A 56489-nucleotide genomic window follows, 5' to 3' on the forward strand; every position below is an offset into this window, starting at 1 on the left:
GTGCGTTCAATTCAGATCCGATAATGTTTCCAGCGTCATACGCATATTGACTGTTACGAGTCGCCCCGATGGCCATGTTTCCAGGTAAGTTCGTCCCTGTCCCGAGACGTGTCACGATACCCCCTTCTTGGTCAATCGTGACAAAGAGCGGAATGTCATTACTGTCGTCTTGCTTCACGACTTCTTGCAGATCATGAACGAGTTTCGTCGTCTGTTCCGTCTCCTTCACGTTCTCCGCAAACAGAATCACCCCACCGAGATCAAAACGATCAATCACACGCGCCACTTCCGGTGCAAGAGATGTATGATTTGCCCCGTTCCAGAGTCGGAAGTCCGGCATGATCATCTGCCCGATTTTTTGTTCGAGCGTCATCGATTCCAGCTGCGTGTTGACGCGCTGGTCAATCGACATCGTCGGCGTCCCTTCCGCCACGACCGCATCCGCTGCCGGAATCGATGAAACGAGTAGTGCTGTCGTCAATCCGAGTGTTGCTGTCCAGTTCAATGCCTTGTTCATGTTCCCACTCCCCTTAGTCCAATTTGACTGACCCCCAAACGAAAAGGCATGGAGGAAGAAGCGTTGCCTCATCAACGCTCGTTCACCCCATGCCTGATCGCATCAGTTACATTTGGTTCTTATTCAGGTGGTCAACAACAGTATAGCAACTCCACTTTTCAGAAACAATCACTCCCGTGAAAGCGTAACCATTTTGAAACAATGTTTCTGTTTTGATACACAGAAAACTGTATTGGCAAAACCAATAATTTCCGTGGTTCGTTTTTGATTCTTTTTTTGGTAAACTCAATTCGATACAGGTTAACTTTCAAAAAGGGGGAAATTATTGTGGCAAGAGGGGAACTGAAACGAAAGCCGGAATGGCTAAAGATTAAATTGAACACGAATGACACGTATACCGGTCTGAAGAAGATGATGCGCGAGAAAAATCTACATACGGTATGTGAGGAAGCCAAGTGTCCGAACATTCATGAATGCTGGGCGGTACGTCGGACTGCGACATTCATGATTCTAGGGAGTATTTGTACACGTGCCTGCCGCTTTTGCGCTGTCACGACAGGTAAACCGAACGAGCTCGATTGGGAAGAACCAAAGCGCGTCGCCGAATCGGTCCGTCTCATGAACTTGAAGCACGTCGTCATTACTGCGGTCGCACGCGATGATTTGAACGATTACGGAGCGACGGTCTTCGCAGAAACGGTTCGCGCCGTCCGTTCTATGAATCCGGAGACATCCATCGAAGTACTTCCGTCTGACATGATGGGTGACTTCTCTGCCTTACAAACGTTGATTGATGCGGGTCCTGACATCATGAACCATAACTTAGAGACGGTTCGCCGCCTCACACCGAGAGTGCGTGCCAAAGCGACATATGACCGCACACTCGAATTCTTGAAGCGTTCCAAAGAGTTGAATCCGGATATCCCGACGAAGTCGTCGATCATGGTCGGACTCGGGGAGACGAAAGAAGAATTGATTGAAGCGATGGATGACCTCCGTGCGCACAACGTCGACATCTTGACACTCGGACAATACTTACAACCGACGAAGAAACATCTCGAGGTGGAACGTTACTATCACCCAGACGAGTTCGCTGAGTTGAAAGAGATTGCGCTATCAAAAGGATTCTCACATTGTGAGGCAGGTCCGCTCGTCCGTTCGTCTTACCATGCGGATGAACAAGTACACAAGGCACGTCGCCACACGATGTTGCCAATCGACTAACAGAAAGAAGAGAGATTATGACTGGTACGACGTGGCACTTACTTAGAACCGAATCGACTTCACCGGCCGAAAACATGGCGATTGACGAAGCCATCGCCAATTGGGTCGCGAAGGGAGAACTCAAACCGACGCTCCGTTTTTATTCATGGGCACCTCATGCGATCAGCGTCGGGCGTTTCCAACGGGCGACACGTGACTTGGACCGTGACGCCCTCAAGGCGAACAACATCCCGGTCGTACGTCGCCTGACAGGAGGACGGGCTGTATTGCACGCGGACGAGTTGACGTATAGCGTCATCTTGCCCGAATCGACACCAGCCCTGCCGACAAATATCATCGAGAGCTATCGCTTGCTCACGGAAGGGGTCCGCCGTGGTTACCACGAGCTCGGTGTACCGGCCGAATTCTCGGTCCCGTTGACAGAAGAGGATCGCGAGGCGCTCCGCAAACCGAAATCCGCTGTCTGCTTCGATGCCGCCTCTTATTATGAATTGGCCGTCAATGGGAAAAAGATTGCGGGTAGCGCACAAGTGCGTCATCAAGGGGCGGTCCTTCAACATGGATCCATTCCTCTTTCTGTCGACGATGAGGTATTGTTCGACTGTTTCGCGATGGAGGAATCCGAAAAGCGTGAAGCCAAAAGTCGATTCAGCGAGAAAGCCGTCGCCTTGAATGACACGCTACAGCGCTTCGTCACGTTTGACGAAGTGGCCGCCGCGTTCGAGACCGGCTTCAAGGACGCCTTCTCGTTGACGTTCGAACCGCTCGTCTTCACAGAAGACCAACAGTCCGAAATTGACTTGCTCGTCAAAAAGTATGAGAGTGATGAATGGGTCTGGAAACGCTAAAAAGCTTGTCCCTTTTGACGGGGACAAGCTTTTTTATGCCGCGTTCGTTCGGCGCAAGAGATGACGCACTTCCCGGAACGTGACGAATGTTTTATTGTTCGCATCGTACAATTTGTAGCGTAACGATTTCAAACTTGAAAACAGTCCGATCGTTGTCGCCCGCTGCAATGGCGGTGTCGACGTATGTGCCTTCTCCAAATGGTAGTTCGGGACACGCGGGCTCAAATGGTGGACGTGATGGAAACCAATATTCCCTGTCACCCATTGAAGCACTTTCGGCAACTCGTAATACGAGCTCCCTTCGATCGCCGCCTTCACGTAATCCCATTCCTGCTCATCCTCGAAGTATGAATCTTCGAACGTATGCTGGACATAGAACAACCAAATCCCGAGTACGCCGGCGATGAACATCGTCGTTCCCTGCACGATGAGGAAAGCTTGCCAACCGACTAAATAAATTAACGCGCTGTATAACACGACGAGCGAGATGTTAATGATATACGTGTTTTGGCGTTCTTTTTTACGAGCATCTTTTCGATTGAAGCGGCTCGTCACGAGAATGAGCCAGAGCGGTCCGAGTCCGAACATGACGAGTGGATGGCGATACAGGCGATACTTCAATCGCGTCCATTTCGAGGCTTCGATGTACTCCTCAATCGTCATGACCCAGATGTCCCCGACACCTCGTTTATCCAAGTTTCCACTCGATGCATGATGAATCGCATGCTCTCGCTTCCACTTCTCGTAAGGGAATAGCGTCAGGATTCCGGTAATGGTTCCGACAATCGCGTTCGCCTTCTTATTTTTAAAGAACGAACCGTGCGTACAGTCATGGAAGATGATAAACATGCGCACCACAAATCCTGCTGCAATCAACGTGAACGGCAATGTCAAGAAAATCGAAACACTCAGTAGTTGATACGCTAAAAACCACGATACGAGAAACGGTAAAATCGTATTGATCATCTGCCGCACACTAATCCGGATATCGGACTTTTCAAACGGCGAGACGTGCTTTCTTAATTGGGCAATCTTTTCTTTACTCATAACAACCTCCTTGAATTCAACAGCGTGACAACGCATAAATATAAATGAAACCAACAACCGACGTTGTTCAATGTGAATTCATGGATCGGAAAGTCGTCCCTATCAAGAATTAACACTAGGTCATTATATCATGTATAAAAAATATGTGGTGAAAATTCAGAAAAAAGACTTGTCTCATTTTTAGTGAGACAAGTCTGATGGGTTTATTGCTGCGTATAGATGGAAACCGACCCACCGTTGACGAAGAACTCGCCCCAACCGTCCGCATTGATCGTCACGAGACGACCGTTATTTCCGGTCATGTCTTTCCACACTTCTCCTGCATTCTGCTTCCCGACATACATCCATTTCGACCCACCCGGTCCATCCGACAAAATCGTCGCAAGACCTGACTTCGCCCGGTCTGTCACACCTTCACGTGTCCATCCGATGACGTCTTGATGGTTAATATAGTCATGTTGCGTACCGTAGGCGAAGTCTTTACGCGCTTTCAAAATCGGTTGAAGCGACCCTGACATGTTTGGGATTTCACGGTTTGTCGTCCCTTTTGTTCCATAGTAATCGCCGTAGAACAGTGTTGGATATCCTTGACCACGCGTCATAATCGTCGCATAGGCGAGCGGTTTGAACCAATTGGCAACCGTCGACTCGAGTGATTGCCCCGGTTGCGAATCATGGTTGTCGACAATGGTGACGGCAAGTGTCGGATGCTGCTCGACGACTGTCCCTTTTAAGATATTGCGCATGTCATAATAACCGCCACCGTTCCCTGCCGCTTGGAAGTTGTAGTGAAGCGGCACATCGAATACGGAATGGGTGTAGCCTGTCTTCGCCAAGTAATCATTGATGGCCCCGAGGTCGTTCTTCCAATACTCGGCGACCGTGAACATTTCTTTTCCTGTTGCTTGACGGACACTCGTTACCCATTCTTTTAGATAGGAGTGGTTGATATGTTTCACCGCATCGAGACGGAAGCCATCAAGCCCGAGCGAATCAGCGTACCATTTCCCCCAGTTTTTCATTTCTTGCCGCACTTCCGGATGTTCGAAGTCGATATCGGCGTACATCAAATAGTCGTAGTTCCCGTTCTCTCCAGATACTTCACTATCCCATGCTTTACCTGTACTTCTAAATTTGTAAATCCGGCTCAAACTCCGTGACTGATCCCAGTCGGTCCCGTCAAAATGATACCAACGCCATTTGAATGGCGAGTATGTATTGTTCCTTCCCGCAAAATTAAATCCAGTCCAGGCAGAAATCGAATATTCTCCAGACGTTTCCTGATTTCGATTGGAAGGATTGACCTCGACCGCTTGGACCGATTCCGTATAATCCGCTCCCCCTTTATGGTTCATGACGACATCTCCATATACGCCGATCCCTTTTCCGCGTAAGTTGGAGATGGCCGACTGTAGCTGCGCTTTCGTTCCATACTTCGTGCGTGTCGTCCCTTTTTGATTGAACTCTCCTAAATCATACAAATCATAGGCCCCGTATCCGACATCATTTTGAGACGTCCCTTTATACGCCGGTGGAATCCAAACCGTGGAGATGCCGATGTCTTTCAAGTGCTGCGAATCGTTCGAGAGACGGTTCCAATGCTGTCCGTCATTTGGGACGTACCATTCAAAATATTGCATCATCGTACCGTTTTGTGGGGTTGCTGCTTGTGCGACCGGTTGCCCTGAAAGCAGTGCAATCGATGTCACTCCAGCTAAGACAGCAATCCCTTGTCGTTTCTTCAACATCATTCATTCCTCCTCATTCGATTAATGAAAGCGCTTGCATTAATCATTGTGAAGGATTTTGATTTTGTTGCATAGATAGACAGCTAAAAACAGTTCTCTCTCCCTAACTATTTTTCATTTGAATAGTTCAGTCGAACGAAACAAAGACGGATGGCTTGTGCCATCCGCCTATTCATTAACTTGTCACGTAATCCAGGTCATGCAAAATATAGGCGAGGAAGAAGATCATACTCGGGTTCTCATAACGCATCTGGACTTTACGGAGTTGCTCGCGATACGTGACCTCATACTCAGCCCCGTTCATCTTGCGCTCCATGTTCATCTTGATGAGCGCATCAAGCTTATCCATCATGTCGACGAGCATCCCTTCATACGTATCATCTTTCGAATCAGCCATATATCGACGGAACGCCGGCTGCATATATGCCGGCAACAACCCGAGAAGACGTTCACTCTCTGATCGCTCGTATGCCTCAAATGCGGCCCCTGTCTCTTTCGTCGAATGTTTGACAGGTCCGAGCACGTCCCCGGTGACGCCTTCGACTAAGTCGTGACAGAGTAATCGAGCGACAAGCTCGGCAACATCGACATCAACACTATACTTTTCACGCTCCAGGAGTCCACTGAACATGCCGAGCGCGGCAGCCCGAAAACCATGAATCGCATCGTTGTCATCAATCGTATTGAAGCGACCTTTCCAGCGCCGGACACTGTCCATCCGCATGACGTTCTCGATGAAGCGTAACACATCGGTCTCTGCCTCAACCTGATCGAACAGCCAACGGACCGAATCAATCGGATGATGACGAAGCGCGGCTTTCATCTCTTCTAGTTTGTCATCAAAGTGTGGAGAGCCATGGGCGACTTCCCGTCGCACGAACAGCATCGCATCGAATGAATCGATTCCGTCCACGATTCGTCCTTCGAACGAATCATCTTCCGCCTCGACAACAAAACGGTGGAAGTGAGGACGTAACGATTGCGATAGCAGTTCGACAAGACCGAGACTTGCTGTCCGCTCCATACGTTCGATGTGCCCAATCAAGGTCGGTTCTTTTTTCGTCCGGTGCATGATTGGACCCGTCTGCACTTCATTCATGTCGTGGAAAATGGCTTTCCCGAGCAAATCGAGCAAGTCGACTTCATGTCCGTTCTCTTTCTCCACATAAGCCGCGATCAAGCTGAAGACCGCGACACGAAAGCTATGACTCGCTGCGTTGTCATGATAATGTGGGGCATACTCGTCCCATCGTTGCACGTTTTGCATGCGTGTCATCTTTCGGATAAACGTTCCGTTATGCATGGTTTCACTCCTTACGATAATCGTTCAAATACATCGTCGTGACAGACGACGTAAAGCATGTCTGAATCCTGTAGCGGCAAATCGAGCATCGTCGCCACATCCAATCGGTCATTGACCGCGATGAGTGTCACCCCTGATTCAAGTAAAGCCGTGTTCGCTTGTCGAACATTTTGCCACTCGGCCTTTGGTTTCAAGGCTTGAATGTTCCCACCCGACTGTTTGCTTAACAATTGACGGAAAATCGCCGTCGTTCCTGGTTGTAACGTCGCTTTCGCCATCAAGAGCGAGACCGAGTCGTTCGCTAAAATAAAGTCGTCGACCCGGACGTGTTTGAATTTCGAGATGTTCCGCTCTTCACACACTTCAACGACTGTATGCAAGTCCACCTGATGCTCAGAAGATAGCGCCTCGACCGCTGACGCGATCAAGAGTGATTTCCCATCGGCGAGTAACGTCTCCGTGATGCGCGCATCCGCGAAAATGGCGACGCGTCGTGCCTTCAAGACGTTCGCCTGCAACAATACCGCTTCATCTGAAGCATCTCCTGATACGAAGTGAACTTGATCATGCACGTACGGCTCCTCGATTAACTGGTCAATGAGGACGATCTCTGCTTTCGGTTCATAGTTGAGCACTTCATCGATTGCCTTTCTCGTCTTCGGGGACCACCCGATATACACATAATGTCCCTCTCCACGATACACTAGTCTTCCCTCCCGTTTTAACCGTTGAAACGTCGCACCGATTTCAACCAATTTTCCAATCAACGCCCCGATAATCCCAATCCCGAATAGGAATAAGAAAATCCCGAGCCATCGCCCTGCCACGGAGGACGGATAAAAATCTCCATATCCGACGGTCGTCAATGTCGTCATCGTCCACCAGAACGAATCAAACAATGACCCGAATGTTTCTGGCTCTAACCAGTAACCGAGCACGGTTCCTAGGATAATGATGCCAATCGAAGCTAAGATGACATTCAAAAATGATAATTTCGCTAACCCTTTCCATAAACGAAATAAGATATGCACTGTTTCCCCCTCCTTCTCTCTTATATACTAAACGTATCCACAAAAAGATTCACGAAACCATTTTGATGGTGATTCCGTATAAAAAGAAAAAAGGAAGGACTGACATATGAACTCAATCGTCTTAGAGTATCGTCTCTATAAAAATGAATTATCGTTCGAACCACTATACCATTACACGTCTCTCGGATTAGATGAAGTGTTGGCCCGTCGCGAATGTGAGTTTTTCGTCAAAGACGGCATGACATACAAACAGCGCTCGTCTGCCCTAGAAGGCGATCAGTACTTTTTAATCTATGTCGATCGCTATACAGAGGGACCGATGGACAAGCACGAAACGAGCGAAATCAAAGTCGAAATCCGCACACTCGATGACCGATTTGACAACCCATTGCTCGAAGCCTATTACGTCGACCGCCACCTCGATGCGCTTGCCATGCTCGGGAGCCAGTACTTGTATGTCGCCGGCAAAGAATATGAACGCGATTCAGCAGAAACAGATGAAGATCGTGGTGTGTATGTCATCTACGTCACACCGACGGGTTATGAATTGGAGGAATCAACATGAAGACAAGCAAGAAAATTTTAAGCGGACTCTCCGTCGCGGTATTGACGACTTCCCTTGCTGCTTGCGGTGGGGATGAATATGAAGAAGCGGCGCTCCCGGAAGAGCCGACCGGTTACGAATGTGACGATTGGGACTGGGATGACGAGACCGAGTCGTATTATTGCGATGACGACCGTTCTCCGCACTACGGCAGTTACTTCTTACTCGGAAGCCTGTTCCGCTCAAAAAACGCATTGAAGAGTTCTTCGTCATATAAGACATATAAAGCCAACGGTGGTGCGACTGGCGCCGTATCGAACGGCTCAAATTCAGGATCATCAAAATCTGGACTCGGCAGTGGCTCTAAAGGTGGATTCGGCGGATGACGCGTGACGAACTTTACAGTCAAATCCCTTATTTTTGGCCCGATTTAAACGATGAAGAATATGCCTTATACGATTGTTTCGAGATGACCGCCTCGCAGGTTGCCTCTGTCCGAGAGGCGACCGAGGCGGTTGACTCGATTTTCCGGAAGATGAATCAATTGTTACGCACGCTACCTGACGAGACGCTCCGACTGCTTGGTTATCCCGAGGCGAGCCTGCCGTTCTTACGGGAGAAGACGATGCCACAGGAGACGATCATCGGTCGTTACGACTGGATCATGAAAGACGGTCAACTCAAGTTGATGGAGTTCAATGCAGATACGCCGACCTTTATTAAAGAGCTGTTTGACGTGAACGGCGTGGTCGCTTCTGAGTTTGGTCTCCTCGACCCGAACAGGGAAGCCACCGCCCAACTGAAAACCGAGCTGCGGAAAGCTATCGTCGCCGCGTGGCAACGACTTTCTCGAGAAGGTACTCCAAAGATTGTCTTTACGGCACATGATGACAATATCGAAGACAAGTGGACGGCGCGCTTCTTACAAGAAACGCTTGACTTACCGTCTGAATTCGTACCGTTGCACGCTTTACTCGTCGACGAAGACGGCGTTTACACGCCATCCGGTGAGCGAATCGACATCCTATATCGTCAAACGTATCCGATTGAGCATCTCGTGGACGACCGCGCAGCAGACGGGGATTTGATCGGCATTCGGTTACTCGAACTGAACCTACAAAAACATGTGTCACTGCTCAACCCGCTCTCTGCTTTTCTCATGCAATCGAAAGGCGTACAGGCCCTGATTTGGGAATTGTATGAGACCGAGACACTGTTCGATGAAGCCGAGCGTGACATCATCGGAACATATTTTTTACCGACTTACTTAGAAGACACACCGTTTCTCGGTGAAGCGGACTATGTGAAAAAGCCGGCGTTCGGACGTGAAGGTGACTCCGTCATCTTGTACACGAAAGACGGTCAACCGTTTCATCGCGAAGCACTACAAACGTATGCGGAAGAGACGGCTGTGTACCAACAGTTCATTGAACTTCCGACACGGATGACGATGACCGTCAAAGGTCGGATCGAGACACATTATATGATCGGATGTTTTTGTCTGAATGGACACTCGTCCGCACTCGGCGTTCGCGCCGGTAGCATGATCACGAACAACCAATCTTACTACTTAGCCATTGGCACACCTACACAAAAGGAGACGAACTCATGACATTCATCACACTCGATTCAATCTTAAGCTTCCTCGCCCACCTCGGGACAGGATTCGGTCTCATTCTCGCGGGACTCATCATCTTCGCACTGACGACCAAATATTCGGAACGCAAGTTAATCAAAGAAGGCAACATGGCCGTCGCGTTGAAACTTTGGGGGAAAGCGCTCGGACTCGCCATCGTCATCTACACGGTTTGGGCTAACAGCGTCAACTTGCTCGATGCGTTCATCTGGGGACTCGTCGGCATCGCTGCCCAAGTATTGGCGTTCTGGACGTTTGAATACATCCTCACGCCTGGCGTGAACTTAGAAAAAGAAGTCGAGAACGGTAACGTGGCCATCGGTTTCAGCTTGTTCGCCGCATCACTCGTCGTCGGAATCATCGTCGCCGCGAGCTTGACGTACTAATTCAAACACCCCATGCACTAACAAGAGGCATGGGGTGTTTATATGTATAACAGACAGGAGGAAGAACCATGTCTAAGCGAATCGTACTACTCACAATCGTCTCCGGCCTTATCATCGTGGCCATCACAGTCGGTGTCGGACTGTACACGTACACCAACATTCAGGCTGGTGACTCATATGAGAATGCCGAAAAGGAAATGAATCGTTATATGACGATGAACGATTGGTATACGTTTGAAATTCATAACATGGAACAGTCCGTTCTCTCTTTTTTCACAAATGAAGACCGCTCCGTCATCGGTCTAGCTGAGATTGATGTCGAAACAGGGAACTTAGGGTCTGTCACGAAACAGACAGAGCCGAATCAGCCTTTTGATTTCGTCACCCTTCAAGTTGAAAACAATGAGTACATCGGCGTCCATCTAAAAGAACGCCCGGAAGATGTCGTTTATTTACGATTCAAACGAGGGGATGAATCTAAAGAAGTTACTGTAAATAATCCTGAAGATGAAACATACGTCATGACATACGTCATGAAATTAAATACATCTTCTTTTGAAGAAGGAACTCTTGAAATATTGGACCGTAACCACAAAGTGTTATCTTCACAACCCTATTCGTCCATGTGATGAACCTTCTTCAGAAACTCCGCAATGGAAAAGGAGACCAATTATGCTATATCGGAAAAGAGTTGGAATCTTTCTATTCTTCATTCTAAGCATCGCTATCGTTTCAGCCTTCCGCACTTCTTTACTGGACAAAATCCAGCTCGGCCGTCATTTATCGGATCAGGGATTTGTCGTGTATCAATATTATAAGAAGGACGACATGGTGTTCGCACTCTTCACAAATGATGAGGAGAAGATCCTAGGTGTCGCGGAACAAAATCAGGACGGCTATGGTTCTGTAACCGTCGATACGGAACCATCTACGCCTTTTGACTATATTGATATTCAGAACGGCACCAATCACTATCTTGCTCTTCGTTTGAATCATCATGCTCAGCAGGTGGCGAAGTTACAGATTGAAGGAGAACTGTGGTCGGAAGAACATATGCTCAACGACGCCAGTAACGGGGGAAACCGCGATTTCTTTTTCTTAGACATGTATAACTCGTTGGAGGATGCCTTGACGATTCAAACACTCGATCAACATGATCAAATCATTACATCTATTTCATTATAAAAGTGTCGCAGACCCATCCGAGGCTGCGACACTTTTTTGATTGGTTACGTTAAAGAGAGCGTTGCAGACGGCCCGAAAAATTCATATCGTGCCTGAGGAATGGCACGTACGACCGTCTCCATCATCGCGTTCGGTCCGCACGTATAGACATCATGACCTTCGATATCGAGTGCCTCAAGTTGCGTCGCACTCATACAACCCGATTCGTCATCCACGTGTGTGATGAGGTGAAGCCCTTGATCCACAAGTTCATCAAGTTCGTCTCCGAGCGGACGGAGTGTTGTGCTGCGAACCGCGTGCAACAATGTGACCGAGCGCCCTTGTTCGAGTGCCGTCTTCGCCATATTGAAGAGCGGTGTGATGCCGATTCCTCCAGCAATGAGTGTGAGCGGACGATTTGACGCTTCAAGGATGAATTCGCCTGCTGGTGCGCTCACCGGGATTTCTGTACCGACCGCCTGTTCATGAAGCCAGTTTGAGACAAGTCCCTCTTTTTTAGGTGCGATCCAGTAGCCGTCTTCTGTTGTGTCGATGACACTATATTGCCGGTGGTGCACGATGTCCTCACCAGCGATTCGCGCCTGAACCGAGACGTATTGTCCTGGAATGGCTGTACCGACGACCTTATCTTTTGCGACGAGACGGAATCGCTTCACTTCCGGTGTGTCTTCAATGACTTCTTCGATGACAAACGATTTAAATCCGACCCACGGTGCATCATCATACATCTGTTTCTCAAGTGAGATGAAGACGTCGGCAATCACGCCATACGCTTTTGCCCAGGCATCGATGATGTCTGGTGTCGCGTCTTCCCCGAGGACATCTTGAATCGCCCCGAGCAAGTTTTCACCGACGATCGGATAGTGTTCGGGACGAATATTCAAACTCTTATGTTTATGGAGTGCCGGTTGAATGGCTGGAAGAATCGCTTCGAGCCGGTCGATATGAAGCGCTGCCGCATAAACCGCGTTCGCGAGTGCCTCTGGCTGACGTCCTCGTTTTTGGTTCGTATGGTTGAAGAAGTGACGAACTTCTGGATTTTGTTCAAACATTCGTTCATAAAAGTGCTTCGTGATTGTCACACCATGTTCTTTTAAAACGGGTGCTGTCGCTTTTACAATTTCAATCGTTTGTTGATCTAACATATGTTTATCCCCCTTTTGTTTCGTACACGTTCATTATGTGAGTCTAATCACTTTAAAGCAATATATGAAATACTTCTTTAAAACAGATTTCACGATTCCGACTCATTTCTGCCATCACCCTTTCACATTTACACGAATCGCACTTTTAGGGATTGTCTTGTACAATGAAACGAGAGGTGATGATGGATGAGACTTACGCAAACGTGTGACTACGCACTACGGACGTTAATGTATAGCGCCACGTTTTCACATCGGCTCGTCACGATTCAAGAGGTGGCGGATCAATATAACATCTCCAAAAACCATGTCATGAAAGTCGTCTACGAACTTGGCAAACATGGCTACTTGGAGTCGGTGCGTGGTCGCGGCGGTGGATTCCGTCTTGCGCGCCCGATGGAAGACATCAACGTAGGCGAGGTCGTTCGGTCGATGGAACCGCTTGAGCTCGTAGAGTGCTTTGGGGAAGGCCGATGCGTGATCGCGCCGGCTTGTGACTTACGCAGTGTGTTGAACGAGGCGATGTTGGCGTTCTTTCATGTGCTCGATCGTTACACGATTGCGGACCTCGTCGCAAATCGAACGAACGAACTCGCCATGCTATTGGGCATACAAAAACCGACGGACTGAAAAGTCCGTCGGTTTTTGGTTACAGTGGCTTTAGCTTTGCTTCGATGTCTGCTCGTCTCGGCTCTAGAAACGGTGGCAATGCCAAGCGTTCTCCGAGCGTCTCAATTGATTCATCCGTCGCGAATCCCGGCTCATCTGTTGCCAGTTCCACTAAGATTCCACTCGGTTCACGAAAATAAATCGACTGGAAATAATAGCGGTCAATAAGACCAGAGTGACTGATCCCATGCGCGTCAAGTTTCTCGATCCAATTCGCCATATCGTCTGTCTCTTCCACTCGAATCGCCACATGATGCACACTTCCCCGCCCTGGTCGCTCCGATGGTAAATCCGGTCGATCGACGAGATGAATCTCTGTCGCTACTCCACCTTCTCCCGTTTCAAAAACACGCACATCGTGACCATCCCGTTCAAACGTCGTCACATATCGATAGCCAAGTATTTCAGTCAATACCCGTGCCGTCTTTTCGATCCGTCGTACCGTCCACTCACTGAATCCGAGACCGAAGATACCGACATCTGTTGGCACAGGACCTTTTTTCCAAGGTGTCCCACTCCCACCTTCCACAAGACAGAGACGTTGCCCCTCATGATCTTCGAACGAAAGAGTTGCCCTTCCTATAACCGACTCGATTTCTCCGTAAGATACATTGAACGTGTCAAAACGCTCTTGCCAGTACGTGAGCGCCCCATCCGGCACCCTGAGCGCTGTCCGGGAGATACTGTTCGACCCTCGATACGTCTGTCCGAGAAACGGTAACTCAAAGAACGTCAAATCGGTTCCGGGTGTCCCCGTCTCGTCTGCATAGAACAAGTGATACATCGATGGGTCATCCTGGTTTACCGTCTTTTTGACGAGCCGCATCCCTAGTACTTCCGTGTAGAATCGTAAGTTCTTCTTGGCATCCCCGGTCATCGCTGACACGTGATGTTGTCCACTAATCACCTTCACCATCCATCTCCCCTTTCGACTATATCGTTATTGTATCATCTCCAAATAAGTAAAGTCTTCTTTACATTATGTAAAGTTTGTTTTACAATAGTCGTAGAAACTAGAAATGAGGTGGCACGATGCCATTAGTCAACCGCGTGAAAGAACTGCGTGCCCGGCACCAGTTAACCCAAGGCGACCTTGCCGAACAGGTCGGTGTGACGAGACAGACGATCATCTCGCTCGAGAAAGGCAGCTACACGCCTTCACTCATGCTGGCGATGCATATCGCACGCGTGTTCGAGGAACCGGTCGAATCTATATTCACAATCGAGGAGGAAACAAAATGAAACACGTCGTCGTTCAGTCAATTTCCAGTATCATCTTGTATATTCTAATGGCTTTTCTATTCAGCTCGTTTTTGTCTGATGTGTCGAAGACTGTTCTCGAGTCTGACCGATTCTTAGTTGAATTTAATCTACTTCCACTGCTATTACTCATTGTTTTTGGAATTGTTTGGACAGTCTATTCGTTTAACACCCGCCCGAATAAACAGTTGAGCTTTGCCCAATGGTCTGTCCGGATGACCGAGTTCAGTGAGGTCGATGAGCGTGAACAAATCATCACAGCGAAAGCGACAAAAGCTGCATACGTCTCGTTCGGCATTTCCGTTCCTATTTTCATGGGATCGTTTATGTTCTATCCGTTGTTTGAAGATACACTCCCCGCCTATCCAATTTATGCACTCGCCTCAACGCTCATCATTGCGACACTCGTCTATATGACGACCTGGATTCGCGGCTATCAACATTAAGGAATTCATCACGAATTCCTTTTTTTGTGTCCATTTTTCATCGATTCGGACATCATGATTGCCAATTCTATTACACCGTGCTTATATATAACTAAATGGTTATATAAAGAATGTAAGGAGTCTTGCTTCGTGAAAACTGTCGATTTAACGATTGGAAACGTGCAACGTGTCATTCTGGCTCTCGCCCTTCCGCTCGTCGGTAGCTCATTATTACAGTTTACGTATAGTCTCGTCGACATGTTTTGGGTCGGTGCGCTCGGGAGCGATGCTGTGGCAAGTATCGGTGCGGCCAGTTTTTATATCATGCTCGGCCAGGCGATTCAATCGTTGATTGTCGTTGGCGCCGGCATCAAAGTATCACAAGCTGTCGGGAGACGTGACCTCGATCTGGTTCAGCGCTATGTCCGGGCCGGCAGGCGTCTGAATCTAACACTCGGTCTTTCGTACATCACATTGCTGATTTTGTTCGGTCATACCTTCATCGGCTTTTTGAATATGGGCGCCTCCGACGTGGAGCAGCTTGCGTACGAATATTTATTCGTCAGCGCGCCGATGCTCATCTTCTCTTTCTTTAATCTGTTGTTTGCTCGTCTATTCAGTGCATATGGTAATACGACAACGGCGATGCGAATCAATGCGACAGGCGTCATCCTCAACATGATTCTCTCCCCGATCTTCATTTATCCATTCCAACTCGGTGTGATTGGGGCTGCTCTTGCGACACTTGTCGCCAACGTCATCATGTTCGGATTGTTTTGGCACCGCGCTCGTACATTGTTCAATTGGGATGAAGTCGTTCAGCCGACTCGAGCTGATTATGTAGAGGTGTTTCGTCTTGGTTTTCCGATGGCAACCCAACGTATTTTGTTCACGGTAATCAGTATTTTTCTTGCCCGCATGATCGGTTCGTATGGGACAGAAGCGATTGCGGCACAGCGCATCGGACTCCAAATCGAGTCGATTGCCTACATGATGATTGGTGGCTTGAACGGAGCAATGGCTAGCTATACCGGACAAAACCTCGGGGCACGAAAAGTAGATCGTGTGTATGAAGGTTACCGCGTAACGACCCGACTCGGGATGATCTATACGGGATTCATCATGTTGGTATTTTTAATCGTTCCGGATTTGCTCATTGGTCTATTCGTCGATGACATTCGAACCATCGAGATTGGGGCGAGTTACTTACGAATTATCGGCATTTCGCTCGTCTTCTCATCGATTGAAATGATCGGAAACGGATACTTCTCAGGACTCGGATTACCGAAAATCCCTGCGACCATCTCGATTATTTTCACAGTGGCCCGTATCCCGCTCGCATTTGTTCTTGAGCCTTATCTCGGAATCGATGCCATCTGGTGGAGTATCGCTATTTCAAGTATCACGAAAGGACTTGTCTCCGCCCTCTTTGTCCGATTAACGAAAAAGGAAGTGATTTCCCTTGCAGAAGCAGTTTAATCAACTACCCCACCAGCTCATCACGAGTGGAAAATTTGCCATCGAGCGAGAAATGTTACGGGTCACGTCAGACGGCACACTCGCTGTTACGAAGCATCCAAAAGCACTCGGTCATAAAGCGACACATCCATATATCACGACCGACTTCTCGGAAAGTCAAATCGAGCTCATCACCCCGACATTTCCGACAATCGAGGCGGCACATGACTTTTTAGAAACGCTATACGACATCACGGCACTAAACATAGGCAACGAACGCCTGTGGCCACAATCTATGCCATGCGCATTGCCGGAAGGCGGTACGATTCCACTCGCTGATTTTGGTGTGACTGGACTCGAAGCTAGCCGTTACCGGGAGCATTTGCTCCACAAGTATGGGGCGAAAAAACAACTCATTTCCGGGATTCATTTCAATTTTTCGTTTTCCGATGAGATGTTATCCGCACTGTACGAAGGATCCCCTGAACAATATCGACACTTCAAAGATCAGCTTTACTTAAAGTTGATTCGTCAATATTTACGGATGCGTTGGCTCATCGTCTATTTGTTCGGTGCTACACCAGCCGTTCATGTGAGTTATGAAGAACAATGTGTCAGTCAGATGCAAGCGCTCCACGAAGATACTTTTTCAAATAAACAAGCATTGTCATATCGGAATAGCGACTGTGGGTATACGAATGTTGAACCACTTTATCCAAATTATGCGACACTCTCTAGTTATATAGACGACGTAAGACGGTTCATTGCCAAAGGCGAGATTGCCAATCCGAACGAACTCTACTCACCCATCCGATTGAAAACATCGAAAGGTGGTAACGATTTAAATCAACTCGAAGCACACGGCATCGATTATATCGAAATTCGCAATATTGATTTGAATCCGTTTGAAAAGACCGGAATTGCGCGTTCGGATTTACGGTTCCTTCATCTGTTTTTGCTGTACTTGACCTTTACTGAGGAGACACCTTATTTCGATTGGCAAGCTGAAGCGTACAATAATCAACAACGTGTCGCCAAAGAAGGCATGTCTCCTACAAGCATATTGACTCGAGATGGTCACGCCATACCTTTACACACGTACGCAACAGAACTTTTCGATGCCATCGATGCGTTCAACACACACCATGGCCTCGGCTTCGAAGATGTCTTTCCCGCTGTACGCGAAAAAATTGATCACGTGGACCGGACGTACGCTTCCCGATTAAAGACGATTATGACCGAGACAGGCTATCACGCATGGTCCCTAGCCCAAGCAGAACATTTTTATGAGGACGCCTATGCAAATCGTTTTCGCATCCACGGTTATGCCGACCTGGAACTGTCTACTCAAATCTTAATGAAATCCGCAATTAAACGTGGTTATCGTGTCGACGTCATCGATCGTTCCGACCAGTTCATTCGGATTCGAAACGGCAAACACGAAGAATACGTCAAACAGGCAACGAAAACATCAAAAGACAATTATGTTTCCGTCTTAATGATGGAGAATAAAACGGTGACGAAGTTTGTACTCGCCGAACACGGCATTCGTGTCCCTGAAGGGGTAGAACTTCAAGATGAATCAGATTTATCTCAGGCATGGCATTCATTTTCAAAACAACCCATCGTCTTAAAACCAAAGTCCACAAACTTCGGAGTCGGTATTCACATTTTTAAAGACGGAGCGACGTATGAGGAAGCACTCTCTGCATTTCAGTATGCGAAAACGTTTGACGATGTCGTTTTACTAGAGACATTCTTACCTGGAAAAGAGTATCGCTTCCTCGTCATCGGAGAGGAAGTCGCGGGTATCCTCCATCGTGTTCCGGCGAACGTTACTGGAGATGGCACCTCTTCCATTCATCAACTCGTTGCGACAAAAAATGAAGACCCGTTACGCGGAAAAGGATACAAGACACCACTCGAGAAAATTGAAATCGATGACATCGTCATTTCCTTTTTACGTGCACAAGATATGACACCTGACAGTATCCCCGCTGTCGGTGAGCGTGTCTTCTTGCGCGAAAACTCTAATATCAGTACAGGTGGCGACAGTATCGACTACACAGACCAAATTCCTAACGTCTATAAACGCATTGCTGTCGATGCCGCTAAGTCAGTCGGGGCAACCATCTGTGGTGTCGATATGATGATTCCATCTCTTAATGATGAGCATATTGAATACGGCATCATCGAACTGAATTTTAATCCCGCCATTCATATCCATGCGTTCCCCTATGAGGGAAAAGAACGATCGATTGGTGAGATACTACTTGATTTATTGTTTAAATATTGAGTATTCCTGTTTCGGAATATTCCTAATTGGGAATATTCAAAATAAGAGGACGGTGACGAAAAAATGGAAGAGAGATTGGCTTCTTTGTTTCAAGCGTTAGCCGACCCGAACCGGTTGCGGATGATCGAATTGTTACGGAAACAAGAGTGGACGGTCGGAATGATGGCAAATCAGCTTGGGATTAGTCAACCGCAGACATCGAAGCATTTGCGAATTCTATACGACGCAGGTCTCGTCACGGTAACCATTGATGCCAATCGAAGACGCTACGCACTCAAGTCTCAAGCACTCGAACCGTTGGATGCTTGGCGGACCTATATGGCTCGGGAAACAGAGCGACTCGATCGATTGGAGACGTTTTTAGCGGAGTCACAACGAGAGGAGAATGGATCATGAGTATGGTCAAATCACATGTAGAGGGCACGACATTGATCATGGAACGTCTGTTCAAGGCATCACGTCAACTTGTATTTGAAGCATTCTCGACACCCGCACATTTAGAAAAATGGTGGGGACCGTCTGGATGGGAGACGAAAGTATACAGCTTCGACTTCAAACCAGATGGGATTTGGCATTATTGCATGACTTGTGTCGACAAAGATCAAGGTGACTTTTACGGTATGGAGTCATGGGGAAAATCGACCTTTATCGACATCGATCCATACTCCCGAATCGTCTATACGGATGCGTTCTCGGATGCGGACGGACACGTCAACCCGGACTTGCCTGTCATGACGATTACGAATGAATTTCTCGATACATCAGAAGGCACGTTATTCATTAGCCGCTCCGAATTCCCGAATGAAGAGGCTCTCCAACAAGTCGTCGACATGGGCGCTGTCGAAGGGTTCACCTCTCAGCTCGATCGTCTTGAAGCGATTGTTAGCCCGTAAAAAAAAATGCACCCTTCCCGAAATAGGAAGGGTGCATTTTGTTGTTTACCCGAACTGCCGAAACAATCGATCAAGCTGTTCTTGCGTCATTCGTTCAAACGTGTCCCCGATACTGATTTCTGTGGAACAGTACCCTTCCTTTTCAACGAGATAACCGGTGATACCAATCCCCGTTTTTTCTTGGATTCCTGCAATCTGCTCACCTACTTCCTCCTTTGCCCCACGGAAGTGAAGATGGAACATATTCGTGACCGGGATGTGTGGTGTCGTCCACACGCCATCGAGTTCATTGAAGCGCGCTGCCAATCGGACGGCCTCGTCTCGATACTCGGTCATCTTCTCTTTCCGCAACTCATAGTAATAATCCGAAGAAAGGATGTATGGATATAGGCTGATCAAGTCACCACCGTAGCGTCGTTTCCATACTTTCGACGTGTCACAAAATGCCTTCGGTCCAGCAAGGATAGCACCGGCAATACCACCGATTCCTTTATAGAATGAGACGTACACGCTATCGAAGAGCGCACAAATCTCAGACGCTTCTTTCTCATAATACGGAAGCGATTCGAACAGTCGCGCACCATCCAAATGTAGATGAATCCCTTTGTCACGACAGTGTTCGCTAATCGCCACAAGTTCCTCGAACGTCGGCAATTCCCCGCCGATTTCTCGCTGCGGCAGTTCGAGCAACAGACATGCGATGTCCGGTAACGCTTGAATCTCTTCGAGTGTCATCAATCGGTTTTCGTCCCCGACTAAGATCGGTTCGATGTGATGTAATTCTTTCAAGCCATCCTGTTCATGAATTTCAAGGTGGCAAAGTGGATGATATGCGACCTTGTTCTTCCCCGTTTCATCACACCAAATGCGTAAGGCAATCTGTTGTGCCATCGTACCGCTCGGAAAAAATACCGCCGATTCTTTCCCGAGAACGTGCGCCATTTTCTCTTCGAACTGTCGAATCGTTTTTCCCTGTCCATACTGGTCACTCGGCTCATCGTCACGCACATGTTCAAACGCGCGTTTCAACACCCCGACTTCCCGTTTCCCGTGACCGCTCAACTGAACATCTGTCTGACGATATGTGTCTGCCAATCGTTCCATCCTTTCCCCTCCTCAACAAATAAACTCCCTGTCAGTATAACAGGGAGCCGTCTTTTCAGTCGCGAATGCGGACGATGAGTTTACCGCGCACTTTTCGCGTTTGTAGTTTTTCGAGACCTTCTTTCAATTGGTCGAACGACAACACTTCTGTCACGAGATCGTTCAGTTCACCCGCATCGAGCAAATTCATCAACTCTTCGGCCATATACGCCAAGTTGCGAATCGCATGTTCGTCCTCGCTCGCATGAGCCGCCCCGAGCGCCACCTCGTGAATCGAAGGCGAAAGAGTGAAGCCTTTCATGTTCGTCATATCTGGTGGACCGGCGATATAGGCGAGGTGTCCGCTGAACGCGAGACGATCGAGGTCTGCCGTCGCGACGTCGCGACCGACCGTATTCAAAATCAAGTCGACACCACGTCCATCCGTCTCTTCCATGATCCGTGAAGTCACATCTTCGACGTTATAATCAATCGCCACGTCCGCCCCGAGTGACTCTACCCACTCAAAGTTTTCAGGAGATGCCGTCGTGAACACCTTCAGACCGAGGCGCTTCGCGAGCTGAATCGCAAAACCGCCGACACCGCCCGCACCGGCGTGCACAAGAATCGTTTCTTTATCCCGCGTGTTCAACTTCTGCATGACCGCTTCATACGCTGTCATTCCCGCGCACAGGATCGAGGCAGCTGCCTCGTCACTTACACCTTGTGGGACGACTGCACACGCCCGGGCATCGACGACCGTATACTCGGCGAATCCTCCATATTTCGAAAGATTCGTATGCACGGCTACACGTGACCCCGTAATGATGTTGGCGATACTCGAACCGACCTCAACGACTTCTCCAACGAGGTCGACACCGAGAATATGTGGATATGACCAATTCGGGTTTCCGTTTGAGCCGACTTTATAGTCGACCGGGTTCAAGGCGACCGCTTCGACACGAATCAACAGTTCTCCGGCTCCAGGTGTCGGACGCTCGATTTCTCCAATATGCAGATGATTTAGACCGGGTTGGTCGAGTAGCCATGCTTTCATGTTTAGTAAGCTCCTTCCGAATACGTAAGTTCGTATGAGTGTGAATAAATCTCGACGAGGTTACCGAACGGGTCTTCGCAGTACACCATGCGATACGGTTTTTCACCTGGGTAGTATTCGCGAATCGGCATCCGTTGTTTGCCGCCATGAGCGACAATTTTCTCGACGAGCCCTTCGATGTCAGGGTCTTGTACACAATAGTGGAAGATGCCTGTCTTCCAAAACTCAAAGTTGTCTTCTGGTGTCTCATTGTTCGGGAATTCGAACAACTCGATCCCGATTCCATCTCCCGTTGACATATGGGCGATGCGGAATTTACCCCAGCCTGGTCCGAAGACGTCGGTACACATCACGCCGATTGGCGAATCATCTTCGACGACGTCTGACGGTGTCATGATGGTATACCATCCCATCACGTCCTCATAAAATTTAACAGCCTCAATTACACTCGGTACAGAAAGACCGATGTGTGAAAATGTTCTTGGATATGTCATGTTTCATCTACTCCTTTTTGTTTGCTCAATTTAGCGGATAACGATAAGATACTGTCATTGAAGCAAGAAAAAAAGTACGCACATTGAAGTAACTACCCGAAAGTGAGGTTCCTTGAACATGACCACATCGTTCCCCGTCAACCGCGCACTTGAGATTATCGGCGGCAAATGGCGCCCCCAAGTGTACTGCACGCTTCAAGATGGACCGCTCCGTTTTTCTGATATTCAACGGGCGATTCCTGACGTCAGCCGAAAAGTGTTGACCGACCAATTGCGCGAGCTCGAGCAACTCGGCATGGTTCGCCGTGTCGACTACTCGACCGAGAAGCACCTGCACGTCGAATATTCATTGACCGAAGACGCCCTCGGACTGCAACCCGCCATGAATGCCCTTTGTTCATGGGGAGAGTGCCACGACAACAAATAATCCCGAGCCACATGGCCCGGGATTATTTTTATGAGGCGAACAGACTGATCAAATTCCCATCCGCATCGTACAGGATGGCGTAACGTTGACCCCAGAACGCATCCCATGGGGCTTTGTGTGACGCATATCCTTTTTCGAGAACCGTGTCATATAATCGATCAAGCGACTCACGGCTCTCACATAAGAAGGCGAGCTCAATCCGATGCCCGTCTGCCTGTTTCCATTCCCCGTATACCGATTCGGCCACTTCCACCGTATCAAACGCGAGACGCACGCCCCCCTCATCGATTTCCACATGTGCTTCCCCATTCATCACTTCCGGAATCTCAAACCCGAGCACCCGATAAAAATCGAGTGAGCGCTTCATATCTTTCACGACGATGCCGACCATATCCAACTTGACTGCCATCACGTTCCCTCCCTTTGTTTTCATGATACGATTTGAGTGTAGCACGACCACTTCGATCAGAGACGAGGAATTTTTATGAGCCATACGTTTCATCCACTCACACAAGAGCAAGCCGAACTGATTGCCTTCGAATGGCGCTATGAAGGCGACTATGCATTTTACAATATGGACGCCGACGAGGAAGACCTCGCCTTATTTTTAGATGCGGATGAACGGGGAGAGATGACGTTCGCCATCCTTGATGACGATGAACTGATCGGCTTCGTCACATTGCAGTTCGAATCAACGGACACCATTTCCATCGGTCTAGGGATGCGCCCTGATCTGACAGGAAACGGGAATGGCAACCGATTTCTCACATCGATTCTAGATTGGATAGAGGTGACATATAAACCTTGTACGATTCAATTGGCCGTCGCCACGTTCAACAAACGGGCCATTCGATTATACGAGTCGCTCGGTTTTATTCCACAGGAAACGTTCATGCAGGAGACGAATGGCGGGGTGTATCCCTTTCTTTCGATGACACGTGAACAGAACGAACCCCCGAACGCTTAATGTCCGGGGGGTTTGTTAGGTCAGCTGTTTCTTTTGAATATACGACAGACCGAGTGCTCCAATCAAAATCGTCCCTTTGACGATGTCTTGCGCATAATATGGAACGTCCCACATCGTCAGTCCGTTCAAGAGGATTCCAATCAAAATAGCCCCAATCAATGTCCCGATGACGTTCGGGCGCCCCGTCCCAAAGACGGCATAGCCGATATAGGCTGCCGCGACGGCGTCCATCAAAAGCGGCGCCCCAGCTGAGACTTGCCCCGTCCCGATTCGCGATGCGAGAATGATGCCGCCGATTGCCGCGAACAACCCACTGAGCACGTAGGCGTACAACTTGATACGATTCACGTCAATCCCCGAGCGACGGGCCGCTTCTGCGTTCGACCCGACATAATAGAACTCTCGTCCTGTCCGTGTGTAGGTCAAAAACAGATGAGCCCCGATGAAGAAAACTAGCATGAGCAGGGCGACGAACGGAATCGGACCAACCGTCCCTTGTCCAATGAAGAGGAACGATGGGATGAAGCGTCCTGGCGCCGTCCCGCCTTCGATCGGCATATTATCATAAATCGAGAACCCTTTCGTATACGTCAACTGAATCCCGTTAATGACGTACATGATGGCGAGTGTCGCCAGTAAATCTGGCAATCGAAACTTGATTGTGACGAGCGCGTTCAACAGCCCGACGAGAATTCCGAGGGCAATCGGAATGAGCAGGGCGACGAGAAGCTCTTGTCGATGAAGGACGAGGCTCGCCGCTGCCCCGATTGTCGCAAGACTCGCCGTCGATCCGACCGATAAGTCGAACCCTCCCACGATGAGCGAGAACGTGACGCCGAGGGCAAGTAACGAGACAATCGAAACCGATTTGATGATGTCACTAAAATTTGCATACGTCAGAAATTGATCGTTCGTCACGGTAAAGACTGCAATCAAACCAAGGATTGCGAGTAATGTTCCATACTGCCCGATGTGTCCGCTAATTCGCTTTCGTTCCTTGACCACCAATTGTGCCATCTTACACGCCTCCTTTCTCTACAATTTGTCCACGATCGAGCCAAAGAATCCGATTGGCGACCCGTTCGAGTTCATTTCGCTCACTTGAGGTGAACAACACGGTCTTTCCTTGTTTTGCGAGTGCGACGACACGCTCATACACGTCCTGCTTCGCAGCGATATCAATCCCTTTTGTCGGTTCGTCGAGCAGATAAATCTCTCGATCATCGAGTAACCATTTACTAAAGACGACCTTCTGTTGGTTTCCGCCACTCAGCTCACGGACCGGTTGTCTCACGTTCGCATAACGGACACGAAGCGATGCCAATACGTCTGAAACACCACTTGTCGTTCCTGCGACAGCAATCACATTCCGTTCAATCGACTCATCGAGAAATAATCCGTGATGACGTCTCTCCTCTGGAACGAGTGCAAATCCTGCGCGTACGGCATCTGTCGGTCGCTGGATGACGTGTGCGGTCCCGTCAACCGTGATCGATTGGCGAAGCCCAGAAAGACCGAACAATGCCTCCATCAGTTCCGTCTTCCCGCTCCCCGTCAATCCTCCAATCCCGAGCACTTCCCCGCGATATGCTTCAACAGTGAGACTCGTCTGGAACGCTGGAAGTGTCAACTGTGCGGACAAGCGAATCTCCTTCTCAGGGATCGCTTTTTCCAGACCTTCCTCAAATGTCGTCCCACTCAAAAAGGTTTGAACCGCTTCCGTGGAAAGCTGTTGAAATGGTCCTTCATATACAACGCGTCCATCCCGAAGAAACGTAGTGGTCGACGTGACACGCGTGAGTTCGTCTGACCGATGCGTGACCAACACAATCCCCACTCCTTCTGCCGCAAGCGTCCGAAGTAACTCGAGCAGGGCATCGGCATCTGTTTCCGATAAGGCCGCGGTCGGTTCATCTAGTAATAAGTACTTGGCATTGCTCTCAAGTGCCCGAGCAATCAACAGGCGCTGTTTGACACTGAGCGGAAAGTGACCTGCCGGAAGAGTGGCGTTAATGTCTAGCCCCACCCGAGACAGCACACGTTTCGCTCGCTCCTTCAAAAATTGTGGACGAACCCGCTTCACCGTCTGCCATGGAAGTACATTTTCATATACAGGCAAATCCAAATAAAGCGCATCGTCCACTTCTTGCGATACCGTGATGATTCCGTGACGAATCGCTTCTGCCGGTGTAAGTCGGACAGTTTTCCCATCAATCGACAATTCCCCAGACGTCGGTTCGACCGTTCCGTTCAGCAGTTTGATGAGTGTACTCTTACCCGCCCCGTTCAGACCGAGGAGTCCGTGGATATCTCCTGATTTCAGGCTGAACGACAGCTGATCAAGTACGATCACCTCACCGTACTGTTTCGTGATTCGTTCCAAGCGAATCATCAGTCCGTCTCCTTCATCCAGTCCGACCATGCCGCATTCGACTCACCCCAACCTGGAACATACTGTCCGAGGTCATTCATCGTGACAGGCTCATCCGGTAAGACGTCACGATCCACTAAATACGGATCAACTGAGTGAATCGAAGGTGTTTCTTCCCCGACCACTTTTTGATAAGCGTAACGGACTTGTATGCGACCAATTTCAGCAGGATCTGTAGCGGCCGTCACGCCCCACGGACTCCCATCTTCTTGCATGAGCTGTAAGTCTTCGTCACTCAAGTCAATCCCGTAAACGGCAATCTCGTCACGTCCTGCCTGCTTGATGGCACGGCTCGCTCCTTTGGCGAACTCATCCCACATCGCAAACACCGCATCAATTTCCCCTTCCGGATACTTCTTCAAAATCGCCTCCATCTGACTTTGTGTATCGAGCGCCGTATTGTTCGTCGCCGAACCAAATTTCGCAACTTCTTGTATGCCCGGGTAACGTTTCAAGAACGCGTCATAAATCGTATGACGACGTTCCATCGGGGTGAACCCACCGACCCAAATCGTGACGATGTTCCCTTCGCCGTCCAAATCTTCAGCAAGTGCTTTAAGGGAGCGCCAAGCGAGGGAATAATCATCTTGGTCGATGACCGTCACCCCTTCATTCGTTAAATCATTATCGAATGCGACGACTTTGATGCCTTTATCGAGCGCCCGTTGAACGGGTTCTTTCAAAGCATCGGCACGTCCGTGGTCAATCAAGATCACATCGACCCCTTGCGTCGTCGCCGTATCGACGTAACTTGCCATCTTCGACAAATCATTATCAGCGTTATACACTTTCACGTTGCCACCGAACGCTTCGACTTGCTCGGTCACCCCTTCGATATACTGCGAAGAGAACGTCCCAATCGACATCTGCATGACGAGGGCGACTTCTAGGTCTTTTGGAAGCGTCCCATTGGATACGCTGACCGGTTTCGTTTTCGTTTCCGTTTGACTCGCTGTCGTCTTCGGTTGCGCCTGTTCATTCGTGCATCCGGCGAGCGCCAGGATGACGGTCAACAGGAAGAAGATGATTTTTTTAGACATATGCGTTTCCTCCTACGTGTTCAACAATGACCGACTCGGTCGGTTCGAGCACACCTGTCTCCGTAATGAGACCAGTGATGAGTTCTGGTGGGGTCACATCAAACGCCGGGTTGAAGACTGTGATGCCGACGAGTGCCGTCGGATGTCCCCCGATATGGGTCACTTCATGCGCGTCCCGTTCCTCGATTTGAATCGTGTCGTCTGCTTCCAAATCAAACGTCGAATGCGGGGCGGCGACATAGAACGGGATGTTGTAGTGTTTCGCCAAAATTGCGAGCTGGAGCGTCCCGATTTTATTGGCTGTATGACCGGTACGTGTGATGCGGTCCGCCCCGACGATGATGGCATCGACTTGTTTCGTCTGAATCGTCCACGCCGCCATATTGTCGGTGATCAACGTGACATCGATGTCTGCCCGGTCGAGTTCCCATACGGTCAACCGTGCCCCTTGAAGCAGTGGACGGGTTTCCGATGCGAACACCCGAAACGGGATGCCACGCTCTTTTCCGACATAGAATGGGGCAAGCGCAGTACCATAACGTGACGTCGCAATGGCACCGGCGTTACAAATCGTCAATACATTGCCACCGGCGGGTAACACGGTGAGCGCATGCTCACCAATCGTGCGATACGTCGCCACGTCTTGTTCATAAATTTCAATCGCACGCTCTTTAATTGCTTTTGCGATCTGTTCAAAGTCCTCCCCTACGTTCAATCGTAGGAGTGATTCGATGACGTGCTGTAAGTTGACCGCCGTCGGTCTGGTCGCAATCAATCGTTGCCCGACTTGGTCCAATTGGCGGTGAAAATATGGATTATCTTGCAGACGTGATGCTTCTTTTGCGAGGACGAACGCCCCGAAATAGGCGATGGCCGGTGCTCCTCGAACTTGAAGCGACTTGATCGCATGTTCGGCCTGTTCGAGCGTCAACACTTCAATATAGCGCTCTTCTTGCGGCAACTGTGTCTGATCTAAAATCGTCAAGATTTCAGTGTCGGCATCGAAATGAATACTTTGCACACTCATACTCGCACCTCCGACAGGACTGGAATCAACTGGTCAATCGATTGAATCTGATGGCGCTGTTTGATGAGGCGCGTGCCGAGTTCTAAGGAGTGGCGTTTCCGTTCGATGCGAAGGTCGTCTGGTAGTGTTTCTAAGTCAGCGACCCCAGCAAGACCAATCGTTCGACGAATCAGTTCACAGCCTGCGTAACCAATCGCATCACTCAAAATCGACGGCAACAGTTCGTCCACGAATCCTACTGTGTTGAACGGTTCGACCGCCTGTGTGAAGCGTGTGCGGAACGTTTTTTCAAACGTCTCCCAGACGGTGAGCACTTCTGTGAAGCGTTCGAACCGTTTCAACGGATGCGCATACGTCGAGAACACTAAATGAGCAATGATTTGACCGATATCAAAGCCGAACGGACCATAAAACGCAAACTCAGGATCGATGATTTTCGTTTCTTGACGCGTCGCAAAAATACTTCCTGTATGTAAATCTCCATGTAATAACGCTTCATGTTTCGTCACGAACCCGACCTTCAATTTGGCCACTTCAATCTTCAGGGCGAGATCTGACCATAATTTTTCAACATCTGTACGAATGGCAGATTCAATCTGATTCGATTCTGCATCGCGATACGGGTCGGTAAAGATGAGTTTCTCCGTGATATCGCACAGTTCTGGATTATAATACTCCTTTTCGATTTGTTTCTTGACGAGTGGACCGTTCGCATAGTCAGACGTCGCAAACAACGTTTCACCGAGGAATGTACCGACGTGACGCGCTAAATTCGGATAGCTCTCGCCTTTTAGAAAGCCGGTGCGGACAATCTCAAAAGCTGATAAATCTTCCAAAATCGTATAAGCGAGTTCACGGTCGCTCCCGAGGACACCCGGTACGAACTGTGGAACGACTTTGGAAAACTCACGAAGGGCCAGCTGTTCAATCCAAGACCGATCAAGCGTGAGCGGCCAGCTCTCTCCAACGACTTTTGCGTATGGTAACGCCTGTTTCACAATCAATGACGTATCGCCTTGGCGAACGCGAAAGACGAGATTTAAATTTCCATCTCCGATTTCCTCACATTCTGCGATCCCCTCTTCTAGTAACCCCAACTGTCGAACATGGTCGACGACACTCTGTTCTGTAAACGCCTTATAAGCCATGATGCTTTCCCCTTTCCTGTGCATATACATGAAAAAAGCCCCTTTCTCCGCGAGAAAGAGGCACACCCAAATTGGTTGTTCCTCTCATCTTTCAGACATATGTCTGGTGGATGTAGCACCGTGCCAAATGGTCGGTTGCTGCGGCGTCTTAGGGCCAATTCCCTCTGCCAACTCGCGATAAGAGTAAATGATTTAATTGTGTTTGACGTGTTGAGACGAATATTACGGACTCGAGACGCTAGTTGTCAATCCTCTATTTTCGGTCGACTCCCTATTTTTGACACGCATATATAGAAACATTATTTTCAAACTTTTTTTCTCAAAAAAAGGAATTGACGAGTGAGCGATTCTATGTAAAAATTCAATTAAATTTCACAACTTCACAACTATTCTTATCAAGAGCAGACGGAGGGACAAGCCCGATGATGTCGCAGCAACCGACCAGAAATGGCACGGTGCTAATTCTTGCAGCTATCGCTGAGAGATAAGAGTTCATTGTTTTCGAATGACCTCTTGCCTTGGCATGAGGTCATTTTTTGTTTGACCTGAAAGGAGGAACTTATGGGAATTATCGCTACTTATGAAATCAAACATACCGATCACGTCGAACGCGTGGCTGAAAAAATCGCACATGAGCTGACCGTCGGCACGTGGACCGAGTTGAACCACATCGAGCAACATCAACTGCAGGCGTTCCGTGGTGAGGTCATCGAGACGTCCCAACAAGAAACGACGAGTCGCTTCTCTATTCGTTACCCGCTACATAATGTGACGCCAGACTTCTCGTCCATTCTGACGACGACGTTTGGAAAACTATCACTCGACCCAAGCGTCCAACTGATTGACCTATCACTCCCGGAAGAGCTCGCATCAGACTTCCCTGGTGCCACATTCGGTGTCGAAGGTGTTCGCGACATCCTTCGTGTACACGACCGACCGCTCGCCATGAGTATCTTCAAAGGTGTTATCGGACGGGACCTCGACTTTTTGGCGACACAGCTCCGTGACCAATTCAACGGCGGAATCGACCTCGTCAAGGACGATGAGATTTTATATGACAATCCACTTACCCCGTCGCTCGAACGGGCACGGGTCGGGGCATCGATCATTCAAGAACATCAAGAATTGACGGGTCGCTCCGTTCTATACGCCGTGACATTGAGTGGACCCGTCTTCACGTTACGCGAACAGGCGAAGCAATTGATTGAGGCTGGCGCGACCGCGCTCTTGTTTAACGTGTATACGTATGGGCTCGATGCCTTGCGAGAACTCGCCAAAGACTCTGAGATTCACGTTCCGATTTTGGCACATCCCGCTTTTGCGGGGGCGTTGACTGGATCAGTCCGCCATTCCCTCCTTTTCGGGAAACTGATTCGACTCGCCGGGGCGGACTTGACGCTCTTCCCGTCGCCGTATGGTTCGCTGTCGACACCGAAAGACGAAGCGCAACAGATTCAGACGTATGCGACAGAACCCCATTGGACGAAACCGATTCTGACGGTCCCATCTGCCGGGATTCATCCTGGACTCGTCCCGGACTTGGTTCGAGACTTCGGAACGGATGTCGTCATCAATGCCGGCGGCGGGATTCATGGGCATCCAGACGGTGCGGTCGCTGGAGCGAAGGCGTTCCGACAGGCGATTGACCAGACGCTTGGCAAGACGAACGATACCGATGCACTATCGACCGCGTTGGATGCGTGGGGTGCACGATGAGCACGCATGTCATCTGTGACTTCGACGGGACGATCACCGAAGAAGATAACATCATCGCGTTGATGCGACAGTTCGCACCTCCTGATTGGGTCGAGCTCAAAGATGCCGTCTTGAACCAGACGCTCTCCATCCGAGAAGGTGTCGGTCAGATGTTCGGCTTACTTCCGAGTGACCAGGAAGTACGATACCGTGAGTTTCTTCTTTCGACCATCACGCTTCGGCCAGGGTTCATCGAGTTTTTACAAGAGACGCAGTCACTTGGCTTCCGATTTGATGTCGTCAGTGGCGGTATGGACTTTTTCGTCCATCCGATTCTAGAAGGTCATGTCGTACCTGAACACATTTACTGCAATCACGTTGACTTTTCAGGAGAGACGGCACGCGTCACATGGCCTCATTCATGCGATGCCTATTGCTCGAACGATTGTGGATGTTGCAAGCCGACGATTGCCCGACAGATCGTCTCACCTACCGACACGTTGATTGTCATCGGCGACTCGGTCACCGATTTTGAAATCGCTAAACGGGCCGATGTCGTGTATGCGCGTGGTCAATTGATCTCTCTTTGTGAGACGGAAGGAATCCAACATATTCCGTTTGAGACATTCCACGATATTTCAGCTCATTTGAAAGGAGTGCGTGTATGACGATACAAGAACGATGGGTAGAACTTGCCGACATTAAAGACGAGCTTGCCGCACGGGACTGGTTCCCCGGGACAAGTGGCAACCTGGCAATCCGCGTATCGGACGACCCGTTGACGTTCCTCGTGACGGCAAGCGGTCGTGATAAACGAAAGCGCACGGAGAAAGACTTCGTGCTCGTCGACGCGACCGGTCAATTGATTGGAGAACAGTCAGGCAAACCGTCTGCGGAGACATTGCTACACATCGAAATCTTTAGCAACACGAACGCAACCTGTTCTCTTCATGTGCATACGGTCGACAATAACGTCATCTCAGAACTTTACGCAGCGAAAGGACATGTCACGTTCACGGGCCAAGAAATCATCAAGGCACTCGGCTATTGGGAGGAAACGGCCAGTGTCCGGATCCCGATTATCGAGAATCACGCGGATATCCCGACACTCGCCCATGCATTTGCCCCACATGTCACAAGCGATGCCGGTGCCGTCCTCATTCGGAACCACGGGATCACCGTTTGGGGAGAGACGCCCGCTGCGGCAAAACGTTATTTAGAGGCATATGAATTTTTGTTTAGCTATTCATTAAAATTACGCGCCCTAGGCGTCCATTCATAAGGAGGAATTCAACATGGCAACGATTTATTTTCAACAAACCGAAGAACGTGTCAGTGATCAACAAGAGGTACGTGACTTTTTAGAATCACGAGGCATCCTTTACGAAGCATGGGACATCGCGAAATTACCGGCTTCCCTTCAAGAAAACTATCAACTAACAGACGAAGACAAAGCCGTCATTTTATCGACGTTCCAAGACGAGATTCAAGACGTATCGACGCGACGTGGTTATCAAACGGCTGACGTCATCTCCTTGTCCGATGCGACGCCTAACTTAGACGAACTGCTCGTCAACTTCCAAAAAGAACATCACCATACGGACGACGAGGTTCGTTTCATCGTCAGTGGTCACGGCATTTTTGCCATCGACGACGCAGAGCGCGGATACTTCAATATCGAGCTCAATCCGGGTGACCTCATCTCGGTGCCTGTCAACACACGTCATTACTTCACGTTGCAAGAAGACCGCCAAGTCGTCGCCGTTCGCATTTTCGTGACGACTGAGGGCTGGGTGCCGATTTACGAAAAAGAAAACGTGAATGCATAAGAAAAGGTCTCTCGCTTAAAAACGAGAGACCATTTTTTAATGTTTGACCGCTGTCGGTTTCGATGAGAACCAGCCCCATGTCGCAATCCCGACCATGACCGACCAGAAGAAAATCGTCCAAGCCGTCGAGTGAACAAATCCGTCTGGGAGTCCCATGAATTCGAACGGTGTACCGGCAATCAATTCTTTGAATCCCGGATGTTCGAGTACGAGAACTGTCAACTTGACCCCGACCCAGCCGACGATGATGAAAGCAGCCGTTTCAAGTGTCGGACGTTGATGAAGCAACTTGACGAAAATACGTGCCGCAAATCGCATTAAGACGACCCCGATGAGACCACCTGTCAAGACGACGAAGAACTGACCTGAGTCAATCCCACCAATCTCACCGAGACCGAGTGGTGGCAAGCTGACCGCAAGTGCGACCGCTGCCAAAATCGAATCGACCGCAAAGGCGATATCCGCAAACTCGACTTTCGCGACAGTGAGCCAAAACTCTTTCTTCGACACCGGCTTTTCTGTGACAGCTGTCTCTTCTTTGGCTTCGGCCGCCAACTCCTGTTTCGGCTCCATCTTTCTCGCCTTATAGGTCATATACAGGTGTCGCGCACTCATCCCGATTAAGTAAAGTGCACCGAGTGCCTGTACTTGCCATACGTTGATCAAGAATGAGATTAAGAACAATGCGATAAACCGGAAGACGAACGCCCCTAAGAGTCCGTAGAACAATGCCTTCTTCTGCTCCGTACGCGGCAAATGTTTGACCATGACGGCCAAAACGAGCGCGTTGTCTGCAGATAACAAGCCTTCTAAACCGACGAGTACGACGACGATCCAGGCATACTGCAGGACTAACTGCCAATCCATAAAAACATCTCCTTTTTTCTTTCAATTCCTTCATATTTAATAGTGATCTATTTTTTAAGTTCACAGGACCATTTTATTCCCGTTCATAACGTAAATCAATCCTCTTTCTTCAATATCTGAAGGATTTTTTTCGATTGCATATTGAAAACATGTTATGAGAGCAAAATCATACCCGTTCAGCCATCATTTCGTGATAAAATCCTAACAAGAACGAGTGGTCCTTTGAACCGCTCTAAAAAAAGGAGAATCCGATTATGTCTACAAGCCATGTCGCTTTACCTACAAAAGCAGAACGACATAAATTGTTCGGGTCGGTCCCACCGATTAAAGGAACAAAGCCGACCGAGAAAGAACAGATGGTCGATTTACAAAATACACCGAAAAACTTCTTATTCGCCCTCGACAGTGTCGGCATCTCAAACGTGAAGCACCCGGTGAACGTCGAGACGCCGGAAGGGGTCCAGTCGACGGTCGCTACATTCGAATTGACGACATCGCTCGTTCAAGACCGTAAAGGGATCAACATGTCCCGCTTGACGGAACAGCTCGACGCGTACCATCAACAAGGATGGACGGTATCCAACCGTTCGTTGATCGAGTTCGCACAGGAGCTTGCGGAGCGTATGGAACAGACGGAAGGCCAATTGACAATCCGTTACCCATGGTTCTTTACGCGCAAAGCACCAGCAACTGGACTTAGCGGTTTGATGAACGCGGACGTCATGCACCGTGTGACGTACAACCTTGAAACAGGCGTCGCAAACGTGACGGTCGGTCTCGTTATCAACGTCACGACGCTTTGCCCATGTTCAAAAGAAATCAGTGAGTATAGCGCTCATAACCAACGTGGTTACATCACGATCGAAGCCGGTCTTGATGAGACGTCGATGGACGGATTCGACTGGCGTGCAGCCCTTCTCGATGCGGCAGAGTCGAACGCCTCGGCACCACTTCACCCGGTCCTCAAACGTCCGGATGAAAAACGTGCGACTGAAATCGCATACGAAAACCCACGTTTCGTCGAGGACATGGTCCGCTTGATTGCGGCTGACTTGTACGAGATGAAACAAGTCGTGAACTTCTTCGTCGAATGCCGTAACGAAGAGTCGATTCACCAACATGATGCCATCGCATCAATCACTTTTGATAAGCGCCAAGACGCATAAAAAATGCGGAACCTTCTTTAATAGAGGTTCCGCATTTTTTATAGACTGGTTACGAGTTCAATCGTCAACAAGATGATGATGAGCATCACCCATACTGCCCAGACGAGTCGCCATTTCTCCCAGTCAAATCGCTTCATCACCGCATAGACCGTGAAATAAAGTGCGATGAGAAGAGGTACGACGACCCAAGGATTTTCTAACATCACGCTTCGATGTCGCCGTCCCAAGCGAGCATGCCGCCGTCGACATTGATCACTTTATAACCTTGAGACTCTAGGTAATCACATGCTGTTTGACTCCGTCCACCTGAACGACAAATGACGTGATAGACGTTATCTTGCGCCAATTTTTCTGTCACATGTGGGAATTCAGATAGTGGATAGAGCGGTACGTTCGGGATATGCCCTGCATCATATTCATCTTGTTCGCGCACATCGATGATATGGAGAGACTCCCCGTTCTCTAACTTTTCTCGTAATTCCGTCGCATGAATGCTTTGCATACATAGCTCCCCTTTCAATAATGGATTCCTCTTATAGTTTACCTCAGCTACTATTCAAAAAAACACAAAAAAAGCACCCTTCTAAGAAGAAGGATGCCAAAAACTTACGCTTCGTTGCGCTCGTCGATTGCTTGTGCTGCTGTGATGAGTGTCAATTTGTAGACGTCCTCTTCGTTACAGCCACGTGATAAGTCGTTCACTGGTTTGTTGAGACCTTGAAGGATTGGACCGATCGCTTCGAATCCACCGAAACGTTGAACCATCTTGTAACCGATATTTCCTGCTTCAAGACTTGGGAAGACGAATACGTTCGCATTACCAGCCACATCAGAACCTGGTGCTTTCTTCGCCGCTACGCTAGGGACGAATGCCGCATCAAATTGAAGTTCTCCGTCGATTGGAAGGTTCGGTGATTTTTCTTTCGCAAGGCGTGTCGCTTCCACGACTTTCTCTGTTTCAGGTGACTTCGCAGAACCTTTCGTTGAGAAGCTAAGAAGCGCGACTTGTGGGTCGATGCCGAACGTCTTCGCTGTCGATGCCGACAAGAACGCGTTCTCTGCTAAATCCGCTGCGTCCGGTGCGATGTTGATTGCACAGTCTGAGAAGACGTACTGCTCATCGTCACGTACCATGATGAACACACCTGACGTCTTTTTAATGCCTGGTTGCATTTTGATGATTTGAAGTGCCGGACGTACCGTATCAGCCGTCGCGTGCATCGCGCCTGAGACAAGACCTTCTGCTTTTCCTGTATGAACGAGCATCGTTCCGAAGTAGTTCACATCCGATGTGAGGAGCTCACGAGCTTGTTCAGCCGTCGCTTTCCCTTTACGACGCTCGACAAATGATTCGACGAGGACATCGATGTCTTCGTATGTCGCTGGGTCGTATTGTGTCAAACCTGAGATGTCGAAACCGTGCTTCGTAGCAACCGCTTCGATGTCTGTTTTTGCACCGACGACGATCGGCTCAACCATACCGTCCGCTTTCAAACGAACAGCGGCTCCAAGAACACGCTCATCGACGCCTTCTGGGAAGACGATGGTCGGACGAACCGGGCTGACTTTTTGCTTCAACGTTTCAAATAATTTCATAACGAATGAACCCCTTTTTCTCAATTTACAGCATGACGACGAATGGTCTTGCCGTTGACTTGTGTCTTTACGCGATTTCAATTATACACAGTACCCTTTTTAAAATAAACTATTCTGCCCATTTCGCCATAAATCGCTTAGAATCAATCATTATATGAATAGAACAGTTTTAACAAATCGACTGATACAGCCATTTTTGTAGCCGTTTTCATCCCGGTACCTTCTGTTCTTTACCCCTCGTGAATCGTGATAACCCTCACAGTGTCTCAAATTTGCCAGTCAGTGAAGCGTGTATGGTAAAATAGACGGCGAAGCCAAGTCCCGAAAGGAGTTTTTTTATGTCAGAACGTCCAATACCTACAACAGATACACAACATGCCGCCGCCACGTTAGACGGTTGGTATTCACTTCATGATTTCCGTACGATCGATTGGGCTCGTTTGAAGCTCGTCGATGCTGAGAAACGTCAACAGATGATTGACGAGTTCACTGCGTTCCTCGCTTCACTCGAAGAAGTCGAAGTGAACGGTGAGGGAAGCCACGCTTTCTACTCGATTCTCGGTCAAAAGGCAGACCTCGTCTTGATGGTGCTTCGCCCGACATTCAACGAACTTGAAGATGTCGAGCGCGCATTCCGCAAAACGGCACTATATGACTATATGATTCCGTCGTATTCATACGTATCGGTCATCGAGCTCGGTATGTATCGCGGGTCTGGAGATGGGGACCCGTATCAAAATCCTCATATCCGCTCACGTCTCTATCCGACACTTCCAAAAACGGCACACATTTGTTTCTATCCGATGAGCAAGGCTCGTCGTGACGGAGACAACTGGTACATGTTGTCGATGGATGAGCGCAAAGACCTCATGTATCGCCATAGCATGATCGGCCGTAGCTATGCCGGTAAGATTCAACAGTTCATCGGTGGGTCGACTGGATTCGACGCATGGGAATGGGGCGTCACGCTCTTCGCTGAAGATTCACTTCAGTTCAAGAAAATTGTCTATGAGATGCGTTTCGACGAAGTGAGTGCGAAATATGGTGAGTTCGGTGACTTCTACGTCGGAAATATCTTACCGAAAGAAAATTTGAGCACATTCTTTAGCGTGTAAAAGGTTTACGTGTATAGCACCTCGGGAATTAAGGATGATGTAAGCAAGTAATCCTGATCAACGAGGTGAACAACGATGCGCGTGTTCAAAGAAACCGATCGAGACACTGCGGAACGTTTAGATTCGTTCATCGAACGAATGGCACCGACAGCAGAATTAGTCCAACATCGATTTGAAGAGCAACTCAAACATACACAGCAAAAGGGTCAGGCGAGCGCCTGACCCTTATTTTGTCGTGATGACGTGAAGTGCGTCCCCTAAAAAAGTTGCCAATTCAAGCATCCCGAAACGCCCCGCTTTTGCTTCGGCATCGGAATTATAGTTTGTGTTCGTATTGACGTCATAGGCGTAGACGTTGCCATCTTGGTCTCGAATGATCTCGATCCCGGCGATATCAATCGCATTCGCTTTCAGGAACTGCTCGAGCTGTGGAATGATCGGGTCATTGAATCCTTCGACGATTTCGAACTTCGCAGGCGGCGTCTCTCCGACCGGACAGAACTGATCTTCAATCGAGCACGCATCTGCCGGGCAGAGCTCGAAGCCTTCCGACGTATCGACACGAACCGCATATAAGAACTTCCCACCGATGAATTCACAGCGAGTGATATATGGTTCCGGGGCTTCGATATATTGTTGGATGAGCGTGATGCCGTCAACCGAGTCCTCGAACGAGGGACCATATACATATTCTTTCAGTCCTTCGATCGTATGGAACAACTGGACGCCAAGCCCTTTCCCGGCACGGTTGTGTTTCGTGATGAACGGTGTCATCCCAAGCTTTTCGGCCGCCTCGATGATTTGGTCCTTACCGACTGCCGCAATCGTCTTCGGTACGCGGATCCCTTCGCGGCGAAGCGCCGTGTATTGATTGACTTTGCTCACTTCTAGGCGGATGGCACGTGTGCCGTTGAACACGGTCCGATCGTTCGCCTCTAACCAAGCGAGGACACCTTCCGTTAACTCGGGTGCGTACCGATGTCCACGTGTATGCGAAGAGGCACTCATGCGATTATAGAAGACACCTTCCGGGGGCGTTGCTTCGAGATCAATCGTCCCTTGGTCCAAGTGCCATAATTCATAAGGTAACTGTAGTTCTTCTAAGCGATGGACAAGGTGGTTCGTCCATTCTTCGTTTTCATGAATGACGTGAATTTTAGACATCATCATCCCTCCTTATCGTTGCTTTCACTTTATCACATTTATAACTGACAATTCCAATGTGTATGGTTTGTCTAATCGCCAATTCTGAAATATCAGACGATTTCATGGTACAATGAACCTAAGAGTATTGTTTTTGAAAGGATGTGTTGTGCTTGCCCGTACCTGTTCTAAGTACTGATGTACTCATTTTACTCTTCGGATTACTACTCGTGTCCGGTGTCATGGCGACGCGAATCTCCACTCGATTCGGCTTGCCCGCCTTGATTTTATTTATGGGAATCGGCATGATCATGGGAAGTGATATCACCGGTCTCATCTTCTTCGACGATTCGAATCTGGCGCAGTTGATCGGAGTCGCCGCCTTAATCGTCATTTTGTTTGAAGGGGGTCTTCAGACGAAATGGTCGTCGATGCGGAACGTCCTCGTTCCAGCCGCCTCACTCGCTACGTTTGGTGTGTTGATCACGACAAGCGTTGTTGCTGTGGCCGTTCGTTTCGTATTTGGTTTCGATTGGATTGAATCTTTCTTGTTCGGTGCGATTATCGGTTCGACCGACGCGGCGGCCGTCTTTGCCGCATTTAAAGGAAAGAATATCTCACCGAAAGTCGGTGCGACACTCGAAGCCGAGTCCGGCACGAACGACCCGATGGCGATGTTTTTAACGATTCTTGCCCTCGATTTCATGATGAAGCCAGATACGACTATCTGGGATGGCATCTGGATGTTTGTCCTTCAAATCGTGGTCGGGGCTCTCATCGGTTTCATCCTCGGTCAACTGTCCCGCCTCATGTTGAATCACCTAAGATTAGAGTCGAGCGGTCTTCATGCCGTGCTCATGATTTCGATGGCATTTCTCACATATGGTGTCACCGCATACTTATTAGGAAGCGGTCTGCTCGCGGTCTATATCGCTGCGATGATTGTTGGAAATGCGGACACGGCGCATGAAGTGACGATCGTCCAATTCTCAGAAGCGCTCGCATGGATCATGCAGATCATCATGTTCGTCATCCTTGGGTTACTCGTCTTCCCTCGTCAACTCATCGAACCGGACTTGATTTGGAAAGGACTGCTCATTTCATTCGTCCTCATGTTCTTGGCTCGTCCGATCGCCGTCTATTTATCGACGCTCGGGATGGCATTCACGAGAAAAGAGAAGCTGTTTATCTCATGGGCCGGCCTAAAGGGAGCTGTTCCAATCGTCTTAGCTACATTCCCGTTAATTGCTGGTATTGAGGACAGTCAACTCTTATTCAATGCCGTCTTCTTCGTCGTCGTGACGAGCGCTTTGATTCAAGGGACGACATTGACACCGCTTGCCGAGAAATTGGGATTACTCGGTCCGGATAAAATCCGTTCCCCATATACCATTGCCCTCGTCTCGAGCAAACAGTCCCAACATAAACTCGTTCCTTACGTCGTCACGGAGAGTTCCTCGATGATTGGCAAGACGCTCGCGGATATCACGCTCCCACCGAACACCGTCGTGAACGCCATCGTCCGAAACGAATATTTGATTCCACCAAATGGACAAACATCCATCGAGGAAGGCGACCTTTTATATGTACTCGCCTCGATGTATCGTCATGATCAACTCGACCAGAAATTTGGTGAAGACGGTCTCGACCGAGTGGAATTGTAGGCAAAAAAATCAGCGCTTCGTATGAAGCGCTGATTTTTTATACGTGCATTTGTTTTGCTGATTGAATCAACGTCTCAACGTCGTCTGTTCTTCCTTCATGGAGCGCCTCGACGATAAAGCTTCCGACGACGACACCATCACATGCATTTCCAAGCGTCTGCACTTGCTCCGGTAAATGTACGCCGAATCCTGCCAAAACAGGAACGCGTGACTGCTCTGTCAATCGAGTCAAATAGGCGAGTAATTCATCTGGGAACACATCGGCTTTCCCTGTCGTTCCTTTGAGTGTGACCGCATAGACGAATCCTTCCGCTTTCTCTAAGATCGATGCTGTCCGCGCCTCGCTACTCGTCAACGTCACGAGCGGGATGACCGCGACGTCATGCCGGTCGATATCTGCGAATAATTGAAGACTTTCTTCAAACGGAAGGTCAGGAATGATGACCCCGCTTACCCCGCATTCCTTCGCTCGGTCAAAGAACGGTTGAATCCCGAATCGAAACACAGGATTCAAGTATGTCATCAACACGATTGGAACGTTAAATTGATCATTTCCTTCTATTAAATGGTTCAATACCATTTCGAGCGTCACACCCGCTTCGAGCGCACGCATGCCTGCCGCCTCTATGATTGGACCATCTGCCACCGGATCGGAGAACGGGATCCCGAGTTCAATCGCTGTCGCACCCATCCGTTCTAGTTCAACAATGGTCGGGATGAGTCGGTCCATCCCACCGTCACCGGCCATAATATACGGAACGAATGCCGCTCCTTCTCGTTCACGAATCGCTGTCTCTAATGTCATCGTGTCGCCACCTTCTCTCGGATTGTGTGGACGTCTTTGTCTCCGCGTCCTGATAAACAAATCACCAATGTTTCGTCTTCTCCCATTGTCTTCGCGAGCGTTTCTGCGTAAGCGAGAGCATGAGACGACTCCAAGGCAGGAATAATCCCTTCTTGTCGGCTGAGGGCGAGACACGCATCGAGCGCCGCGTCATCCGTGACAGCTGCATACCGCACCCGTTCGATGTCTTTCAAGAAGCTGTGCTCCGGTCCTACCCCTGGATAATCGAGTCCGGCTGAGATTGAATGTGCCTCCTCGATTTGACCGGCCGCGTCTTGTAAGACATACATGAGGGAACCATGTAACACACCGACTTCACCTTTCGTGAGTGTCGCCGCGTGTTTATCTGTATCAATGCCACTGCCTGCCGCCTCGACACCATAGAGGGCGACCGACTCATCGTTCAAGAATGGATAGAACATGCCCATGGCGTTGCTTCCTCCACCGACACAAGCGACGACGGCGTCTGGGAGGCGTCCTGTCTGTTCAAGGATTTGACGACGTGTCTCTGTCCCGATCACACTTTGGAAATCACGTACCATCTGCGGGAACGGATGCGGTCCAAGTACTGAACCCATCACGTAATGCGTATCGTCGACATGTTTGACCCAGTAACGGAGCGCTTCATTGACGGCATCCTTTAGTGTACGACTACCTGATTTGACCGGAACGACTTTCGCTCCGAGCAATTCCATCCGAAACACGTTCAACGCCTGGCGTTCAACGTCGACCTCACCCATGAAGATCGTACATTCTAAATCGAGTAACGCACATACTGTCGCAGTCGCGACACCGTGCTGACCCGCTCCCGTCTCGGCGACGACTTTTTGTTTCCCCATCCGTTTCGCAAGGAGCGCCTGTCCGATCGTGTTGTTGATCTTATGGGCACCGGTATGGTTCAAGTCCTCACGTTTCAAATAGACGTTCGTCCCAAGACGACGACTCAGGTTCGACGCATAATAGAGCGGCGTCTCACGTCCCACGTATTCGCTTAATAAGGAAGAGAAGCGTTCTTGAAACTCAGGGTCTTGCTTCGCCTCTTCGTAAGCGACCTCTAATTCTTCGACTGCCTGCATGAGCGTCTCCGGAATATATTTTCCACCGTATTGTCCAAATTTCCCGTTCACTGGTTGTGCATACATCCTAGTTCCTCCTTGGCACGTTGAATGAACGTGCGAATTTTTTTGATATCTTTCACACCGTCTGTCTCAACACCGCTCGAGACATCGACGCCGTCTGGTTGGATCGTTTGAATCGCTTGTCTTACATTGTCTGGGGATAGGCCACCTGCTAGCCAAAATGGACGATTCGGTCGCTCAATCGTTGCCCAGTCTAAAATCTGTCCACTGCCCGGGGTCGGATGGTCCATCAATCGAACATCCGCCGCCACCTCAGTTGAAGCATCGATAATCGGTAATCCGAAGATTCGCAGTTGTTCAATCGACTGCGTTCGATGGTGAATTTGTAAATCCGTCAGTCCCACGTCCATCGTTTGCGCGATGTCTTCCATTGAAGGACTTAAAAACACACCAACGATTCGAACCGATTGCGGGATAAACGTTGCTAACGTCTTCGCTGTGGCCACGTCGATTTGACGGGAACTCGGGGCGAACACGAATCCGATGGCATCCGCCCCCGCTTCGACCGCCGCTTCGACCGCTTCTTCTGTTTTCAATCCACAAATTTTAACGAACATGTTTTCAACTCCTCGAGTAACCGGGTCGGGTCTTCTTCCCGCATGAGTGCTTCTCCGACGAGAATGGCGCTGGCCCCGGCTTCTTTTAGACGCGCTGCCGCCTCGACGGTGCTGACTCCACTTTCACTGACGAACGTGACATCGGGATAACGTTCCATCAAATCGATTGATGTCTCAAGTGATACCTCGAACGTTTTTAAGTCTCGATTGTTGATGCCAATCAACACGTCATCGAGCTCGAGCGCGATGTGTAACTCGGCTTCGTCATGCACTTCGACCAAGACGTCAAGACCGATCGAGCGAGCGTATCGTGTCAACTCGTGGAGACGTTTCGGATGAAGTGCCGCTACGATGAGGAGCGCCACACTCGCACCGTAATGCTTCGCATAGTCGAGTTGTCGTTCATCGATGATGAAGTCTTTGCAGAGTACCGGGATTGTGACCACGTCGGCGACTTGTTGTAGATCTTCAAAAGACCCATTGAAATACGTCGTGTCCGTCAACACCGAAATCATCGTCGCTCCGGCTTGTTCATATTGACGAGCCCGTTCGGCGACGTTCACATCCTCCCGAATCATTCCTTTCGAAGGTGATGAACGTTTGATTTCCGAGATGATGTGGAATCCATCACGCATTCGATTCAAGAGAGCAATCGGCTCTGTCACGGTGACATCGATTGGCTCCATACGACTGACCTCTTCGATTTTCGTTCCGATGATTTTCGTTAAATAACTCATGCCTCTACCTCCGTACGTTGTAAGTGTTGTAACACGCGTAAGGCGTGCCCTTCATCGATACTGCGTTTCGCCTCTTTCACCCCTGCACGAAGCGTTGAAGTCGTGCCGTACGTGCAAAGGGCAAGCGCCGCATTCAATAAGACGACATCTCGCGCCGGGCCCGACTCCCCGTTCAATACAGCGAGTAGTGTCGCGGCGTTCTCTTCCGGCGTTCCTCCACGTAGTGCTTCGAGCGGTGCCCGCATCAAGCCAACATCTCGTGGGTCGACCGCGTAACGCGCCGTCTGTTCCCCGTCAAAGAAGTACACCTCGTTCACACCAGCGAGGCTCGCTTCATCGAGGCCACCCGCACCGTGTACGACCATGCCACGCTCTACTCCAAGATGACGCATCGCTGTCGCCATCTTCTCAAGTAGTGATGGATGGTAGACACCAATCAGTTGTCGTTTCGGACGAAGCGGATTCGTAAGCGGTCCGATTTGGTTGAAGATGGTCGCCGTCGCGAGTCGTTTCCGGACCGGCATGACGTGCTTCATGATCGGGTGGACATGCTGGGCGAACAAGAAACTCAAGTTCGTCCGTTTCAAGTCGGCATGTACTTCTTCCGCCGTCTTCACAATCGGAACGTTCAATGCCTCGAGGACGTCCGCACTTCCAGACCGACTCGATACGCTACGGTTCCCATGTTTGGCGACCGGGATGCCGAGACCGGCCAACACGAAGGCGACGGTCGAGCTGATGTTGAACGTGTGCGCCCCATCGCCGCCCGTGCCACAGACATCAAGTACAGGCAAATCCGTCGGGGGAAACTGTGCTGCTTCACGGATGTATGCCGCGAGTCCCGCCATCTCTTCTGCCGTCTCCCCACGTTCTTTCATCGCGAGTAGCACCCGTTCGATTTGTGCTTCATCCGCTTGGAACATCTCGCTTGCTGCCACTTTCATATCTGCTGTTGATAGTGCGTTTGTCTCCAATTGTTGAATCATCGTCTGTTCCCCCTCTAAAAATGTGTATAAAAAAACTCCACACGACAGTCGTCGTATGGAGGACGGTTCTAGACCGCGGTGCCACCTCTCGTTGATTCCGAAGAATCCACTCTCCGATGCAATCACATCGTATCCCGATAACGGGGGAAGCCGTCACGACCTACTTCATTCAGCCATGCTCTCATGAGCCCATTCACGCGGACGCCTCGGTCAGGATCTCACCATCCCTGACTCTCTGGGCGAAACGTCTTCTCGCGCTACTCTTCTCAATCCTCGATTTATGTTATAGAAACGAAAAAGGGGTTACCCGTCTCCTCATAGCCTATGCTACAAGAAGGACGAGTAACCCCGTGGTGCCACCTTCGTTGGTTCCGAAGAACCCACTTCACGGACGATCATCCGCTTCCCCGTGATAACGGTGGGTAACCCGCTAAAGCCTACTCAAAGTTCGGTTTAGAGCTCAGAAGTCCATTCGCGACGTCCTGTATACTGATTCGCACCAACCATCAGCTCTCTGTCATACAAGATTCGTCGTTACTTCTCTTCGTCGACGCCTTTATTCGTTTCAGTTAAGTTAACTCGTACTATACAGGGAGGATGCATCCCTGTCAAATAAAAAAATTCGAAAAACTTTGCCTCTATATGTGCACCCCGAAATCGAGAACCTTCATCGGTTTTTCGAATTGACATCGTTTTTTTCTGTCTGCTATAGTCGTCCACAACAACATTTCACTCAACTAAAGGAGAATCGATTTTGGAAACAAACAAACTAAAACGCGAGCTGTCCACCCGGCAACTCACGATGATTTCCCTCGGGAGTGCCATCGGAACCGGGCTGTTCCTCGGAAGCGGGCTCGCGATCCAAACCGCTGGTCCGAGCGTGCTCGTCAGCTATGCCATCGGGGCGTTCATCGTCCTCTTACTCATGGGTGCACTCGCCGAAATGACGGTCGCCCATCCAACATCTGGATCATTCGGAACGATTGCCGAGCGATACGTCCATCCACTCGCAGGCTTTCTCGTCCGTTACTCTTACTGGGTCGCGAACGTACTCGCTGTAGGGGTTGAGGTCAGTGCCATCGCTATCTATATGCGCTACTGGTTCCCGGATGTGAACGGGTTCGTCTGGGTCGCCCTCTTCGGTGGACTACTCATTTACGTCAACGCCCGTCATGTTCACACGTTCGGGACGACCGAATACTGGTTATCCTTCATCAAAGTAACTGCCATTATCCTATTCATCGTTCTCGGTGCCGCCACATTGTTCGGCGAACCAGGATCACCGATTGAATCGATCACGACTGGAAACGAAGGTTTCTTCGCTTTCGGGTTTTACGGAATGTGGGTGACGATTTTCATCTCCCTCTTCAGTTTCCTTGGAACCGAACTCGTCGCCGTCACAGCAGGCGAAGCAAAAGACCCGGACCAGGCCGTACCACGCGCTTTACGCGCTACCGTGTTCCGCTTGACGTTCTTCTATGTCGTCACGCTCGCCATCATGCTCATGCTCATCCCATGGCAGCAAGCGGGTATCGATCAAAGTCCGTTCGTGCTCGTCATGGAACAGTTTGATGTGCCGTTCGCGGCAGGTATCCTCAACTTCGTGATTTTGATTGCCGCCTTGTCAGCGATGAACGCACAGCTCTATGCATCAACACGCATGATGTACTCGCTCGCAGAAGCCGGCGATGCACCGAAAGTGTTCAAAAAAATCAGCAAAAACGGCATCCCGATGTTCGCATTACTCGTTTCAACGGGTGGCATCGTCCTAGCCGCTTTATTACAAGTGTTTATGGAATCGTCATATCCGTTCTTGATGGGAATCTCGATGTTTGGAGCCATTTTCACTTGGTTCATGGTCTTCGTCTCCCACTTGTTCTTCCGGAAGAAATGGACCGGACGAAAACTCCCTGTCCGTATGATGGGATATCCGTTCCTCCCAATACTTGGAGCTGTCTTACTCCTCAGCCTGATGATCACGACATGGTTCACCGATTTCAACATCTTGTTGAAGTTCGGGGTACCTTGGTTGATTGGGTTGACGATTATCTATTACGTGCGTGAACGAATGCGTAAGAAACAAGATCATTCAAGCGATATCGAGCAAGCCAACTAACGTTGATCCCTTCGCCATAGCGGAGGGATTTTTTGTACGCACAAAAGCTCCTTTCGCAATCGAAAGGAGCTTTCTGTATAGGGCATCAGAAGAACTGACGCGGGTTGACCGTGCTACCTGCGCTCGTTGCCGAGTACGAGTAGCCGCCTTTATGAATCTCAAAGTGCAAGTGCGGACCTGACGAGTTCCCTGTGTTTCCAAGTGTCCCGATATTTGATCCTTGTGTCACACGCTGTCCTGAGCTGACAGATACTGAGTTCATGTGTGCATAAACTGTCGTCCAAACTTGACCGTTGATGACGTGCGCGATCATGACGTGGTTCCCGTAAGCGCCACCCCAGCCTGCACGAATGACCGTACCTGTCGCAGATGCACGAATCGGTGTACCTGTTGGACCAGCGATATCTAAACCGTTATGGAACGTGTAACCATACGCACCGCTCGCCGAACCCCACCCTTGTGAGTAGCGTCCTGAAGCCGGTTGAATGAACATTGAGCTAGACGGTGCTGGCGTCGATGTCGTCGGTGCCGGTTTTGGCTCCGGTTTCGGCGCTGGTGTTGGTGCGGGTTTCGGCGCCGGTTCCGGTTTTGGTGCTGGTGTTGATGGAGCCGTGTTGTTTGAAGACGACGAAGACGGGGTATTCGTTTTATTGTCTTGCTTTTGTTGTGCAGCAGCTTGACGTGCCGCTTCCGCTTCTCGTGCTGCCTCTGCCTTGCGAGCAGCCTCAGCTTGACGTGCAGCTTCTGCTTGGCGTGCTTCTTCTGCCTTACGTGCCGCCTCTTGACGAGCTGCTTCTTCAGCACGACGACGGGCTTCCTCTTCTTCGCGACGTTGCGCTTCGATTTCAGCCGCGATTGCCTGTTCTTGTGCCACTAACGTCGCTTCAATTTCTTGAAGGTCGAAGATTTGTGATTCAAACTTGATGTTCTTCTCTTCAAGCTCTTTGATACGCTTCTCACGTTGCTTCATTTTCTTCTCGAGCTCAGCTTGACGCACTTCAAGTGCCTTTTGTTGTTTGAGAAGTGAGGCACGTTCTGCTTTCAAGTCAGCTTGCGCTTCTTTGAGCGATTTTTGTGTCGCTTCATAGTCATCAAACAACTCTTGGTCACTACGCTGAATCGTTCCAGCCGTGATCATACGCGTGACAAGATCAGAGAGGTTTTTTGAACCGAAGATGAATTCAGCCCAGTTAATTGAGCCGCCACCGTTCTTTTGCATCGTGGCCATACGTTCTTTCATCATCGCTTCTTGTGCCTTCATTTTTTCTTGGTAATCTTTAATGTCGGCTTCAAGATCCTCGATTTTCATCTCGGTACGCTTGATTTCTTGGCGCTTCATGGCGACATCGTTGATGATGTCCTGCAACTGTGCGTCCATTTTATTGACCTCTGCCTGAACTTTTGAAATCTCTTCTTTGTTCACTTCAATCTTTGAAGACGTATCGGCTTGGTTCTTTTTCACGTCATTGCGCTTCTCTTGTACTTTTTGTTGTTCTTCTTGTTTTTCTTTAATCGAAGTCGATGCGTCGGCAACTGTATGTGTGCTGATGAGCATCACACCAAGCGTCAGCGTCGAGACTGTGCGTTTCCAATTCATGAATGGGGTACATCCTTTCTTAAATGACAAACGTGAGTACCTACTACACTACATATTTTAAAGCCGTTTCAGTATGTAACAAAAACGATCATTTGGTTGAGTTTCAACACGACTAATTATATCTAACTGCTAGATATTTTCCTGTTAAAGTTATATTTCAATTTTATTACGCACGCACAACAGCATAGGCAACGAATGTGTTGAACTTATTATTTATCAATACCTTTTCTAATCGTCCATTCTGACATGTTCCTGTAATATTTTATGTAAATAGAGAACGTTTTACCCTATTTTCAAATAATAAATACATGAAGCGCAAATCTGTTTTCCAATTGATGGGATGACTCATCAAAAAAAATCCATGCCTTCGCTGCATGTGAACATGAGCAAAGACATGGATGTCGAAATAAATTGATTCTGTCATTATAATTTCATCGCACCGACGATGACAAAAATCCAAGCAGCAATGAATAAGACGCCGCCGATTGGTGTCACGGCTCCGAGTTTCGTGATTCCCGTCAACGCCATGACGTATAAACTTCCAGAGAAAAAGATGATTCCCGCAAACATGAGCCAGCCGGCAATGTTAAATTGGCTGATACTCACACGCATGAGGAGCGCTGCGATCCCGACGATCCCGAGCGCATGGATCATGTGATAGAGCACGCCCGTCTGCCAGTTCGCCAACATGTTCGGTGACAGTCTCTCTTTTAGCGCATGGGCACCGAACGCGCCAAGTGCCACACCGAGTGCCATCAATCCGGCACCAATCATTAGTAAAATCTTCATTTTCGTTCCCCCTTATCTGACTTTTCGTGCTGGTAAATTCCACTTCCGATAGTAGGATATCACTCGAAGTGTCGCTACGACAATTAAAAGCGCATAGACGGCAAGACCGCCTTCGAGCTTGAAGTAATACGTGATGACCGCAATGAGAATCGCCCAAATCGCGTACACCTCTGATTGCAAGACGAGCGGTTTACGCCCAGCCAGTAAGTCGCGGACCACACCACCCCCGACCCCGGTCAGGACAGCCGCCGCGATTGCTGCCGATAACGGTAAATCCAGCTTGATGGCGACCTGTGCTCCTTGAAAGGCAAAGGCGACCAATCCGATTGCATCCACAATCACACCCCAGCGTTCCCAATGTGGCAATACGACACTTGGTAGCAGAAAGATGAGGAGTGCGACCAGAAAACATAAAATAAATAAATCATTCTGTTGCCAAATCAAACTGACGGGGTTTCCTAACAGGACGTTCCGAATCGCGCCGCCCCCAAAGGCGGTGATAAACGCGAGCAACCATACCCCAAAAATATCGTATTTTTCATCCATCGCAATGATGGCTCCGCTCGCCGCGAACGCAATCGTTCCGACGACGTTGAGCAATTCCCACTCCATGAACATCCCTTGCCCTTTCTTCAACGCATTGTATGGTAAAGTATAGTTACAAAAAATCAGGTCAGTCGAGCGACTGTCGTAAAGGATGTCGGTATTACAATGAAACGTATCGCTTTGTTCCGCATATGGATTATCGTCACCATGTTCGCCCGATTCATCATTCGGCTATACGCCTTTTCACGTAAGCAACAGCAAGGTGTCGCCACGACAGAAGAATATGAAGCACTCATGCTCAAGCTCGCGCGTGAGTATAAACGAAACGCACTCCGACTCGAAGGCTTGTTGATCAAGCTCGGACAATTCTTGTCCATTCGTGCCGATTTATTGCCTCCGGCCGTCTTGAACGAACTATCTGAACTCGTCGACCGTGTCCCGACATCGGGTTGGGACAAGTCGCGCGCGATTCTAGAGGCGGAATGGGGCGTCCCTTACACGCAAGTCGTCAAAGACGTTGGCATCGACGCCGTCGCCTCCGCCTCAATCGGGGAAGTGTACGGTGCCACCCTTCTGGAAAACGGCAAGCGGGTCGCCATCAAAATTCAACGTCCGAATATCGAAAAAATCATCCGTACCGACTTCCGGGCCATGCGGATTGTCACGTCGATGTTGAAGCGGACATCCCTCGCAAAATCGACCGACTTAGATAGCTTATATCGCCAAATGATTTTTGTCATCGGGGATGAACTAAATTTTCAAACCGAATTAAAAAACGCCTTATATTTCAAAGCCAAATATGCGGATAACCCGGACGTTTACATTCCGGATTATCACGAACACCTCTGTACGAACCGCGTCTTGACGATGGACTGGGTCGATGCACGACGCATCACCGACCTCGCCTTCTTAAAAGAAAATGAAATCGGTCGCTCTGCCCTAGCCGAACGACTATTCACGCTCGCCGCCGAACAATTGTTGTTCGGAGGACAGTTCCACGCTGACCCGCACCCCGGAAACGTTCAAATCCGAGCAGACGGCACCATCATCCTACTCGACTTCGGGATGGTCGGACAGACGACGGCACAGGACATGGCAACGATCCGAAACATCTTACAGGCGTTCATCTCGCTCGACTATGACAGCATCGTCGACGGCCTAGAAGATTTACGCTTCCTCTTGCCGACGGCGAACAAGCAAAACATCCGCCAAGCACTCGAGAAAGCCGTCACTTTTTATTTAGAGACCGATATCGACACCGTCGATACGAAGTTAATTGAGAAAGTGTTGCAGGATATTCAGTTGCTCGTCAAAAACGAACCGATCCAACTCCCGGCGGAATTCGCCTTCTTCGGTCGGGCCGCCTCGACTTTGCTCGGCATCCTGCAAATCCTCGATCCGAAAATCGACCTGTTCACACTCGGCAAACCGATTGTCATCGAATGGCTCGAGGAGGACGGCACGACACTTCAAAACCGTTATGTGAAGACCGGGATCAACTATGCGAAGAAATTGTTGAACGTGCCACCGCTTCTCGACAATTACTTAAAAGAGCCGACACGAAAACGCCTGTCGGAGCAAGCGATGTTCCAACGCAACTTGGAATCGAAAGAACTCTTGCACCGTCAGACGTTCAATGCCATCGTCATCTTGCTCGGGTTGCTCGTCGGGCTACTCGGCTATATCCGACCAGATGAATGGCTGTTCTGGTCAGGTGGCGTCGTGTCTGTGCTGGCTTACTTCAATTGGAGACGCCTCGGACGAAAAATTCGTCACTTGGCACGTCAGGATTTTCGTGTTTAAGCGAACCGTCACTTTCCAGAGTGGCGGTTTTTTGTTGCATCCACTCGGCAATATAGGCACCAACGTCACGCATTATGCGAGTTGTCGTCCAGCCCATCGTTGATACTTGGATGACGTTCGCCCGTTTCAAATATTCGCTCTCATATTGGACGAGATAACCTTGATAGGATAGTTGTCGACCTAACTCAATCGAGGACTGTCCGCACGGCATCGGAATCGTGATGATGCCAGGTGATTGGGCGGGACTCAGCTTGAATTGTAAGCCATTCTCGCGAAGTGAGTTGACCAACAATGCCATCTTCTCCTGATGCGATGCGACCTGTTCTTCCGTTAATTCCTCTAATGCGACATCCATCGCCGCAAGGAGCGGTTCCGATTGTGTGAAGGCGATTGGTTGATAGAGGGACAAATCAAAGTAGCGTGGCACGTCTCGCATCATTTCCGCCCGCTCTTTCATCGCGACGAACGCGAGACCTGGCGCATTCCGTAATCCTTTCCCCGAGGAAAAAGTCACGTAGTCCGCGAAAGAATAATCATAGACAAGTGTCCCGACCGCGCTGATTGCATCGACTGCGACGACACCTTGCCACGTGTGAAGCGGGGCGAGGTCGATTAAGATGCCTAAAGATGTCTCACAATGTACCGTCCACACCCACTCCGGTTCAATCTGCTCAAGTTGAGCAACCTCCCATTTCCCTTCCCCGTCCACTTGAATGACATCAAATGAGAGACCGGCGCGGGATGCGTGATCCATGAGACGCTCCCCGAATTCGCCGGCGCATAAAACGACACCATGTCCCCGCAATCTTGCCGCGACCGCATCATTGGCGACCGTGCCACTTCCGAGAAGCGTATAGACGTAAGGAAGTCCGATTCGCTTTGTCAGTTGTTGCTGAACCGATTCGAGCATGCGACTCGTCTCTTTTGAACGGTGTGGGAGTGGTTGCCTTGAGAGTCGTGCTCTCACGCGCTCCGAACATTCGACAGGACCCGCAAGGAAACTTATTGGTCGAAGCGTCGACGCAGACTTTGATTCATAAAAGGCTGAACGCGTTAACATCATCGGAACGTACCTTGCTTCCTCAGGGCCGATTGGATCCGCAAATGGAATAAATCCGAATCGGTGATAGAGCACTTGTTCACGCGTCGTCCCACTGATGACAATCCCATCCACTTCACGATCGGTCGCATCTTTAATGACCGCTCGCATCAGTCCGGCGAATGTCCGATTGCGTCGATACGCTCTCTTCACAGCAAGCAAACGAATTTCGATCCAATCCCCGTCAGGAATGCGCACCCCTTTTTGTTCCAACGAAAAAGGTCTTTCGCCACGTAGTGCACACATGGCGACCACTTCACCGTCTACTTCACCAATCCAATATGTATTCTGTCCATGAAACCGATCGACGAGCCGTCGTTCCGAGTTCGGTGAATGTTGCGGAATCTCTTCGACAAACGTTTCGTAATTCAATCGATGAATGGCGTCAAAATCCGATTCACCGGCTTTTCGATACATAATCATGCTTTCCCCTCCTTCACATGATGATAAATAATGATCATCGCAATGAGCATGGCCCAGATGATATGTTCGAGACTTCCTAGGGCTGCTAGCGGTAGTAGCATAAGCATGACCAGTCCTGTCTCACGTGAATTGCCCGTCACTTTGATCAAGAGCAATAAGATCAGGAGACCACCGATAAACCACCACGGGTCGTATGCCCATATGATTCCAGAAAAAACGGCATATCCCTTCCCGCCTGCGCGAATTCGCCAAAACGGATAAATATGACCAAGCGTGAGCGCAAGCGCTGTCTGCCAAAAATACGGTCCGCTCATCTGCAAGACAAGGATCGTCTTCAGCACGTCGAATCCGTACACGATGAAAAACGCCCATACCCCTCCGATGCGATGCGCATTGCGGGCCCCTGTGTTTTTTGAACCGGATGTCGCTAAATCATGACCACTTAGTAACCCATATAGCCTACCCCCGAGTAGGCCCCCGACTAAATAGCCGACAATAATGATCCACATGGTATCCCCTCATTTTTTGGAAAATTGTGTGCGTTCTAGAAAAACGGGTATCCTCTAATTAACTGTGCACTTTTTGGAAAGGGGAAATCAAGATGCGAGAAGAGAAAAACTTTATTAATGGGGAATGGACAGAAACGGGGCAGACGATCGAAGTACGAAATCCGGCTACCGGAAATGTGATGGCCGTTGTGACGAAAAGCGATACCGCGGAAGCGACACAAGCCGTTGATGCGGCGCACGAGGCGTTACAGGAATGGCAACAAAAAACCGCAGATGAACGAGGGGCGCTACTGAATGAGTGGCATCGTTTGATTGCAGAACATACGGAAGAACTCGCACGGACGATGGTCGAGGAGCAAGGAAAGCCGCTCAAAGAAGCCATCGGTGAAATCAACTATGCGAACGGCTTTATCGATTGGTATGCCGCAGAAGGTCGACGAGTGTACGGGGAGACGATTCCCGCCTCTTCGAACAAGAAACGAATCTTTGCCATCAAACAACCGGTAGGCGTCATCGCCGCCATCACGCCATGGAACTTCCCGGCTGCCATGATCACGCGGAAAGTCGCACCAGCGCTTGCTGCTGGCTGTACGGTCGTCATGAAACCCGCATCGGCGACTCCGTTGACGGCGATTGAATTAATCAAATTGGCCGAGAAGGCAGGATTCCCAAAAGGGGTCATCAATCTTGTCACAGGGCAAGCGTCTGATATCGTCAAGGCGTGGCAACAAGACAAACGGGTTCGAAAATTGACGTTCACAGGGTCGACCGAAGTCGGGAAGATGCTCATGCGTGACGCTGCGGACACGATGAAAAAGATTTCGCTCGAACTCGGTGGCCACGCCCCGCTCATCGTCACGGCCAAGGCGGACTTGGATAAAGCTGTCCCGCAAGCGGTCGCCACGAAGTTCCGTAACGGTGGACAGACATGCGTCTGTGCGAACCGAATTTATGTCGAACGAGCCGTCGTCGATGAATTTTCGGAGCGTTTCATCAAAGAGGTCGAAGCGTTGAAAGTCGGGAACGGATTAGAGGAAGGTGTCGATATCGGTCCACTCATCGACGATGACGCGCTCAGTAAAGTCGAAAAACACATCGAGGACGCTCAAATTCGTGGCGGTGAAGTGTATGGTGGTGAAGTGTTAGATGGGCTCTTCATTCGTCCGGCGGTCATCCGTTACGCGAACGAAGACATGCTCTGCATGAACGAAGAAACATTTGGACCGGTCGCACCGATTGCGACATTCGATTCACTCGACGAAGTGATCAAACGGGCGAACAATACGCCGTTCGGATTAGCCGCCTATCTATTCACGCAAGACATCAATGAAGCCGTCTACTTAGCAGAGTTGTTAGAGTATGGGATTGTCGGTGTGAACGATGGGCTACCGTCAACTCCTCAAGCGCCTTTCGGTGGTTGGAAAGAGAGCGGACTCGGCCGTGAAGGTGGTCACCATGGTATCGAAGAATTTTTAGAAGTCAAATACATCTCACTCGGGTTGTAAATAGGGGCATACAAAAAGGCTTGTCGACATGTGCGACAAGCCTTTTCTTATCGGTTGACCCATTCGACTAAATCGTTCGGTGACTTGATGACGTGATCCGCAAGCGCCCACTCTTCTTCATTTCCGAATCCGAACCCTGTCAAGACGACCGGAAAATCGTGCGCCCGTGCTGCCTCGACATCCGATTTGCGATCGCCGACCATAATATAGTCCGCCTCACCGTGACGGACCCGATGCGCCGTCAGAATGTCTGCTTTCTTCTCGCCACTGACGGACTCCAAGCATTCTGGCGCCGTCATATATGAACGAATCTGTTGCGTATCTAAAATCAGGTTCATGTAATGGACGCCGCAGTTACTCGCCGTCGTCAACGTGTGGCCTTGTTCGTGAAGTGTTTCCAACATGTCACGAATTCCATCGAATAAGACGTTCTGCCCTTCCATCGTCTTCTCGAGCGTCGTGTGACGCAATCTGCGAATGAGACGAATCTCTTCGAGCGACGCTTCTGGAATAACATGCTCCCAAAATGCGTTACCTGCCAAGCCGTATCCTGAGCGGACCGCTTCTTCACTCGGTTTCGGAAGATGAGGAAGTTCCTCAAGCGCCTCATGAATTGCTTGTGTCATCGGTCCTGTCGTATCTACTAACGTGCCATCGATATCAAATAAAATCACTGCCATTGGATTGATCCCCTCTCTTTCACTCTCTCCCTACCGTAGCAGAATCCCCGAAAATGCAAAAGGGAAAACGTAGTGACAAAAAAACGACTGAACCGATTCGTTCAGTCGCGTCCATTATCCTCGCCAGAAGTTCATTCCGCCTTTTACAGAATAGACGTCGGTATATCCGGCACTCTTGAGCATCGCTGCGGCGCGTTGGCTACGCATGCCACTTTGACAGATCACGTAGACGGGACGCTCTTTTTCCTTCGGATATTTCGCTTGCGCGTTCCCAAATCCTGAAAGAGGCACATTTTTCGCTTGCTTAATATGTCCTCCGCGGTATTCATGCGGCTCACGCACGTCCAACAGTTGAATGTTCCGCTCTTCCGCGATTCTTCGTTTCAAGTCATCCGTCGAGACCGTTTTAACATTGTTTCGGCGACTCCACCAGAAATACACAAGTCCAATGACGACCGCTACAAAAAGAAAGTCCAACATATTCATGCCTCCATTTGATTTTCATTTCTTACACCCATTATACCCCCTAAGGTATTTAAGTCAATGAAAGTGATTCCACAAAAAAACCACATGTGATGCACATGTGGTTCAAAAATCGAGCAATGAATCTGATTTAGGCTGTTCGTCTTCTTCCATTGGAATTCCTAGGAAGGCGGCCATCTGACGATCGAGCGGTGGCTTTGACTCACTCGCCGGAGTCGTCGCTTGTGGCGTGCTGACACCCTTCGCTTCAGACGTCTCCGCTAATAGCAGTTCGCAAAAGCCCATCAACTTTGCCAAATGACGTTTTTGTACTTC

At 49.5% G+C, this 56489-nt stretch carries 62 protein-coding genes, 2 riboswitches and 2 other annotated features (2 of these 66 cut by a window edge); of the genes, 28 read left to right on the plus strand and 34 right to left on the minus strand.

What is annotated here, in order from left to right:
* On the minus strand, nucleotides 1–517 hold the 5' end (the start) of the coding sequence (locus tag KNO87_RS02580; RefSeq protein ID WP_214792778.1) for a glycoside hydrolase family 3 protein. It extends 1433 nt beyond the left edge of the window; only the first 517 of its 1950 coding nucleotides appear in the window; its start codon is at nucleotides 515–517; its stop codon lies beyond the left edge, outside the window.
* Nucleotides 518–838: 321 nt separating this feature from the next.
* On the opposite strand from KNO87_RS02580, the gene lipA reads away from it, so the two are divergent.
* Both lipA and KNO87_RS02590 read left to right on the plus strand, forming a co-directional pair.
* Complete coding sequence (gene lipA / locus KNO87_RS02585) at nucleotides 839–1741, plus strand: lipoyl synthase (RefSeq protein WP_333781802.1); 903 nt, start codon at nucleotides 839–841, stop codon at nucleotides 1739–1741.
* Between the two features lie 17 nt (nucleotides 1742–1758).
* Complete coding sequence (locus KNO87_RS02590; protein WP_214792775.1) at nucleotides 1759–2589, plus strand: lipoate--protein ligase family protein; 831 nt, start codon at nucleotides 1759–1761, stop codon at nucleotides 2587–2589.
* 33 nt (nucleotides 2590–2622) lie between these two features.
* Here KNO87_RS02590 and desA read toward each other — a convergent pair whose 3' ends face one another.
* The 4 genes from desA to KNO87_RS02610 all read right to left on the minus strand — a co-directional run bounded on the left by desA (nucleotide 2623) and on the right by KNO87_RS02610 (nucleotide 7718).
* Complete coding sequence (gene desA, locus KNO87_RS02595; protein ID WP_214792772.1) at nucleotides 2623–3636, minus strand: Delta(5) desaturase DesA; 1014 nt, start codon at nucleotides 3634–3636, stop codon at nucleotides 2623–2625.
* 203 nt (nucleotides 3637–3839) lie between these two features.
* Complete coding sequence (gene amyS, locus KNO87_RS02600; RefSeq protein ID WP_483298045.1) at nucleotides 3840–5381, minus strand: alpha-amylase; 1542 nt, start codon at nucleotides 5379–5381, stop codon at nucleotides 3840–3842.
* Nucleotides 5382–5559: 178 nt separating this feature from the next.
* Nucleotides 5560–6687, minus strand: a complete 1128-nt coding sequence (locus KNO87_RS02605; RefSeq protein ID WP_214792766.1) for a YfbR-like 5'-deoxynucleotidase — start codon at nucleotides 6685–6687, stop codon at nucleotides 5560–5562.
* Between the two features lie 11 nt (nucleotides 6688–6698).
* A complete protein-coding gene (locus KNO87_RS02610; RefSeq protein ID WP_214792762.1) occupies nucleotides 6699–7718 on the minus strand; it encodes an ion channel in 1020 nt (339 codons plus the stop codon).
* A gap of 106 nt (nucleotides 7719–7824) precedes the next feature.
* Here KNO87_RS02610 and KNO87_RS02615 point away from each other — a divergent pair, with 106 nt between their 5' ends.
* The 6 genes from KNO87_RS02615 (at nucleotide 7825) to KNO87_RS02640 (ending at nucleotide 11469) form a co-directional block, all read left to right on the plus strand.
* Nucleotides 7825–8283: a hypothetical protein gene (locus KNO87_RS02615; protein WP_214694705.1), complete on the plus strand. Its 459-nt coding sequence runs from the start codon at nucleotides 7825–7827 to the stop codon at nucleotides 8281–8283.
* A complete protein-coding gene (locus KNO87_RS02620) occupies nucleotides 8280–8648 on the plus strand; it encodes a hypothetical protein (RefSeq protein ID WP_012727458.1) in 369 nt (122 codons plus the stop codon). The genes KNO87_RS02615 and KNO87_RS02620 overlap by 4 nt, the downstream gene beginning before the upstream one ends.
* A complete protein-coding gene (locus KNO87_RS02625; protein WP_214792760.1) occupies nucleotides 8645–9874 on the plus strand; it encodes a glutathionylspermidine synthase family protein in 1230 nt (409 codons plus the stop codon). The genes KNO87_RS02620 and KNO87_RS02625 overlap by 4 nt, the downstream gene beginning before the upstream one ends.
* Nucleotides 9871–10284, plus strand: a complete 414-nt coding sequence (locus KNO87_RS02630; RefSeq protein ID WP_214792757.1) for a DUF350 domain-containing protein — start codon at nucleotides 9871–9873, stop codon at nucleotides 10282–10284. Before KNO87_RS02625 ends, KNO87_RS02630 begins: the two co-directional genes overlap by 4 nt.
* 68 nt (nucleotides 10285–10352) lie before the next feature.
* Entirely contained in the window at nucleotides 10353–10913 is a 561-nt protein-coding gene (locus KNO87_RS02635; protein WP_214792754.1) for a hypothetical protein, read from the plus strand.
* A 43-nt stretch (nucleotides 10914–10956) separates the two neighbouring features.
* Nucleotides 10957–11469, plus strand: a complete 513-nt coding sequence (locus tag KNO87_RS02640) for a hypothetical protein (RefSeq protein ID WP_214792752.1) — start codon at nucleotides 10957–10959, stop codon at nucleotides 11467–11469.
* A 44-nt stretch (nucleotides 11470–11513) separates the two neighbouring features.
* On the opposite strand, the gene KNO87_RS02645 is transcribed toward KNO87_RS02640, so the two are convergent.
* Nucleotides 11514–12614: a globin domain-containing protein gene (locus tag KNO87_RS02645; protein ID WP_214792749.1), complete on the minus strand. Its 1101-nt coding sequence runs from the start codon at nucleotides 12612–12614 to the stop codon at nucleotides 11514–11516.
* Nucleotides 12615–12800: 186 nt separating this feature from the next.
* Here KNO87_RS02645 and KNO87_RS02650 point away from each other — a divergent pair, with 186 nt between their 5' ends.
* Nucleotides 12801–13241 (plus strand): RrF2 family transcriptional regulator, encoded by a 441-nt coding sequence (locus tag KNO87_RS02650; RefSeq protein WP_214792746.1) that lies wholly within the window; start codon nucleotides 12801–12803, stop codon nucleotides 13239–13241.
* 19 nt (nucleotides 13242–13260) lie between these two features.
* On the opposite strand, the gene KNO87_RS02655 is transcribed toward KNO87_RS02650, so the two are convergent.
* Entirely contained in the window at nucleotides 13261–14196 is a 936-nt protein-coding gene (locus KNO87_RS02655) for a ring-cleaving dioxygenase (RefSeq protein ID WP_251126723.1), read from the minus strand.
* 116 nt (nucleotides 14197–14312) lie between these two features.
* On the opposite strand from KNO87_RS02655, the gene KNO87_RS02660 reads away from it, so the two are divergent.
* The 6 genes from KNO87_RS02660 (at nucleotide 14313) to KNO87_RS02685 (ending at nucleotide 19612) form a co-directional block, all read left to right on the plus strand.
* The gene (locus tag KNO87_RS02660) at nucleotides 14313–14522 is read left to right on the plus strand and encodes a helix-turn-helix transcriptional regulator (protein ID WP_214792743.1); all 210 of its coding nucleotides are present in this window, start codon (nucleotides 14313–14315) and stop codon (nucleotides 14520–14522) included.
* On the plus strand, nucleotides 14519–14986 hold the full coding sequence (locus tag KNO87_RS02665; RefSeq protein WP_214792740.1) for a hypothetical protein: 468 nt from the start codon (nucleotides 14519–14521) through the stop codon (nucleotides 14984–14986). The genes KNO87_RS02660 and KNO87_RS02665 overlap by 4 nt, the downstream gene beginning before the upstream one ends.
* Before the next feature lie 129 nt (nucleotides 14987–15115).
* Nucleotides 15116–16444, plus strand: a complete 1329-nt coding sequence (locus KNO87_RS02670; RefSeq protein WP_214792737.1) for an MATE family efflux transporter — start codon at nucleotides 15116–15118, stop codon at nucleotides 16442–16444.
* Nucleotides 16428–18719: a bifunctional glutamate--cysteine ligase GshA/glutathione synthetase GshB gene (gene gshAB, locus KNO87_RS02675; protein WP_214792734.1), complete on the plus strand. Its 2292-nt coding sequence runs from the start codon at nucleotides 16428–16430 to the stop codon at nucleotides 18717–18719. The genes KNO87_RS02670 and gshAB overlap by 17 nt, the downstream gene beginning before the upstream one ends.
* 63 nt (nucleotides 18720–18782) lie before the next feature.
* Nucleotides 18783–19115 (plus strand): ArsR/SmtB family transcription factor, encoded by a 333-nt coding sequence (locus KNO87_RS02680; protein WP_214792731.1) that lies wholly within the window; start codon nucleotides 18783–18785, stop codon nucleotides 19113–19115.
* Nucleotides 19112–19612, plus strand: a complete 501-nt coding sequence (locus KNO87_RS02685) for an SRPBCC family protein (RefSeq protein ID WP_214792728.1) — start codon at nucleotides 19112–19114, stop codon at nucleotides 19610–19612. The genes KNO87_RS02680 and KNO87_RS02685 overlap by 4 nt, the downstream gene beginning before the upstream one ends.
* A 45-nt stretch (nucleotides 19613–19657) precedes the next feature.
* Here KNO87_RS02685 and KNO87_RS02690 read toward each other — a convergent pair whose 3' ends face one another.
* Genes KNO87_RS02690 through KNO87_RS02700 form a run of 3 tightly spaced genes read right to left on the minus strand, consistent with a single transcriptional unit; the run spans nucleotide 19658 to nucleotide 22246 of the window.
* Nucleotides 19658–20716, minus strand: coding sequence for a threonine aldolase family protein (locus tag KNO87_RS02690; protein ID WP_214792725.1), 1059 nt, complete (start codon nucleotides 20714–20716; stop codon nucleotides 19658–19660).
* A 55-nt stretch (nucleotides 20717–20771) separates the two neighbouring features.
* Entirely contained in the window at nucleotides 20772–21752 is a 981-nt protein-coding gene (locus tag KNO87_RS02695) for a zinc-binding dehydrogenase (RefSeq protein ID WP_214792722.1), read from the minus strand.
* A 2-nt stretch (nucleotides 21753–21754) separates the two neighbouring features.
* Entirely contained in the window at nucleotides 21755–22246 is a 492-nt protein-coding gene (locus tag KNO87_RS02700) for a lactoylglutathione lyase family protein (protein ID WP_214792719.1), read from the minus strand.
* 118 nt (nucleotides 22247–22364) lie between these two features.
* On the opposite strand from KNO87_RS02700, the gene KNO87_RS02705 reads away from it, so the two are divergent.
* The gene (locus tag KNO87_RS02705; protein WP_031422089.1) at nucleotides 22365–22673 is read left to right on the plus strand and encodes a winged helix-turn-helix transcriptional regulator; all 309 of its coding nucleotides are present in this window, start codon (nucleotides 22365–22367) and stop codon (nucleotides 22671–22673) included.
* A gap of 28 nt (nucleotides 22674–22701) precedes the next feature.
* Here the strand turns inward: KNO87_RS02705 and KNO87_RS02710 are convergent, their stop codons facing one another.
* A complete protein-coding gene (locus KNO87_RS02710) occupies nucleotides 22702–23082 on the minus strand; it encodes a VOC family protein (RefSeq protein WP_214792716.1) in 381 nt (126 codons plus the stop codon).
* 75 nt (nucleotides 23083–23157) lie between these two features.
* Here KNO87_RS02710 and KNO87_RS02715 point away from each other — a divergent pair, with 75 nt between their 5' ends.
* Nucleotides 23158–23640: a GNAT family N-acetyltransferase gene (locus KNO87_RS02715; RefSeq protein WP_214792713.1), complete on the plus strand. Its 483-nt coding sequence runs from the start codon at nucleotides 23158–23160 to the stop codon at nucleotides 23638–23640.
* Between the two features lie 15 nt (nucleotides 23641–23655).
* Here the strand turns inward: KNO87_RS02715 and KNO87_RS02720 are convergent, their stop codons facing one another.
* Genes KNO87_RS02720 through mtnK form a run of 5 tightly spaced genes read right to left on the minus strand, consistent with a single transcriptional unit; the run spans nucleotide 23656 to nucleotide 29286 of the window.
* A complete protein-coding gene (locus KNO87_RS02720; protein ID WP_214792710.1) occupies nucleotides 23656–24657 on the minus strand; it encodes an ABC transporter permease in 1002 nt (333 codons plus the stop codon).
* Between the two features lies 1 nt (nucleotide 24658).
* Nucleotides 24659–26032 carry a sugar ABC transporter ATP-binding protein gene (locus tag KNO87_RS02725; RefSeq protein ID WP_214792707.1) on the minus strand — a complete coding sequence of 458 codons (1374 nt, stop codon included), beginning with the start codon at nucleotides 26030–26032 and terminating at the stop codon, nucleotides 24659–24661.
* A complete protein-coding gene (locus KNO87_RS02730; protein WP_214792704.1) occupies nucleotides 26032–27111 on the minus strand; it encodes a sugar ABC transporter substrate-binding protein in 1080 nt (359 codons plus the stop codon). Before KNO87_RS02730 ends, KNO87_RS02725 begins: the two co-directional genes overlap by 1 nt.
* Nucleotides 27104–28138, minus strand: a complete 1035-nt coding sequence (gene mtnA / locus KNO87_RS02735; protein WP_214792701.1) for an S-methyl-5-thioribose-1-phosphate isomerase — start codon at nucleotides 28136–28138, stop codon at nucleotides 27104–27106. The genes KNO87_RS02730 and mtnA overlap by 8 nt, the downstream gene beginning before the upstream one ends.
* Nucleotides 28135–29286 (minus strand): S-methyl-5-thioribose kinase, encoded by a 1152-nt coding sequence (mtnK, locus tag KNO87_RS02740; RefSeq protein WP_214792698.1) that lies wholly within the window; start codon nucleotides 29284–29286, stop codon nucleotides 28135–28137. The genes mtnA and mtnK overlap by 4 nt, the downstream gene beginning before the upstream one ends.
* 81 nt (nucleotides 29287–29367) lie before the next feature.
* Nucleotides 29368–29470, minus strand: a riboswitch (SAM riboswitch).
* Between the two features lie 205 nt (nucleotides 29471–29675).
* A riboswitch (SAM riboswitch) is annotated at nucleotides 29676–29777 on the plus strand.
* A gap of 70 nt (nucleotides 29778–29847) precedes the next feature.
* On the opposite strand from mtnK, the gene KNO87_RS02745 reads away from it, so the two are divergent.
* From KNO87_RS02745 to KNO87_RS02760, 4 genes are read left to right on the plus strand one after another with little or no spacing between them, the layout of a single operon-like run.
* On the plus strand, nucleotides 29848–31002 hold the full coding sequence (locus KNO87_RS02745; RefSeq protein ID WP_214792695.1) for a 2,3-diketo-5-methylthiopentyl-1-phosphate enolase: 1155 nt from the start codon (nucleotides 29848–29850) through the stop codon (nucleotides 31000–31002).
* Nucleotides 30999–31649, plus strand: coding sequence for a 2-hydroxy-3-keto-5-methylthiopentenyl-1-phosphate phosphatase (locus KNO87_RS02750; protein ID WP_214792692.1), 651 nt, complete (start codon nucleotides 30999–31001; stop codon nucleotides 31647–31649). The genes KNO87_RS02745 and KNO87_RS02750 overlap by 4 nt, the downstream gene beginning before the upstream one ends.
* Entirely contained in the window at nucleotides 31646–32263 is a 618-nt protein-coding gene (locus KNO87_RS02755; RefSeq protein ID WP_214792689.1) for a methylthioribulose 1-phosphate dehydratase, read from the plus strand. The genes KNO87_RS02750 and KNO87_RS02755 overlap by 4 nt, the downstream gene beginning before the upstream one ends.
* Nucleotides 32264–32276: 13 nt before the next feature.
* Nucleotides 32277–32810, plus strand: a complete 534-nt coding sequence (locus KNO87_RS02760; protein ID WP_214792686.1) for a cupin domain-containing protein — start codon at nucleotides 32277–32279, stop codon at nucleotides 32808–32810.
* 36 nt (nucleotides 32811–32846) lie between these two features.
* On the opposite strand, the gene KNO87_RS02765 is transcribed toward KNO87_RS02760, so the two are convergent.
* Nucleotides 32847–33677, minus strand: a complete 831-nt coding sequence (locus KNO87_RS02765; protein ID WP_214792683.1) for a TerC family protein — start codon at nucleotides 33675–33677, stop codon at nucleotides 32847–32849.
* A 254-nt stretch (nucleotides 33678–33931) separates the two neighbouring features.
* Between KNO87_RS02765 and folE2 the strand changes: the two genes are divergently transcribed.
* Nucleotides 33932–34843, plus strand: a complete 912-nt coding sequence (gene folE2, locus KNO87_RS02770) for a GTP cyclohydrolase FolE2 (RefSeq protein ID WP_012727487.1) — start codon at nucleotides 33932–33934, stop codon at nucleotides 34841–34843.
* Between the two features lie 38 nt (nucleotides 34844–34881).
* On the opposite strand, the gene KNO87_RS02775 is transcribed toward folE2, so the two are convergent.
* From KNO87_RS02775 to pta, 3 genes are all read right to left on the minus strand, one after another.
* On the minus strand, nucleotides 34882–35049 hold the full coding sequence (locus tag KNO87_RS02775; RefSeq protein ID WP_214789894.1) for a hypothetical protein: 168 nt from the start codon (nucleotides 35047–35049) through the stop codon (nucleotides 34882–34884).
* Complete coding sequence (locus KNO87_RS02780; RefSeq protein ID WP_214744762.1) at nucleotides 35046–35345, minus strand: rhodanese-like domain-containing protein; 300 nt, start codon at nucleotides 35343–35345, stop codon at nucleotides 35046–35048. The genes KNO87_RS02775 and KNO87_RS02780 overlap by 4 nt, the downstream gene beginning before the upstream one ends.
* A 104-nt stretch (nucleotides 35346–35449) precedes the next feature.
* A complete protein-coding gene (gene pta / locus KNO87_RS02785) occupies nucleotides 35450–36439 on the minus strand; it encodes a phosphate acetyltransferase (RefSeq protein ID WP_214792681.1) in 990 nt (329 codons plus the stop codon).
* A 338-nt stretch (nucleotides 36440–36777) separates the two neighbouring features.
* On the opposite strand from pta, the gene hemQ reads away from it, so the two are divergent.
* Nucleotides 36778–37554, plus strand: a complete 777-nt coding sequence (gene hemQ / locus KNO87_RS02790; RefSeq protein WP_214786093.1) for a hydrogen peroxide-dependent heme synthase — start codon at nucleotides 36778–36780, stop codon at nucleotides 37552–37554.
* Nucleotides 37555–37629: 75 nt separating this feature from the next.
* Nucleotides 37630–37776 (plus strand): hypothetical protein, encoded by a 147-nt coding sequence (locus tag KNO87_RS02795; protein ID WP_012727492.1) that lies wholly within the window; start codon nucleotides 37630–37632, stop codon nucleotides 37774–37776.
* Between the two features lie 3 nt (nucleotides 37777–37779).
* Here the strand turns inward: KNO87_RS02795 and KNO87_RS02800 are convergent, their stop codons facing one another.
* Nucleotides 37780–38718: an ATP-grasp domain-containing protein gene (locus KNO87_RS02800; protein WP_214792678.1), complete on the minus strand. Its 939-nt coding sequence runs from the start codon at nucleotides 38716–38718 to the stop codon at nucleotides 37780–37782.
* A 152-nt stretch (nucleotides 38719–38870) separates the two neighbouring features.
* Here KNO87_RS02800 and KNO87_RS02805 point away from each other — a divergent pair, with 152 nt between their 5' ends.
* Nucleotides 38871–40361 (plus strand): potassium/proton antiporter, encoded by a 1491-nt coding sequence (locus KNO87_RS02805; protein WP_214786089.1) that lies wholly within the window; start codon nucleotides 38871–38873, stop codon nucleotides 40359–40361.
* Between the two features lie 37 nt (nucleotides 40362–40398).
* On the opposite strand, the gene trpA is transcribed toward KNO87_RS02805, so the two are convergent.
* Genes trpA through trpD form a run of 5 tightly spaced genes read right to left on the minus strand, consistent with a single transcriptional unit; the run spans nucleotide 40399 to nucleotide 44624 of the window.
* Nucleotides 40399–41166, minus strand: a complete 768-nt coding sequence (gene trpA, locus KNO87_RS02810) for a tryptophan synthase subunit alpha (RefSeq protein WP_214792674.1) — start codon at nucleotides 41164–41166, stop codon at nucleotides 40399–40401.
* Nucleotides 41163–42347 carry a tryptophan synthase subunit beta gene (trpB, locus tag KNO87_RS02815; protein WP_214792671.1) on the minus strand — a complete coding sequence of 395 codons (1185 nt, stop codon included), beginning with the start codon at nucleotides 42345–42347 and terminating at the stop codon, nucleotides 41163–41165. Before trpB ends, trpA begins: the two co-directional genes overlap by 4 nt.
* Nucleotides 42329–42901: a phosphoribosylanthranilate isomerase gene (locus KNO87_RS02820; RefSeq protein ID WP_214792668.1), complete on the minus strand. Its 573-nt coding sequence runs from the start codon at nucleotides 42899–42901 to the stop codon at nucleotides 42329–42331. Before KNO87_RS02820 ends, trpB begins: the two co-directional genes overlap by 19 nt.
* A complete protein-coding gene (gene trpC, locus KNO87_RS02825) occupies nucleotides 42877–43638 on the minus strand; it encodes an indole-3-glycerol phosphate synthase TrpC (protein ID WP_214792665.1) in 762 nt (253 codons plus the stop codon). The genes KNO87_RS02820 and trpC overlap by 25 nt, the downstream gene beginning before the upstream one ends.
* Nucleotides 43635–44624 (minus strand): anthranilate phosphoribosyltransferase, encoded by a 990-nt coding sequence (gene trpD, locus KNO87_RS02830; protein ID WP_214792662.1) that lies wholly within the window; start codon nucleotides 44622–44624, stop codon nucleotides 43635–43637. Before trpD ends, trpC begins: the two co-directional genes overlap by 4 nt.
* Nucleotides 44625–44679: 55 nt before the next feature.
* Nucleotides 44680–44907, minus strand: a binding site (T-box leader).
* A gap of 48 nt (nucleotides 44908–44955) precedes the next feature.
* Nucleotides 44956–45184 (minus strand) — a binding site (T-box leader).
* 194 nt (nucleotides 45185–45378) lie between these two features.
* Between trpD and KNO87_RS02835 the strand changes: the two genes are divergently transcribed.
* Nucleotides 45379–46740, plus strand: coding sequence for an amino acid permease (locus KNO87_RS02835; RefSeq protein WP_214792659.1), 1362 nt, complete (start codon nucleotides 45379–45381; stop codon nucleotides 46738–46740).
* A gap of 85 nt (nucleotides 46741–46825) precedes the next feature.
* Here KNO87_RS02835 and KNO87_RS02840 read toward each other — a convergent pair whose 3' ends face one another.
* The 3 genes from KNO87_RS02840 to KNO87_RS02850 all read right to left on the minus strand — a co-directional run bounded on the left by KNO87_RS02840 (nucleotide 46826) and on the right by KNO87_RS02850 (nucleotide 49744).
* Complete coding sequence (locus KNO87_RS02840) at nucleotides 46826–48337, minus strand: murein hydrolase activator EnvC family protein (protein ID WP_214792656.1); 1512 nt, start codon at nucleotides 48335–48337, stop codon at nucleotides 46826–46828.
* A 423-nt stretch (nucleotides 48338–48760) separates the two neighbouring features.
* Nucleotides 48761–49126 carry a DUF423 domain-containing protein gene (locus KNO87_RS02845; RefSeq protein WP_214786072.1) on the minus strand — a complete coding sequence of 122 codons (366 nt, stop codon included), beginning with the start codon at nucleotides 49124–49126 and terminating at the stop codon, nucleotides 48761–48763.
* 12 nt (nucleotides 49127–49138) lie between these two features.
* Entirely contained in the window at nucleotides 49139–49744 is a 606-nt protein-coding gene (locus tag KNO87_RS02850; RefSeq protein ID WP_012727503.1) for a trimeric intracellular cation channel family protein, read from the minus strand.
* Between the two features lie 93 nt (nucleotides 49745–49837).
* On the opposite strand from KNO87_RS02850, the gene KNO87_RS02855 reads away from it, so the two are divergent.
* Nucleotides 49838–51475 (plus strand): ABC1 kinase family protein, encoded by a 1638-nt coding sequence (locus KNO87_RS02855; RefSeq protein WP_214792653.1) that lies wholly within the window; start codon nucleotides 49838–49840, stop codon nucleotides 51473–51475.
* Here the strand turns inward: KNO87_RS02855 and KNO87_RS02860 are convergent.
* Together KNO87_RS02860 and KNO87_RS02865 are read right to left on the minus strand one after the other, a co-directional pair.
* Complete coding sequence (locus KNO87_RS02860; protein ID WP_214792651.1) at nucleotides 51414–52997, minus strand: GNAT family N-acetyltransferase; 1584 nt, start codon at nucleotides 52995–52997, stop codon at nucleotides 51414–51416. The two genes, KNO87_RS02855 and KNO87_RS02860, sit on opposite strands and share 62 nt — an antisense overlap.
* Entirely contained in the window at nucleotides 52994–53506 is a 513-nt protein-coding gene (locus KNO87_RS02865) for a glycerol-3-phosphate acyltransferase (RefSeq protein WP_214792648.1), read from the minus strand. The genes KNO87_RS02860 and KNO87_RS02865 overlap by 4 nt, the downstream gene beginning before the upstream one ends.
* A 92-nt stretch (nucleotides 53507–53598) precedes the next feature.
* On the opposite strand from KNO87_RS02865, the gene KNO87_RS02870 reads away from it, so the two are divergent.
* On the plus strand, nucleotides 53599–55011 hold the full coding sequence (locus KNO87_RS02870; RefSeq protein WP_214792645.1) for an NAD-dependent succinate-semialdehyde dehydrogenase: 1413 nt from the start codon (nucleotides 53599–53601) through the stop codon (nucleotides 55009–55011).
* Nucleotides 55012–55058: 47 nt separating this feature from the next.
* Here the strand turns inward: KNO87_RS02870 and KNO87_RS02875 are convergent, their stop codons facing one another.
* The 3 genes from KNO87_RS02875 to KNO87_RS02885 form a co-directional block, all read right to left on the minus strand.
* On the minus strand, nucleotides 55059–55691 hold the full coding sequence (locus tag KNO87_RS02875; RefSeq protein WP_214792643.1) for an HAD family hydrolase: 633 nt from the start codon (nucleotides 55689–55691) through the stop codon (nucleotides 55059–55061).
* Between the two features lie 114 nt (nucleotides 55692–55805).
* A complete protein-coding gene (locus KNO87_RS02880) occupies nucleotides 55806–56171 on the minus strand; it encodes a rhodanese-like domain-containing protein (protein ID WP_012727509.1) in 366 nt (121 codons plus the stop codon).
* Nucleotides 56172–56279: 108 nt separating this feature from the next.
* A protein-coding gene (locus KNO87_RS02885) for a DUF5327 family protein (RefSeq protein ID WP_214792640.1) crosses the window boundary here: on the minus strand, nucleotides 56280–56489 show its 3' portion. The gene runs 69 nt beyond the window's last position; only the last 210 of its 279 coding nucleotides appear in the window; its start codon lies off the right edge, out of view — the gene reads right to left on this strand; it ends in the stop codon at nucleotides 56280–56282.

It is taken from the genome of Exiguobacterium sp. s34 (genome assembly GCF_018617435.1).
GTDB lineage: Bacteria > Bacillota > Bacilli > Exiguobacteriales > Exiguobacteriaceae > Exiguobacterium > Exiguobacterium aestuarii.

Bases quoted from the DNA above. Each gene is read 5' to 3' on its own strand.
- KNO87_RS02590 (WP_214792775.1), top strand. From the start codon at position 1,759: ATGACTGGTACGACGTGGCACTTACTTAGAACCGAATCGACTTCACCG.
- desA (WP_214792772.1), bottom strand. From the start codon at position 3,636: ATGAGTAAAGAAAAGATTGCCCAATTAAGAAAGCACGTCTCGCCGTTT.
- KNO87_RS02605 (WP_214792766.1), bottom strand. From the start codon at position 6,687: ATGCATAACGGAACGTTTATCCGAAAGATGACACGCATGCAAAACGTG.
- KNO87_RS02615 (WP_214694705.1), top strand. From the start codon at position 7,825: ATGAACTCAATCGTCTTAGAGTATCGTCTCTATAAAAATGAATTATCG.
- KNO87_RS02620 (WP_012727458.1), top strand. From the start codon at position 8,280: ATGAAGACAAGCAAGAAAATTTTAAGCGGACTCTCCGTCGCGGTATTG.
- KNO87_RS02625 (WP_214792760.1), top strand. From the start codon at position 8,645: ATGACGCGTGACGAACTTTACAGTCAAATCCCTTATTTTTGGCCCGAT.
- KNO87_RS02630 (WP_214792757.1), top strand. From the start codon at position 9,871: ATGACATTCATCACACTCGATTCAATCTTAAGCTTCCTCGCCCACCTC.
- KNO87_RS02635 (WP_214792754.1), top strand. From the start codon at position 10,353: ATGTCTAAGCGAATCGTACTACTCACAATCGTCTCCGGCCTTATCATC.
- KNO87_RS02640 (WP_214792752.1), top strand. From the start codon at position 10,957: ATGCTATATCGGAAAAGAGTTGGAATCTTTCTATTCTTCATTCTAAGC.
- KNO87_RS02645 (WP_214792749.1), bottom strand. From the start codon at position 12,614: ATGTTAGATCAACAAACGATTGAAATTGTAAAAGCGACAGCACCCGTT.
- KNO87_RS02650 (WP_214792746.1), top strand. From the start codon at position 12,801: ATGAGACTTACGCAAACGTGTGACTACGCACTACGGACGTTAATGTAT.
- KNO87_RS02655 (WP_251126723.1), bottom strand. From the start codon at position 14,196: ATGGTGAAGGTGATTAGTGGACAACATCACGTGTCAGCGATGACCGGG.
- KNO87_RS02660 (WP_214792743.1), top strand. From the start codon at position 14,313: ATGCCATTAGTCAACCGCGTGAAAGAACTGCGTGCCCGGCACCAGTTA.
- KNO87_RS02665 (WP_214792740.1), top strand. From the start codon at position 14,519: ATGAAACACGTCGTCGTTCAGTCAATTTCCAGTATCATCTTGTATATT.
- KNO87_RS02680 (WP_214792731.1), top strand. From the start codon at position 18,783: ATGGAAGAGAGATTGGCTTCTTTGTTTCAAGCGTTAGCCGACCCGAAC.
- KNO87_RS02685 (WP_214792728.1), top strand. From the start codon at position 19,112: ATGAGTATGGTCAAATCACATGTAGAGGGCACGACATTGATCATGGAA.
- KNO87_RS02690 (WP_214792725.1), bottom strand. From the start codon at position 20,716: ATGGAACGATTGGCAGACACATATCGTCAGACAGATGTTCAGTTGAGC.
- KNO87_RS02695 (WP_214792722.1), bottom strand. From the start codon at position 21,752: ATGAAAGCATGGCTACTCGACCAACCCGGTCTAAATCATCTGCATATT.
- KNO87_RS02700 (WP_214792719.1), bottom strand. From the start codon at position 22,246: ATGACATATCCAAGAACATTTTCACACATCGGTCTTTCTGTACCGAGT.
- KNO87_RS02705 (WP_031422089.1), top strand. From the start codon at position 22,365: ATGACCACATCGTTCCCCGTCAACCGCGCACTTGAGATTATCGGCGGC.
- KNO87_RS02710 (WP_214792716.1), bottom strand. From the start codon at position 23,082: ATGGCAGTCAAGTTGGATATGGTCGGCATCGTCGTGAAAGATATGAAG.
- KNO87_RS02715 (WP_214792713.1), top strand. From the start codon at position 23,158: ATGAGCCATACGTTTCATCCACTCACACAAGAGCAAGCCGAACTGATT.
- KNO87_RS02720 (WP_214792710.1), bottom strand. From the start codon at position 24,657: ATGGCACAATTGGTGGTCAAGGAACGAAAGCGAATTAGCGGACACATC.
- KNO87_RS02725 (WP_214792707.1), bottom strand. From the start codon at position 26,032: ATGATTCGCTTGGAACGAATCACGAAACAGTACGGTGAGGTGATCGTA.
- KNO87_RS02730 (WP_214792704.1), bottom strand. From the start codon at position 27,111: ATGTCTAAAAAAATCATCTTCTTCCTGTTGACCGTCATCCTGGCGCTC.
- mtnA (WP_214792701.1), bottom strand. From the start codon at position 28,138: ATGAGTGTGCAAAGTATTCATTTCGATGCCGACACTGAAATCTTGACG.
- mtnK (WP_214792698.1), bottom strand. From the start codon at position 29,286: ATGGCTTATAAGGCGTTTACAGAACAGAGTGTCGTCGACCATGTTCGA.
- KNO87_RS02745 (WP_214792695.1), top strand. From the start codon at position 29,848: ATGGGAATTATCGCTACTTATGAAATCAAACATACCGATCACGTCGAA.
- KNO87_RS02750 (WP_214792692.1), top strand. From the start codon at position 30,999: ATGAGCACGCATGTCATCTGTGACTTCGACGGGACGATCACCGAAGAA.
- KNO87_RS02755 (WP_214792689.1), top strand. From the start codon at position 31,646: ATGACGATACAAGAACGATGGGTAGAACTTGCCGACATTAAAGACGAG.
- KNO87_RS02760 (WP_214792686.1), top strand. From the start codon at position 32,277: ATGGCAACGATTTATTTTCAACAAACCGAAGAACGTGTCAGTGATCAA.
- KNO87_RS02765 (WP_214792683.1), bottom strand. From the start codon at position 33,677: ATGGATTGGCAGTTAGTCCTGCAGTATGCCTGGATCGTCGTCGTACTC.
- folE2 (WP_012727487.1), top strand. From the start codon at position 33,932: ATGTCTACAAGCCATGTCGCTTTACCTACAAAAGCAGAACGACATAAA.
- KNO87_RS02780 (WP_214744762.1), bottom strand. From the start codon at position 35,345: ATGCAAAGCATTCATGCGACGGAATTACGAGAAAAGTTAGAGAACGGG.
- pta (WP_214792681.1), bottom strand. From the start codon at position 36,439: ATGAAATTATTTGAAACGTTGAAGCAAAAAGTCAGCCCGGTTCGTCCG.
- hemQ (WP_214786093.1), top strand. From the start codon at position 36,778: ATGTCAGAACGTCCAATACCTACAACAGATACACAACATGCCGCCGCC.
- KNO87_RS02795 (WP_012727492.1), top strand. From the start codon at position 37,630: ATGCGCGTGTTCAAAGAAACCGATCGAGACACTGCGGAACGTTTAGAT.
- KNO87_RS02800 (WP_214792678.1), bottom strand. From the start codon at position 38,718: ATGTCTAAAATTCACGTCATTCATGAAAACGAAGAATGGACGAACCAC.
- trpA (WP_214792674.1), bottom strand. From the start codon at position 41,166: ATGACATTAGAGACAGCGATTCGTGAACGAGAAGGAGCGGCATTCGTT.
- trpB (WP_214792671.1), bottom strand. From the start codon at position 42,347: ATGTATGCACAACCAGTGAACGGGAAATTTGGACAATACGGTGGAAAA.
- KNO87_RS02820 (WP_214792668.1), bottom strand. From the start codon at position 42,901: ATGTTCGTTAAAATTTGTGGATTGAAAACAGAAGAAGCGGTCGAAGCG.
- trpC (WP_214792665.1), bottom strand. From the start codon at position 43,638: ATGAGTTATTTAACGAAAATCATCGGAACGAAAATCGAAGAGGTCAGT.
- trpD (WP_214792662.1), bottom strand. From the start codon at position 44,624: ATGATTCAACAATTGGAGACAAACGCACTATCAACAGCAGATATGAAA.
- KNO87_RS02840 (WP_214792656.1), bottom strand. From the start codon at position 48,337: ATGAATTGGAAACGCACAGTCTCGACGCTGACGCTTGGTGTGATGCTC.
- KNO87_RS02845 (WP_214786072.1), bottom strand. From the start codon at position 49,126: ATGAAGATTTTACTAATGATTGGTGCCGGATTGATGGCACTCGGTGTG.
- KNO87_RS02850 (WP_012727503.1), bottom strand. From the start codon at position 49,744: ATGTTCATGGAGTGGGAATTGCTCAACGTCGTCGGAACGATTGCGTTC.
- KNO87_RS02855 (WP_214792653.1), top strand. From the start codon at position 49,838: ATGAAACGTATCGCTTTGTTCCGCATATGGATTATCGTCACCATGTTC.
- KNO87_RS02860 (WP_214792651.1), bottom strand. From the start codon at position 52,997: ATGATTATGTATCGAAAAGCCGGTGAATCGGATTTTGACGCCATTCAT.
- KNO87_RS02865 (WP_214792648.1), bottom strand. From the start codon at position 53,506: ATGTGGATCATTATTGTCGGCTATTTAGTCGGGGGCCTACTCGGGGGT.
- KNO87_RS02870 (WP_214792645.1), top strand. From the start codon at position 53,599: ATGCGAGAAGAGAAAAACTTTATTAATGGGGAATGGACAGAAACGGGG.
- KNO87_RS02875 (WP_214792643.1), bottom strand. From the start codon at position 55,691: ATGGCAGTGATTTTATTTGATATCGATGGCACGTTAGTAGATACGACA.
- KNO87_RS02880 (WP_012727509.1), bottom strand. From the start codon at position 56,171: ATGTTGGACTTTCTTTTTGTAGCGGTCGTCATTGGACTTGTGTATTTC.